53 protein-coding genes, 1 pseudogene and 1 riboswitch (2 of these 55 only partly in view) are annotated in these 56463 nt (G+C 71.5%); of the genes and pseudogenes, 19 read left to right on the top strand and 35 right to left on the bottom strand.

The annotated features are described in order from the left end of the window. Both AC3IYJ_RS27440 and AC3IYJ_RS27435 read right to left on the bottom strand, forming a co-directional pair. Nucleotides 1-70: the 5' portion of a putative bifunctional diguanylate cyclase/phosphodiesterase gene (locus AC3IYJ_RS27440; protein WP_489402953.1), read on the bottom strand. 2852 nt of this gene lie to the left of the window's left edge; only the first 70 of its 2922 coding nucleotides appear in the window; it begins with the start codon at nt 68-70; the stop codon falls past the left edge of the window. Nucleotides 71-352: 282 nt separating this feature from the next. Then, nucleotides 353-1300 (bottom strand): 2-hydroxyacid dehydrogenase, encoded by a 948-nt coding sequence (locus tag AC3IYJ_RS27435; protein ID WP_489397386.1) that lies wholly within the window; start codon nt 1298-1300, stop codon nt 353-355. 81 nt (nt 1301-1381) lie between these two features. Between AC3IYJ_RS27435 and AC3IYJ_RS27430 the strand changes: the two genes are divergently transcribed. The 3 genes from AC3IYJ_RS27430 to AC3IYJ_RS27420 all read left to right on the top strand — a co-directional run bounded on the left by AC3IYJ_RS27430 (nt 1382) and on the right by AC3IYJ_RS27420 (nt 4073). Next, nucleotides 1382-2389, top strand: coding sequence for an aldo/keto reductase (locus AC3IYJ_RS27430; protein WP_489397385.1), 1008 nt, complete (start codon nt 1382-1384; stop codon nt 2387-2389). Between the two features lie 244 nt (nt 2390-2633). Next, nucleotides 2634-3851 carry a PQQ-dependent sugar dehydrogenase gene (locus tag AC3IYJ_RS27425; RefSeq protein WP_489402952.1) on the top strand — a complete coding sequence of 406 codons (1218 nt, stop codon included), beginning with the start codon at nt 2634-2636 and terminating at the stop codon, nt 3849-3851. A 42-nt stretch (nt 3852-3893) separates the two neighbouring features. Further along, nucleotides 3894-4073 (top strand): DUF6191 domain-containing protein, encoded by a 180-nt coding sequence (locus AC3IYJ_RS27420; RefSeq protein ID WP_489397384.1) that lies wholly within the window; start codon nt 3894-3896, stop codon nt 4071-4073. Here the strand turns inward: AC3IYJ_RS27420 and AC3IYJ_RS27415 are convergent. The 6 genes from AC3IYJ_RS27415 to AC3IYJ_RS27390 all read right to left on the bottom strand — a co-directional run bounded on the left by AC3IYJ_RS27415 (nt 4070) and on the right by AC3IYJ_RS27390 (nt 11745). After that, nucleotides 4070-7219, bottom strand: coding sequence for a helix-turn-helix transcriptional regulator (locus tag AC3IYJ_RS27415; protein WP_489397383.1), 3150 nt, complete (start codon nt 7217-7219; stop codon nt 4070-4072). The genes AC3IYJ_RS27420 and AC3IYJ_RS27415 overlap by 4 nt on opposite strands. Nucleotides 7220-7251: 32 nt before the next feature. Further along, entirely contained in the window at nt 7252-7419 is a 168-nt protein-coding gene (locus AC3IYJ_RS27410; RefSeq protein WP_489397382.1) for a hypothetical protein, read from the bottom strand. Between the two features lie 189 nt (nt 7420-7608). Further along, nucleotides 7609-8196, bottom strand: coding sequence for a hypothetical protein (locus AC3IYJ_RS27405; RefSeq protein WP_489397381.1), 588 nt, complete (start codon nt 8194-8196; stop codon nt 7609-7611). A 121-nt stretch (nt 8197-8317) separates the two neighbouring features. Continuing rightward, complete coding sequence (locus AC3IYJ_RS27400; protein ID WP_489397380.1) at nt 8318-8872, bottom strand: GNAT family N-acetyltransferase; 555 nt, start codon at nt 8870-8872, stop codon at nt 8318-8320. A gap of 39 nt (nt 8873-8911) precedes the next feature. Beyond that, entirely contained in the window at nt 8912-11161 is a 2250-nt protein-coding gene (locus tag AC3IYJ_RS27395) for an MMPL family transporter (RefSeq protein WP_489397379.1), read from the bottom strand. A 182-nt stretch (nt 11162-11343) separates the two neighbouring features. Next, entirely contained in the window at nt 11344-11745 is a 402-nt protein-coding gene (locus tag AC3IYJ_RS27390; protein WP_489402951.1) for a cupin domain-containing protein, read from the bottom strand. Between the two features lie 123 nt (nt 11746-11868). On the opposite strand from AC3IYJ_RS27390, the gene AC3IYJ_RS27385 reads away from it, so the two are divergent. Both AC3IYJ_RS27385 and AC3IYJ_RS27380 read left to right on the top strand, forming a co-directional pair. Further along, entirely contained in the window at nt 11869-12696 is an 828-nt protein-coding gene (locus AC3IYJ_RS27385) for a GNAT family N-acetyltransferase (protein ID WP_489402950.1), read from the top strand. A 107-nt stretch (nt 12697-12803) separates the two neighbouring features. Then, nucleotides 12804-13322, top strand: coding sequence for a DinB family protein (locus AC3IYJ_RS27380; RefSeq protein WP_489397378.1), 519 nt, complete (start codon nt 12804-12806; stop codon nt 13320-13322). Between the two features lie 108 nt (nt 13323-13430). On the opposite strand, the gene AC3IYJ_RS27375 is transcribed toward AC3IYJ_RS27380, so the two are convergent. Beyond that, nucleotides 13431-14192 carry a siderophore-interacting protein gene (locus AC3IYJ_RS27375; RefSeq protein WP_489397377.1) on the bottom strand — a complete coding sequence of 254 codons (762 nt, stop codon included), beginning with the start codon at nt 14190-14192 and terminating at the stop codon, nt 13431-13433. Nucleotides 14193-14515: 323 nt separating this feature from the next. On the opposite strand from AC3IYJ_RS27375, the gene AC3IYJ_RS27370 reads away from it, so the two are divergent. Further along, nucleotides 14516-15628, top strand: coding sequence for a penicillin acylase family protein (locus AC3IYJ_RS27370; protein WP_489397376.1), 1113 nt, complete (start codon nt 14516-14518; stop codon nt 15626-15628). Nucleotides 15629-15686: 58 nt separating this feature from the next. Next, nucleotides 15687-15845 (top strand): annotated as a pseudogene (locus AC3IYJ_RS27365) (GNAT family N-acetyltransferase); the annotation flags it as partial. Here the strand turns inward: AC3IYJ_RS27365 and AC3IYJ_RS27360 are convergent. Then, the gene (locus tag AC3IYJ_RS27360) at nt 15805-16608 is read right to left on the bottom strand and encodes an alpha/beta fold hydrolase (RefSeq protein ID WP_489397375.1); all 804 of its coding nucleotides are present in this window, start codon (nt 16606-16608) and stop codon (nt 15805-15807) included. The pseudogene AC3IYJ_RS27365 and the gene AC3IYJ_RS27360 overlap by 41 nt on opposite strands. 199 nt (nt 16609-16807) lie before the next feature. On the opposite strand from AC3IYJ_RS27360, the gene AC3IYJ_RS27355 reads away from it, so the two are divergent. Both AC3IYJ_RS27355 and AC3IYJ_RS27350 read left to right on the top strand, forming a co-directional pair. Then, nucleotides 16808-17578, top strand: a complete 771-nt coding sequence (locus AC3IYJ_RS27355) for a Scr1 family TA system antitoxin-like transcriptional regulator (protein WP_489397374.1) — start codon at nt 16808-16810, stop codon at nt 17576-17578. After that, nucleotides 17575-17817 carry a DUF397 domain-containing protein gene (locus tag AC3IYJ_RS27350; RefSeq protein ID WP_489397373.1) on the top strand — a complete coding sequence of 81 codons (243 nt, stop codon included), beginning with the start codon at nt 17575-17577 and terminating at the stop codon, nt 17815-17817. The genes AC3IYJ_RS27355 and AC3IYJ_RS27350 overlap by 4 nt, the downstream gene beginning before the upstream one ends. 22 nt (nt 17818-17839) lie before the next feature. On the opposite strand, the gene AC3IYJ_RS27345 is transcribed toward AC3IYJ_RS27350, so the two are convergent. Further along, on the bottom strand, nt 17840-18364 hold the full coding sequence (locus AC3IYJ_RS27345; RefSeq protein WP_489397372.1) for a hypothetical protein: 525 nt from the start codon (nt 18362-18364) through the stop codon (nt 17840-17842). Nucleotides 18365-18519: 155 nt separating this feature from the next. Here AC3IYJ_RS27345 and AC3IYJ_RS27340 point away from each other — a divergent pair, with 155 nt between their 5' ends. Further along, nucleotides 18520-20373 (top strand): protein kinase domain-containing protein, encoded by a 1854-nt coding sequence (locus tag AC3IYJ_RS27340; protein ID WP_489397371.1) that lies wholly within the window; start codon nt 18520-18522, stop codon nt 20371-20373. 95 nt (nt 20374-20468) lie between these two features. Here the strand turns inward: AC3IYJ_RS27340 and gatB are convergent, their stop codons facing one another. From gatB to AC3IYJ_RS27285, 11 genes are all read right to left on the bottom strand, one after another. Then, on the bottom strand, nt 20469-21977 hold the full coding sequence (gatB, locus tag AC3IYJ_RS27335; protein WP_489397370.1) for an Asp-tRNA(Asn)/Glu-tRNA(Gln) amidotransferase subunit GatB: 1509 nt from the start codon (nt 21975-21977) through the stop codon (nt 20469-20471). A gap of 15 nt (nt 21978-21992) precedes the next feature. Continuing rightward, complete coding sequence (locus tag AC3IYJ_RS27330; protein ID WP_489402949.1) at nt 21993-22172, bottom strand: hypothetical protein; 180 nt, start codon at nt 22170-22172, stop codon at nt 21993-21995. 62 nt (nt 22173-22234) lie between these two features. Further along, a complete protein-coding gene (gatA, locus tag AC3IYJ_RS27325; protein WP_489397369.1) occupies nt 22235-23737 on the bottom strand; it encodes an Asp-tRNA(Asn)/Glu-tRNA(Gln) amidotransferase subunit GatA in 1503 nt (500 codons plus the stop codon). Nucleotides 23738-23741: 4 nt separating this feature from the next. Next, nucleotides 23742-24038: an Asp-tRNA(Asn)/Glu-tRNA(Gln) amidotransferase subunit GatC gene (gatC, locus tag AC3IYJ_RS27320; RefSeq protein WP_007266718.1), complete on the bottom strand. Its 297-nt coding sequence runs from the start codon at nt 24036-24038 to the stop codon at nt 23742-23744. 362 nt (nt 24039-24400) lie between these two features. Continuing rightward, the gene (locus tag AC3IYJ_RS27315) at nt 24401-24847 is read right to left on the bottom strand and encodes a nucleoside 2-deoxyribosyltransferase domain-containing protein (protein ID WP_489397368.1); all 447 of its coding nucleotides are present in this window, start codon (nt 24845-24847) and stop codon (nt 24401-24403) included. Nucleotides 24848-24867: 20 nt separating this feature from the next. Continuing rightward, a complete protein-coding gene (locus AC3IYJ_RS27310) occupies nt 24868-27063 on the bottom strand; it encodes a putative bifunctional diguanylate cyclase/phosphodiesterase (protein WP_489397367.1) in 2196 nt (731 codons plus the stop codon). Between the two features lie 388 nt (nt 27064-27451). Continuing rightward, nucleotides 27452-29662, bottom strand: a complete 2211-nt coding sequence (gene ligA, locus AC3IYJ_RS27305; RefSeq protein WP_489397366.1) for an NAD-dependent DNA ligase LigA — start codon at nt 29660-29662, stop codon at nt 27452-27454. A 31-nt stretch (nt 29663-29693) separates the two neighbouring features. Next, nucleotides 29694-30677 carry a methionine synthase gene (locus AC3IYJ_RS27300; RefSeq protein WP_489397365.1) on the bottom strand — a complete coding sequence of 328 codons (984 nt, stop codon included), beginning with the start codon at nt 30675-30677 and terminating at the stop codon, nt 29694-29696. Next, nucleotides 30674-31363: an SDR family oxidoreductase gene (locus AC3IYJ_RS27295; RefSeq protein WP_489397364.1), complete on the bottom strand. Its 690-nt coding sequence runs from the start codon at nt 31361-31363 to the stop codon at nt 30674-30676. Before AC3IYJ_RS27295 ends, AC3IYJ_RS27300 begins: the two co-directional genes overlap by 4 nt. A 108-nt stretch (nt 31364-31471) precedes the next feature. After that, entirely contained in the window at nt 31472-31816 is a 345-nt protein-coding gene (locus tag AC3IYJ_RS27290) for a DUF1330 domain-containing protein (protein WP_489397363.1), read from the bottom strand. Between the two features lie 53 nt (nt 31817-31869). After that, nucleotides 31870-32925, bottom strand: coding sequence for a GlxA family transcriptional regulator (locus AC3IYJ_RS27285; RefSeq protein WP_489397362.1), 1056 nt, complete (start codon nt 32923-32925; stop codon nt 31870-31872). Between the two features lie 175 nt (nt 32926-33100). Here AC3IYJ_RS27285 and AC3IYJ_RS27280 point away from each other — a divergent pair, with 175 nt between their 5' ends. Further along, complete coding sequence (locus AC3IYJ_RS27280) at nt 33101-34024, top strand: NADP-dependent oxidoreductase (protein WP_489397361.1); 924 nt, start codon at nt 33101-33103, stop codon at nt 34022-34024. An 8-nt stretch (nt 34025-34032) separates the two neighbouring features. On the opposite strand, the gene mnmA is transcribed toward AC3IYJ_RS27280, so the two are convergent. Then, entirely contained in the window at nt 34033-35172 is a 1140-nt protein-coding gene (gene mnmA / locus AC3IYJ_RS27275) for a tRNA 2-thiouridine(34) synthase MnmA (protein WP_489397360.1), read from the bottom strand. 67 nt (nt 35173-35239) lie between these two features. Between mnmA and AC3IYJ_RS27270 the strand changes: the two genes are divergently transcribed. Continuing rightward, nucleotides 35240-35923 carry an N-acetylmuramoyl-L-alanine amidase gene (locus AC3IYJ_RS27270; RefSeq protein ID WP_489397359.1) on the top strand — a complete coding sequence of 228 codons (684 nt, stop codon included), beginning with the start codon at nt 35240-35242 and terminating at the stop codon, nt 35921-35923. Nucleotides 35924-35939: 16 nt separating this feature from the next. Here the strand turns inward: AC3IYJ_RS27270 and AC3IYJ_RS27265 are convergent, their stop codons facing one another. From AC3IYJ_RS27265 to AC3IYJ_RS27215, 11 genes are all read right to left on the bottom strand, one after another. Further along, nucleotides 35940-37103, bottom strand: a complete 1164-nt coding sequence (locus AC3IYJ_RS27265) for a cysteine desulfurase family protein (protein ID WP_489397358.1) — start codon at nt 37101-37103, stop codon at nt 35940-35942. Nucleotides 37104-37226: 123 nt separating this feature from the next. Beyond that, the gene (locus AC3IYJ_RS27260) at nt 37227-38093 is read right to left on the bottom strand and encodes a thioesterase family protein (RefSeq protein ID WP_489397357.1); all 867 of its coding nucleotides are present in this window, start codon (nt 38091-38093) and stop codon (nt 37227-37229) included. Between the two features lie 80 nt (nt 38094-38173). After that, on the bottom strand, nt 38174-38830 hold the full coding sequence (locus AC3IYJ_RS27255) for a trimeric intracellular cation channel family protein (RefSeq protein WP_489397356.1): 657 nt from the start codon (nt 38828-38830) through the stop codon (nt 38174-38176). A gap of 271 nt (nt 38831-39101) precedes the next feature. Next, nucleotides 39102-40220 carry an ABC transporter ATP-binding protein gene (locus tag AC3IYJ_RS27250; RefSeq protein WP_489397355.1) on the bottom strand — a complete coding sequence of 373 codons (1119 nt, stop codon included), beginning with the start codon at nt 40218-40220 and terminating at the stop codon, nt 39102-39104. Further along, complete coding sequence (locus tag AC3IYJ_RS27245) at nt 40217-41353, bottom strand: ABC transporter ATP-binding protein (RefSeq protein WP_489397354.1); 1137 nt, start codon at nt 41351-41353, stop codon at nt 40217-40219. Before AC3IYJ_RS27245 ends, AC3IYJ_RS27250 begins: the two co-directional genes overlap by 4 nt. After that, nucleotides 41350-42351 (bottom strand): ABC transporter permease, encoded by a 1002-nt coding sequence (locus AC3IYJ_RS27240; protein WP_489397353.1) that lies wholly within the window; start codon nt 42349-42351, stop codon nt 41350-41352. Before AC3IYJ_RS27240 ends, AC3IYJ_RS27245 begins: the two co-directional genes overlap by 4 nt. Nucleotides 42352-42533: 182 nt before the next feature. After that, nucleotides 42534-44309, bottom strand: a complete 1776-nt coding sequence (locus tag AC3IYJ_RS27235) for an ABC transporter substrate-binding protein (RefSeq protein ID WP_489397352.1) — start codon at nt 44307-44309, stop codon at nt 42534-42536. 31 nt (nt 44310-44340) lie between these two features. Continuing rightward, nucleotides 44341-45333 carry an ABC transporter permease gene (locus AC3IYJ_RS27230; RefSeq protein WP_489397351.1) on the bottom strand — a complete coding sequence of 331 codons (993 nt, stop codon included), beginning with the start codon at nt 45331-45333 and terminating at the stop codon, nt 44341-44343. Nucleotides 45334-45827: 494 nt separating this feature from the next. Beyond that, the gene (locus AC3IYJ_RS27225; protein ID WP_489397350.1) at nt 45828-46568 is read right to left on the bottom strand and encodes an enhanced serine sensitivity protein SseB C-terminal domain-containing protein; all 741 of its coding nucleotides are present in this window, start codon (nt 46566-46568) and stop codon (nt 45828-45830) included. 67 nt (nt 46569-46635) lie between these two features. Continuing rightward, the gene (locus AC3IYJ_RS27220) at nt 46636-47346 is read right to left on the bottom strand and encodes an enhanced serine sensitivity protein SseB (protein WP_489397349.1); all 711 of its coding nucleotides are present in this window, start codon (nt 47344-47346) and stop codon (nt 46636-46638) included. 124 nt (nt 47347-47470) lie between these two features. Continuing rightward, nucleotides 47471-48115 (bottom strand): AAA family ATPase, encoded by a 645-nt coding sequence (locus tag AC3IYJ_RS27215; RefSeq protein ID WP_489402948.1) that lies wholly within the window; start codon nt 48113-48115, stop codon nt 47471-47473. Nucleotides 48116-48397: 282 nt separating this feature from the next. Beyond that, nucleotides 48398-48500, top strand: a riboswitch (glycine riboswitch). Between the two features lie 184 nt (nt 48501-48684). Here AC3IYJ_RS27215 and gcvT point away from each other — a divergent pair. The 7 genes from gcvT to AC3IYJ_RS27180 all read left to right on the top strand — a co-directional run bounded on the left by gcvT (nt 48685) and on the right by AC3IYJ_RS27180 (nt 56243). Continuing rightward, a complete protein-coding gene (gene gcvT / locus AC3IYJ_RS27210; RefSeq protein WP_489397348.1) occupies nt 48685-49800 on the top strand; it encodes a glycine cleavage system aminomethyltransferase GcvT in 1116 nt (371 codons plus the stop codon). 151 nt (nt 49801-49951) lie between these two features. After that, entirely contained in the window at nt 49952-50335 is a 384-nt protein-coding gene (gene gcvH / locus AC3IYJ_RS27205; RefSeq protein WP_489397347.1) for a glycine cleavage system protein GcvH, read from the top strand. A gap of 15 nt (nt 50336-50350) precedes the next feature. Further along, nucleotides 50351-51607 (top strand): serine hydroxymethyltransferase, encoded by a 1257-nt coding sequence (gene glyA / locus AC3IYJ_RS27200; RefSeq protein WP_266881241.1) that lies wholly within the window; start codon nt 50351-50353, stop codon nt 51605-51607. A 167-nt stretch (nt 51608-51774) separates the two neighbouring features. Next, nucleotides 51775-53430 (top strand): APC family permease, encoded by a 1656-nt coding sequence (locus AC3IYJ_RS27195; protein ID WP_489397346.1) that lies wholly within the window; start codon nt 51775-51777, stop codon nt 53428-53430. Between the two features lie 190 nt (nt 53431-53620). After that, nucleotides 53621-55003, top strand: a complete 1383-nt coding sequence (locus AC3IYJ_RS27190; RefSeq protein WP_489397345.1) for an L-serine ammonia-lyase — start codon at nt 53621-53623, stop codon at nt 55001-55003. A 309-nt stretch (nt 55004-55312) separates the two neighbouring features. Continuing rightward, nucleotides 55313-55627: a hypothetical protein gene (locus AC3IYJ_RS27185; RefSeq protein WP_371618006.1), complete on the top strand. Its 315-nt coding sequence runs from the start codon at nt 55313-55315 to the stop codon at nt 55625-55627. 208 nt (nt 55628-55835) lie between these two features. Then, entirely contained in the window at nt 55836-56243 is a 408-nt protein-coding gene (locus tag AC3IYJ_RS27180; protein WP_489397344.1) for an SsgA family sporulation/cell division regulator, read from the top strand. A gap of 123 nt (nt 56244-56366) precedes the next feature. Here the strand turns inward: AC3IYJ_RS27180 and AC3IYJ_RS27175 are convergent, their stop codons facing one another. Continuing rightward, nucleotides 56367-56463 carry the 3' portion of a flavodoxin family protein gene (locus AC3IYJ_RS27175; protein ID WP_489397343.1) on the bottom strand. The gene runs 641 nt beyond the window's last position, so only the last 97 of its 738 coding nucleotides appear in the window; the start codon falls outside the window, past its right edge — the gene reads right to left on this strand; it ends in the stop codon at nt 56367-56369.

Below are 56463 nucleotides of genomic sequence, written 5' to 3'. Positions count from 1 at the left end.
GCATCGCCAGGTTCTTGGCGCCGCCGGAGAGGGGCTGACGGGTCAGGAGCGCAACCCCCGGGGCGCTCACCGGTCCCCCTCGCTGGCTGATTCCGGTGCGGCCCAGTCCCGGCACCGTCGCCTCCGGCGGCTTCGCCGCGTCGGATCCTTCGTCCATTGGCCGTACATCGCCCGTCGCCCCCCAAAGTGTCCGATCACTCCCCAGCGCCAGACGTTCGTGGCGCAGCCCCTTGTTCCGGACGATACACCACTTTCGTCACTCAGGGACATAGCTCCTCTACTCTCCGTCACCAAGTGGGGAGTTGTGTCCACTGAACGCATCCGGCCGACTGCGGAGCGTGCGCACCGGGCGTCACTCCGTGATCAACACCGTGTTCTCCACGGGCTCTCCGGCGGCGAACCGGCTCAGCTGCCGGGCCAGCAGGCGCTTCGCCCGGGGCTCGAACGCCGAGCTGCTGCCGCCCACATGGGGCGTAATCAGGACACCCGGAGCATGCCAGAGCGGATGGCCTGAAGGCAGCGGTTCCGGATCGGTGACGTCCAGCGCCGCGCGCAGCCGGCCCGACTCCAGCTCCAGGACCAGGGAGTCGGTGTCGACGACGGGACCGCGCGCCACGTTCACCAGCAGCGCCCCGTCCTTCATGAGGCCCAGGAACTCGGCGTCCGCAAGCCCCCGCGTCTCGTCGGTGAGCGGTGTGGAAAGGATCACCACATCGGCCCGGGGCAGGAGTTGGGGCAGGTCGGCCAGAGCGTGCACCGGCCCGCGCGCCGTGGTGCGCGCCGTCCGCGCGACGCGCGTGATCCGCTCGCACTCGAAGGGTGCGAGCCGGTCCTCGATGGCCGCGCCGATCGCCCCGTAGCCGATGATCAGTACGGACTTGTCCGCGAGGGCCGCGTAGAACCCCGAACGCCACTCCTCGCGGTCCTGACCGCGCACCATGCCGGGGATCCCGCGCAGGGAGGCCAGGGTGAGGGTGAGCGCCAGTTCGGCGGTGCTCGCCTCGTGGACGCCCCGGGCGTTGCACAGCCGTACACCGGGGCGCAGGTCGCCGAGGCCGCCCAGGACGTGATCGATGCCGGCGGTCAGGGTCTGCACGACCCGCAGGCCGGGCATCGCGGCCAGCGGACGCACGGTGACGGCCGGGGACTTCATGTACGGGGTGACGTAGAAGACGCAGGCGGCCGGGTCGGCCGGAAAGGTCTCCTCGCCGTCCCAGTGGCGGTACTGGAAGGAATCGGGGAGGCCCTCGATCTCCTCGGCGGGGAACGGGAGCCAGACGTCCGGAGTCTCTGTAGTCATGATCACGAGGCTATGTCAGGGGATCCGGACCGAGCCGTTAGTTTTGTTGGCCGTACCGGCAGGACCAGGGGGGACGCACGGGTGGAGCGCAGGTCGATCGGGGCGGGGGCGCTGACGGTGGGCGCCGTCGGGCTCGGCTGCATGCCGCTGAGCGGGGCGTACGCGCCTTCGCGCAAGCGGCGCGAGGACTCGCTGCACACCGTGCACACGGCCCTGGACCTGGGCGCGAACCTCCTGGACACCGCGGACCTGTACGGCCCCTACACCAATGAACTGCTGCTGGGCCGGGTGCTCGCGGAGCGCCGGGCGGACGCCTTCGTGTCCGCCAAGGCGGGGCTGCGGGCGGACGGGCTGCACGTGGTGGCCGACGGGCGGCCGGGATACCTGCGGCGGGCCTGCGACGCCTCGCTGCGGCGGCTGCGCACCGACGTCATAGACCTGTACCAGCTGCACCGGGTGGATCCGGACGTGCCGGTCGAGGAGACCTGGGGCGCGATGGCCGATCTGGTGGGCGCGGGGAAGGTGCGGGCCCTCGGGTTCTCCACACTCGGCGCCGGAACCGGGCCGGGCGCGGGTCGGCGCGGGGACCGGGCCTACGGGGCGACCCTGCGTCACCTGGAGCGGGCGCAGCAGGTGTTCCCGGTGAGCGCGGTGCAGGCTGAGCTGTCGCTGTGGTCCCCGCAGGCGGCCTGGCAGCTGCTGCCGTGGTGCGCGGCGCGCGGGGTGGGGTTCCTGGCGGCGATGCCACTGGGGAGCGGGTTCCTGACGGGGACCCTGACCCCGGGCGAGGGGTTCGAGCCGCAGGACGTTCGGGCCCGGCATCCGCGGTTCACGGCGTACGCGATGGCGGCGAACCAGGTGCTGATCGCGGGGCTGCGGCGGGTCGCGCGGCGGCACGGGCCCGAGGTGACGGCCGCGCAGGCGGCGCTGGCGTGGGTGCTGGCGCAGGGACCGCAGGTGGTGCCGGTTCCGGGGGCCGGGCAGGCACGGTGGGCGGCGGAGAACGCCCGGGCGGCGGAGGTCCGGCTGACCGCCGCGGACTTGGCGGAACTGTCGGAGCTGCCGGCGCTGGTGGGGGGCTGGGACTGAGCTCCGGGCCGGGTGGGGGCGTGCCCGGGGCGGGGCGGTACGTGCCCGGGGCGGCGGCCCGGGGCGGCGGTCCCACAACCACTCGATCGAGTGTACGAGCGCCGGAACTTCGGGTATGACCGCGGCTGTTGAATCGTGTGAAGGCATGAGCGACGGACCGAAGGGGAGCAGGACGATGCGAAACGAACGGGATCAGGGGCGGGCGGCCACGGTGGAAGGGCGACGGGAGGGCATCCGGGTACCGATGCCGTACGTCGCCCCCCGCGCCCGGGTCCGCGGAGTGCTGACGGCGTTCGCCCTGGCCGGATGCGGGGCGCTGCTGGCGGTGGGATGCTCCCCGCCGGGCGGCGCCGGGGCCCGGCCCGGCGCCTCGCCACCGGGCCCGGAGTCCGGCCCGTCGGCGCCGGGCTCCACGGGCGGGGCCCCGGCGTCGGCATCCGCGTCGGCCCCGGCTTCGGGCCCGCCGGCCAAGGGTGGGGTGACGGTGACCGGCGTGGTCGCCAAGGATCTGGAGTCCCCGTGGGGCGTGGCTCCGCTGCCCGACGGGAATCTGCTGGTCGCCTCGCGGGACAAGGGCACGATCAGCCGGGTCGATGTGGCCACGGGCGCGGTGACCGCGGTCGGCAAGGTCCCCGGGGTGGCCCCGGGCGGCGAGGGCGGGCTGCTGGGCCTGGCCCTGTCCCCCTCCTTCGCCTCGGACCGGATGGTCTACGCGTACTTCACGACCGAATCCGACAACCGCATCGCCCGGCTGCGCTACGACGACAAGAGAACGGCCGGCGATCAGCTGGGCGCACCCGACACGGTGCTGCGCGGCATCCCCAAGGGCCTGATCCACAACGGCGGCCGGATCGCCTTCGGCCCCGACAAGATGCTCTACGCCGGGACGGGCGAGACCGGTGAGACCGGGCTCGCCCAGGACAAGAAGTCACTGGCCGGCAAGATCCTGCGGATGACCCCGGACGGGCAGCCGGTGCACGGGAATCCCGAGGCCGACTCGGTCGTCTACTCCTACGGGCACCGCAATGTGCAGGGACTCGCCTGGGACAAGGACAAACGGCTGTGGGCGGCCGAGTTCGGCCAGAACACCTGGGACGAGCTGAATCTGATCGAACCCGGCGGGAACTACGGCTGGCCCGAGGCGGAGGGGAAGGCGGGCAAGCCGGGGCTTCGCGATCCGGTGGCGGTGTGGAAGACCGACGAGGCCTCGCCGAGCGGGATCGCCTGGGCGCAGGGCTCGATCTGGATGGCCGGGCTGAAGGGTCAGCGGCTCTGGCGGATCCCGCTGGCCGGCGCGGACCCGGTGGCGGAGCCCGAGGCCTTCCTGGAGGGTCAGTACGGCCGACTGCGGACGGTGGTGGCCCTCGGCGGGGACAGACTGCTGCTGGTGACGAGCGAGACGGACGGGCGCGGGTCGCCGGAAGCCGGCGACGACAGGATCCTGACACTGACGGTGCGATGACCGGCGGGCCCCGACGGGGGGCCGAAAGGCACGGTGAGCGCGATGTTCAACATGATCGAGGAGCTCTTCAGCCCGGGACGCAAGCACGCGCACGACGAGAAGAAGCGGCTGGAGCTTTCCCGGACCGATGTCAACGACAACGATCCGGGAAAGGGTCCGATAGACCTGGACTCCGGCAAGGTGCTCATACGCCCGCAGGAGGACCCGGGGGCGACGGCCTAGCGCACCGACTGGGCCTGCCGGCCCTTCGCGGCCGGACCCGGGGCGGCCGGGTCCTGGGCGGCCTGGCTCGGGGCGGCCGGTCCGAAGAGCCGTAGCCGGTGGGCCAGGGCGGCGGCCTCGCCGCGGCCCGCGACACCGAGCTTCGCCAGGATGTTGGACACGTGCACGCTGGCCGTCTTCGGGGAGATGAAGAGCTCCTCGGCGATCTGGCGGTTGGTGTGGCCCGCCGCGACCAGGCGCAGTACGTCCCGCTCGCGGCTGGTCAGCCCCAGCGCCTCGACCGGGTCGGTGTCCGGCGCGTTGCGGTCCTTGTGGGTCCGGTCGGGGGTGAGCGGGAGCCGGGCGCGCTGCGCGAGCAGGGCCAGGTCCTCGCGGAGCCTGCGGGCTCCGAGCCGCTCGGCGGCCGCGTAGGCCTCGTGGAGCGGCCCGGCAGCGGTCTCGCGGCTGCATCCGGAGCCGAGCAGGGCCTCCACCAGCCGGTGCCGGGTCCTGGCCAGCAGGTACGGGCGCTCCAGGGGGCGTACGGCCTCCTCCACGCCCTTCCAGTCGGCGACGGTGTCCCGGTCCTCGACACGCAGCAGCTCGGCCCGGACGTACTCCGAGTGGGCGAGCCACACCGGAACCGGGGTGGACAGGGTCCGTGCGGCCTCGCGCAGCGTCCTCAGCGCCGCTTCGCGGCCCGCTTCGGCGGCCGGGAGGCCGCGGGAGTCGGCTTCGGCCGTGGCCGCGGCGAGCAGCAGCGGCCAGGCGTAGCGGTGGTGGCCGAGCGGGAAGCCCTGCTCAATGGCCGCGGCCATCTCGGTGCGGACGTCGGCTATCCGCCCCTCCCCCGCTGCCACTCCGACCGCGAGGCGGAAGAGCGGGATCCGGTGCTGGGGCTGGGTGTCGTGGACGCCGAAGCAGGCGCGGGCCACGGCCAGCTGGGTGGCGGCCTCGGTGAACTCGCCGCGGGCCAGGGCCAGGTAGGCCAGCCGTGCGGCGGCGGAGCCGCGCGGGGTGGGGCTGCTGACGAGGGCCAGCGTCTGCCGGGCCTGCGCTTCGGCGTCCTCCCAGCGGCCGAGGCTGTACAGGCTCTCCGCCAGGTTGCCCCGGACCCATGCCTCGGTGTCCAGCAGCTGGGACTTCTTGACCAGGGCGACACCACATTCGGCCAGTTCCACGGCGTCGCGGGACCGGCCCAGGCTTTCCAACTGAGAGGTGAGGTTGATATGTGCACGTCCCGCGAGCGTGCCGAGTCCGAGCTCGGCGGCCCGGTCCTTGACCGCGTACATCTCGGCGAGGCCGCGTTCGGGTTCCCCGGCGTCGGTGAGCAGACTGCCGATGGTGATCCGGGCGTCGAGCTCGGTCTCCTCGGCGCCGACCATCCGCGCGTACTCCACGGCGCGTTCGGCTGCGGCGAGGTTGTCGGGGCCCGGGTTGTGGAGCATCCCCCAGTTCGCGGCCCGGACCAGGACGTCGGCGTGCACCTGGGACGGGGGCAGCCCCTGGACGAGTTCCTGCGCCTTGGCGAGCTCCTCCCAGCCGTCTCCGCGGGCGAGGCTGGCGATCAGCCGGGAGCGCTCGGTCCAGAACCAGGCGGCGCGCAGCGGGTCGTGTCCGTCCTCCAGGGAGCGCAGCGCGGTCTTGGTGATCTTCAGGGCCCGTTCGCGTTCGCCGCCGAAGCGGGCTGCGACCGTGGCCTCGGCCAGCAGGTCGAGCCGTTGCAGCGGGGTGGTGGCGGGGTCGCAGCCGCAGGGCGGGTAGACCTCGGTGTAGTCCGCGGGGCGCAGTTCGGCGCGGATCTCCTCCGGGACGCCTTCCCACAGTTCCATGGCCCGCTCCAGCAACCGCAGTTGCTCGGAGTAGGCGTGCCGGCCGCGGGCCGCCACCGACGCGGCGAGCACGGCGGGCAGGGCCTTGACCGTGTCGTTGGCGTAGTACCAGTAGTTGGCGAGCCGGATGACCCGCTGCTCCTCGGCGCGGATCAGCGAGTCGTCGGCCTCCAGCTCCTCGGCGTAGCGGCGGTTGACCCGGGCGCGCTCGCCCGGCAGCAGGTCGTCGGAGACGGCCTCGCGGACCAGGGAGTGGCGGAAGCGGTATCCGTCCCCGTCGGGGGTGGCGAGGAGGATGTTGGCGCCGACCGCGGACCGCAGGGCCTCGATCAGCTCGTCCTCGGTGAGCCGGGTGACGGCCCGCAGCAGGTCGTACTCCACCGTGGAACCGCCCTCGGCGACGATGCGCACGACTCGCTGCGCGGCGTCCGGGAGGACTTCGACGCGCACGAGGAGCAGGTCGCGCAGGGATTCGGTGAGGCCGGTGAGGCAGCCGCTGGAGCGGGAGGCGACGAGTTCCTCGACGAAGAAGGCGTTGCCGTCGGACCGCTCGAAGACCGATTCGACGAAGTCCTCGTCGGGCTGCGAGGCGAGGATGCCGGCCAGCTGACGGCGCACCTCGGCCCGGTTGAAGCGGGGCAGCTCGATGCGCTGGACGGTGCGCAGCCGGTCCAGTTCGGCGAGGAGGGGGCGCAGCGGGTGGCGGCGGTGGACGTCGTCGGCGCGGTAGGTGGCGACCAGGACGAGCCGTCCGCTGCCGAGGGCGCGGAAGAGGTACGAGAGCAGGTGCCGGGTGGAGGTGTCCGCCCAGTGCAGGTCTTCCAGGACGAGGACGACGGTGCGGTCCGAGGCCAGCCGTTCCAGCATCCGGGCCGTCAGTTCGAAGAGCCGGGCGGTGCTTTCCTCGTCGTGCGGGCCGCGCGGGGTCTCGCCGAGTTCGGGGAGGATGCGGGCGAGCTCGTCCTCCTGGCCGGCGGCCGCGGCGGCCAACTCGCCCGGGAGCAGGCGGTGCAGGATGCGCAGAGCCGTCGAAAACGGGGCGAAGGGAAGTCCCTCCGCCCCGATCTCCACACAGCCTCCGACCGCTACGACCGCGCCGCGGCGGTCGGCCTCGCAGAGGAACTCCTCGGTGAGGCGGGTCTTGCCGACCCCTGCCTCACCGCCTATGAGCAGTGCCTGCGGCTCCTGGCCGGCGGCACGCGTCAGGGCGTCGGTGAGTATGGACAGTTCGTCGGCTCGGCCGACGAACACCGGGCTGACAGATCTGGTCTCCACGCCGCCGAGCATCGCACAGAGGTCCTGCTCGTCGGCACTGGATATTGGTGCGCTTCTCATCACGTGTCGTTCCACGCGGTACCCCGCCCGACTTACGCGGCGCGGGTGAAGCGAGCCCGGTGCCCCCTCACCGACCCTTCGGGGTTCTGGCTTCGAGAGAAGACCCGGTGGGCCTTCTTGGCCTCCTGGGCCAGGCGGTACGCGTCGGCCTCGCGGATGAGGTCTTCGCGGCGGGCGGTGGCGATCTCGTACTCGAACATCTCGTACTCCCTGGTTGCTTTTCCCGGACACCTCGTTCGGTGTGATCCAAGAATCGCGTCCCAGGGGGTACCGGCACATCGGGAGCATGCCGCATCTGCGCGGCCCAGGGGGCCTTAGGCCGGGGACTCACGTCCCTGAGGTGGGCTAAGGCGGGTACCTAGGCGAGCAGCGGGGCGGCACCGGACGTCTTAGGCGTCGGGGGCCGTCGGGAGGGGGTAGAAGTACATGACACCGAAGACGATCACGCCGATGGCGGCGATGGCGACGGCGGCCCAGGACACGGCGCGGACCCAGGCGGGGAGCGTACGGCCGGGCGCGCCGAAGGCGGGGCGGGCCAGGACGAAGACGGCGAGGAGCAGCGCCAGCGTCGACAGGACACCGTTGAACAGGGCGGTCACGTGCCAGGCGTTGCCGTACAGCGCCTCGATCTTCGCCTCGGTGGTGGTGATGTTGGCCGCGCCGATCTGGCCGATGAGGGTTTCGCGCTCCCCTACCATGCGGGAGACCCAGCTGCCGCTGAGGGCGACCAGGCCGAGACCGGCGGCGATGATCGCGGCGGCGCCGGCGCCGACACCGCTGGACTGCGCGGCGGGCTCTTCCAGCTCGTCGTCGAGGCCCTCGACCTCCTCGGCGTCCTCGGAGAGGACCGCTTCGGTGGTGACGTCGGTGTCCGCCGCGGCCGTGGCGGCGCTCGCGTCGGTGGTGTCGGCCTTCTTCAGGTCGGCCGGGGAGTCCGCCTCGGGAGCGGTCGGGGCGGGGGTCTTGGTGGTGTCCATGCGGGGCACGGTAGGCGCCTTGTCTGAGAGGTTTCTGAGAATCCGGCCGATCGGCCGCCCGCACCCGCCCCCGGGTGCTCGGGGTGCCACGGGACGGGTACGGGTAGGGGCCGCGGATCGGCTACGCGGGCCTGGCCGGGGACCACTCGTGGGCGAGGACCGACCAGATCTCGGTGTCCTGGCGCAGGCCCCGGTAGAGGTCGTTCTCGCGCATGACGCCCTCTCGGGTCATGCCGAGGCGCTCGGCGACCGCGATGCTCTTCTTGTTGGCGGGGGCGACGTGCCACTCGACGCGGTGCATGCCGCGGTCCTGGAACGCCCAGTCGATGATGGTCCGGCAGGCCTTGGTGACCAGGCCTCGGCCGGCGGCCGTGGGCTCCAGCCAGCAGCCGGCCTCGCACGTGCCGCTGCCGGTGTCGAAGGTCCGGAACAGGACCCCGCCGACGAGGACTCCGTCCACGCGGATGCCGTAGAGGCGCCCGGTGTCGGTGGCCGCCCGCTGCGCGTAGGTCCCGAGGTAGGAGCGCGCTCCGTCGAGGTCGGCGACCACGTCCGGCAGCCCGACGTACTGGCCGATGTAGGCCCGGCCGCGGTTCATGTGCGCCAGGAACTCCTCGGCGTGCCGGACCTCCAGCGGGAACAGCTGGGCGCCTTCGGCGAGGTCTGTCGAGAACATGCGGGGTTGTCCTTGGGTCTCAGGCGGCGGTCTGCCGGGTCACCGGGATGCTGTGGCGGGCTCGGTGCCGTCCTCGCTCGTGGCTTCGCCGGTACCGGTCCGCTGTGCCGGAAGTGTCGCACGCGACCGGCATTCGGGAGGCTCGATGCTGATGCGGGGCAGCCGTCGGTCGAGCCAGGCCGGCAGCCACCAGTTCGCGCCACCGAGCATGTGCATCAGGGCCGGGACCAGCAGGGTGCGCAGGACGAAGGCGTCGAGGGCGACGGCCGCGGCGAGCGCGATGCCGAACATGGCGATGAGCCGGTCGCCGCTGAGCACGAAGGCCAGGAAGACGGAGATCATGATGACGGCCGCCGAGTTGATCACCCTGCTGGTCTCGGCGAGCCCGACGCGCACGGCCCTCTTGTTGTCCCCGGTCTCCAGCCACTCCTCGTACATCCGGCTGACGAGGAAGACCTGGTAGTCCATGGAGAGCCCGAAGAGGACCGAGACCATGATCACCGGCAGGAAGGGCTCGATCGGCCCGGCGCTGCCCAGGCCCATCAGTTCGCTGCCCCAGCCCCACTGGAAGATCGCGACGACCACGCCGAAGGAGGAGGCCACGGCGGCCACGTTCATCGCGGCGGCCTTGACCGGGATGCCGATGGAGCGGAAGGCCAGCAGCAGGAGCCCGCAGCCGAGGGCGATGACTACGCCCACGAAGAGCGGCAGCTTGCCGATGATGACGTCGGCGAAGTCGTCGTAGCCGGCGGTCACGCCGCCCACGTGGACCTGCATGGAGGTGCCGTGCCCGGCGCGCGGGATGACGTCCGCGCGGAGCGTGCCGACGAGGTCGCTCGTGGCCCGGGACTGCGGCGAGGAGGCCGGTACGACGGTGACGACGGCGGTGTCGCCGCTCCGGTTGAGGACGGCGGGTCCGGCGGAGGCGACGCCGGGGGTCGTGCGGAGCTCGTCCGCGAGCCGGTCCACGGCCACCCGGTCACCGGCGCCCTCGAGGTGGGCGACCACGGTCAGGGGACCGTTCATCCCCGGCCCGAAGCCCTCCGCGAGCAGGTCGTAGGCCTTGCGGGTGGTGGACGTGGCCGGGTTGTTGCCCTGGTCGGAGGTGCCGAGGTGGAGGGAGAGCGTGGGCAGTGCCAGCACCACCATGACCACCGTGGCCAGGAGGCCGAGCAGCTTCGGACGACGCTCGACGAAGGCCGACCAGCGGGCGGCGAAGCCGGTGGCCGACTCGGCCCGCGGGCCCTCGGCGGCCAGCTTGCGGCGCTCGCGGCGCGAGAGGGCCCGCATGCCGATGAAGGAGAGGAGGGCGGGCAGCAGCGTCACCGAGGCCGCGACCGTCAGGACCACGGTGAGGGAGGCGGCTATCGCGACGCCGTTGAGGAAGTTCAGCCGGAGCACCAGCATGCCGAGCAGCGCGATGCAGACGGTGGCCCCCGCGAAGACCACGGCCCGGCCGGTGGTGGCGACGGCGTTCTCGGCCGCCTCCTCGACCGGGAGGCCGCGCTGGAGGCCCTTGCGGTGGCGGGTGACGATGAAGAGCGCGTAGTCGATGCCCACCCCGAGTCCTACGAGGGTGCCGAGCATCGGGGCGAAATCGGCCACCGGCATCGCGTGCCCGAGGAGGGTGATGCCGAAATAGGCGGTGCCCACGCTGACCAGGGCGGTCGCGATGGGCAGCAGGCTCGCGGCCAGCGAGCCGAAGGCCAGGAAGAGCACGAGGGCCGCGATGGCCACGCCGATCACCTCGGCGAGGTGCGCGCTGGGGGCTTCGGTGAGGCCGATGGCCCGTCCGCCGAGCTCGACCTGGAGGCCGTCCGCCTCGGTCGTCGGGTTCTTCGCGGCGTCGACGACGGCCTTCGCCTCGGCCTTGGGGACCGAGTCCGCCTGCTGGTCGAAGGTGACCACCGCGTAGGCGGTGCGGCCGTCGGGGCTGATCTTGGCGGCGCTCTCCGGTCCGGCGCCGTAGGGGCCGGCCACCGAACCGACACCGGGCAGGGCGGCTATCGAGTCCAGCGCCCGCGCCATGCGTTCCGCCACGGCGGGGGTACGTGCGCTCTGGTGGTCCGGGGTCCGCCACACGATGGTGTCGGTGTCGCCGCCCTGGCCGGGGAAGCCCTCACGGAGCAGGGCGTGCGCCTTGCTGGACTCCGTGCCGGGGACCTCGTAGTTGTTGGAGAACGCCGCTCCGGCGCCGACCGCAGCCGCCGCGGTCCCGCCGAGCGCGAGGATCCAGAGCAGGACGGCGACGAGGCGGTGCCGCATGCACCACCGTGCGATTGCTGCCAACGGACGAGCTCCCTGGTGGTTCGGATCTTCACCGGGGACGGCCCGTCGCAAAGAACGCTTGAACACTGAACGCTGAACGTCTCAAAACTTATGGTCTACACCTCCACGATCGCAGCGTCCCTTGATCGTTGGCGGCCATCGTGGGCAGCGTCACAGGCCGCCGGACAGCTGCGGGACCATGGTCACACTGGGTTCGGAGCGGAGGTCCCGCCGGACTGGTCCTCGGGCCGGCCCTCGGAGTGGCTGTCGGACTTGTCGCCGGACTCACCGTCGGCCCGGTACCCCGGCAGCGAGGGCCAGCGGACGGTGAGCACCACCGAGTCCTCCTCCGCGTGCCAGGAGTGGTCCACGCCGCGTCCCCACACGACGTAGTCCCCCTGTTCGGCCAGTACGACGCTGCGGCCGGGGAACTCCAACCGGAACCGGCCGCTGATGAGCACCTGCAGTGCCGTGCGGGACTCGCCCCTCACCCACTGCGCCCGCTCCTCACCCTTCGGGTGGACGCCCCACTTGATCTCCACATCCTCGCTGTGGCGGGGATCGCCGGGCTCCTTGAAGTGGCCGAGCAGCCAGCCACGGTCCATGGCGGCGTCCGGGGTGGCCCGGCCCGTGTAGATCGAGGGAGAGGGGGTGGGGTGCGCGCTCACCGGGGTGAGGTTAATGCAGTTGTGGGGGCGGGTGGCGGCTGGTGAGCTGGCCGGATGACGATGAATGCTGATGAGCTGATCGACCTGCGCGCCGAGTTCGACGCCGAGATGCGCCGCGGCGCCCAACCGGACACCGCCGACGCGCGGGTGGAGCGGGTGGGCGGGGCGGACGGCGCGGGCGGGGTCGTACGCCAGATCGTGCCCGGGGCCGGCGGGAACACCGTGCTCTGGTCCGACCTGGACGAGCGGACCGCGGACGCGGCGATCGCGGAGCAGGTGGCGTTCTTCACCGGGCTCGCGGCGCGGGGCGAGGCCGCGAGCGCGGAATTCGAGTGGAAGCTCTACGACTACGACCGCCCGGCCGACCTCGGGGACCGGCTGCGCGCGGCCGGCTTCGTCGCCGAGCCCGCGGAGACCCTGCTGATCGGCAGGACCTCGGAGCTCGCGAAGATCCCGGTGGAGCCGCCCGAGGGGATCACGCTGCGCGTGGTGACCGACGAGGAGGGCGTCGAGCTGATGATGGAGGCCCACCGCGGCGCCTTCGGCAAGGACCGCCACCGCATCGGGGAGCTGGTGCTGAACCTGCTGAGGGAAGAGCCCGACACGATCGAAGCGGTCGTCGCGATGGCGGGCGACACCCCGGTGTCGTCGGCCCGGATGGAAATGCGCCCGGGGACCTCCTTCGCCGGCCTGTGGGGCGGCGGCACCGTCCCCGAGTGGCGCGGCCGCGGCATCTACCGCCTCCTGGTCGCCCACCGCGCCCGAGTGGCGGCGGCGCGGGGCATCCCCTACCTCCAGGTCGACGCCTCGGAGGACAGCCGCCCGATCCTGGAGCGGCTGGGCTTCCAGGTGCTGGGCGTCACGGTGCCCTGGATCTGGGAGGGCTAGGTCGTCTCTGAGCGGGCGCAGCGCGGGGGCGTCGCGTTTCGGCCGACCCCTGACGGGTCGCAGCCGACGCCTTCCGCCCGCCCTCCCGCCGGGGCAAGATCACGACCATGGCAGCGACCGAACCCACCCACCGCACCGGACCGCCCCTGACCGGGGGCGAGCGCGAGACGCTCCGCGCGCACCTCGACTTCCACCGGGCCACCCTCGCCTGGAAGTGCGACGGCCTCACCGACGAAGAGCTGCGCCGCCAGGCGTCACCGCCCTCCACCCTGTCCCTGCTGGGCCTGGTGCGGCACATGGCGGAGGTGGAGCGGCACTGGTTCCGCCGGACGCTGGGCGGGGCGGAGGTCCCGCACCTGTGGTCGGACAACCACGACTTCCAGGCCGCCTACGACGCCTCCGGCTCGACCCGCGCCGAGGCCTTCGCCGCCTGGGAGGCGGAGGTCGGGCACTCCCGCGCGGTGGAGGCGGCCGCCGAGTCCCTCGACGTGACGGCGTACGTGGTGAAGTGGGAGGAGGACGCATCGCTCCGCACGCTCATGCTGCACATGATCCACGAGTACGCCCGCCACAACGGCCACGCGGACTTCCTCCGCGAGGCAGTCGACGGCACCACGGGCGCGTGAGCGCCCGCGCGACCGAGTACGCCCGCCACGTCGCCCGCGCCGCGCGCCGGCTCGGCCCCTACCCCGCGCCCTGGCCGCCCGAGGCGGGGGAAGCCCCGGAGGCAGAGGTCAAGGCCGCCAGTAGCCCAGGGCGTTGACCCGGCCCTTCGGGATCGCGAGGTCCTTGCGGAGCCAGCCGGTCAGGGTCCGGGTGGTGGCCGTGTCGCAGGCCAGCCAGACGTACGCCGACGCGGCCTCGCCGAGGAGGGAAGGGAGTTCGGCTCGGACCCGGTCGGTCAGGGCCTTGCCTCCGCCCGCGCCCCGCTCGACCCGGCGTACGTCGTGGCGGTCCGCGTGCACCCGTAGGGGCAGTTCGGCGTCGCTCGCGTGCTGCGTCTCGAACCAGACCGTCGCCGGGGTGTCCGGGAAAGCGTCCAGCAGGGAGTTGATCGCGGGCAGCGAGGCCGTGTCGCCGATCACCAGGAGCCGGGCGGGCGCCGGGTCCGGGGCGGTGAAGCCGGTGCCCTGGACGGTGGCGTCGATGGTGTCGCCCGGCGCCGCGCGCCGCGCCCAGTGGCTCGCGGCGCCGTCGTGCAGGGCGAATTCCAGCGAGAAGGTGCCGGTAGCCGGGTCCGGGTCGACCAGCGTGTACGCCCGCTGGTGCGGCTTGCCGTCGGCGGCCGCGAACCAGAGCCGGACCCACATCGTCGGGTGCAGCGACTGCCCCGCCGCCGAGAGCAGCCCGCCGTCCTCCAGCCGAACCCGCCGGAAGTGCTCGGTGACCTGCTCGGCCCCCGTCACCGTGAACGTGAAGTCCTTGGCCCGCATGAGCTTGAGGACGACGCCCTCCCACCCCTTGGCCGTCTTCCCCGCCCCGATCGCGACGCTCATTGCATCCCCGCCCTCCCTTTGAAGTTAGGTCAGCCTAACCTAAGCGGCGATGCCGGGTTGAGGTCGGCCCGGACCAGCGCGACTCGGGCGGAGTTCTTGTTCCCGAAGGGACACTGCTCCGCACGCGGTGCAAGTGCAGGTGCAGGCGCTCGGTCGCGCGGCCGTACCGAACCGACCGAGCCCGCCGATCCCACCGAGCCCACCGGCCCCGCCAGAAAGCGCAGGTCCCGACAGATGCAAGGACAACTCCGGCGCTCCGCGCCCACGACGGCGGGACCCGTCCCTCCCCACACTGAAGCCCGAGGCATTCCCGGGGCGATCCGGTGAGCACCACGGACGAGGCGTACGGAGACCGCGACGGATACCGCGACGAATACGCGCACGGCGAGGACTACGACTACGACCTCTACCGGGACTCCTGGGGCGTACCGCACCTCCGCGCCCCGGACCCGCTCCGCCTGTCCTACGCCCAGGGCCGCACCACCGCCCTCGACCGCGCCCGGCAGTTGGAGATCGAGCGGCTGCGCGCCGAGGGCGCGAGCGCCGCCCTCCTCGGCCCCGAGTCCGTCCCCTGGGACCGCTTCGCCCGCCAGAGCCGCCTCGCCGACACCGCGCGCCGCTGCTACGGGGCACTCGACCCGGAGACCGCCGCCTGGGTCCGGGCCTACGTCGCCGGGGTCAACGACGGGCTGGCCTCCGGGGCCGCCCGCGACCCCCGCTTCGTGCACGCCCCCGAGCCGTGGGAGCCCTGGGTCCCGCCGGCCATCTGGGTCTCCACCCACATCCTGTTCGCCGGCTTCGCCACGAAGCTGTGGCGCGAGCGCGCGGCCCGCGCCCTCGACGACGAGGCCGCCACCCTCTTCGCCACCGACGCCACCGTCTTCGCGGCCTTCCGGGCGGCGACCGTACGCCGCTTCGCCGCCGACCCGGTCTTCGCCGGCCTCGCGGACGCCCCGGCCGGACCGGAGGTGTTCCACCCCTGGCTGTACCTGCTCCCCCGGGTCGGCTACGCCCTGGAGGGGCTGCTCGCCACCCCCCTCCTGCCCGCGCTGGACCGGGCCGGGCACGTCCGCGCCGCCCTGGAGGACACGGCGGCCCCGGGCGCGCCCGACACTCCCTGGTCCGAGGTCCACCGCCTCGCCCCCCGGTCGGCCGTGCCGGATGCGGGCGCCGAGTGGCCCGGCCTCGGCGGCGACCACGACTGCGTGAACGCCACCTCCACCGTCCCCGGTTTCACCGACCTCACCGCCCGCGCCTCGGCGGCCCGTTACGTCTGGGACCTGGCCCGCCGCGAGGACAGCCTCTGGGTGGTCCCGCTCGGCGCGGACGGAGTCACCGGCAGCCCCCACCACCGCGACCAGCTCCCGCTCTGGGCGCGCTGCGAACTCGTCCCCGTCGTCACCGACTGGGCCTGCCTCACCAAGGAGTCCGCGTGACCACCTCCCCCGGTACCCGGTCCGCCGTCCACACCCAGACCATCGAGGGCTTCGGGACCGCAACGTGAAGGCCATCGTCCGCCTCCAGCGCACCGGTTTCGCGCTGGGTCCGGAGGTGGAGCTCCCGGAGATCGACCTGCCCGAGGTCCACCTCCCGGCCAAGCGGGCCCGCCTGCTCATCCTCGACGCGCCGGGACCTCAGCCAGAAAACCGCTGACCAGCGCCGCCCACTCCTGCGGGAGCTCGGCGAACGGCAGGTGTCCGGTGGGCAGTTCCGCCCACCGGGCGCCGGGCAGCGCGTCGGCCACCTCCCGCTGGAGGGCCAGCGGTACGAGGCGGTCGGCGGTGGTCGCGATGACGAGGGCGGGTACGTCGATCCGCGCGAGGTCTGCGCTCAGGTCCGCCCCCTTCACCAGCGCGGCGTGGTCCCCGCCGCCGGGCGGGAAGGACGCGGCGGTGGCCCGGACGACCGCCTCCACCTGCTCGTCGGTCAGCCCTTCCAGCGCCTGCGGGCTGAGGGTGAGCGGTACGAGGAGCCGCGCGAGCAGCTCGGACTCCTCGCGCCGGGCCAGCTCCGACCAGAGGTCGGTGACGAGCCCGAGCCACTGCCCGGCGCGGGCGAAGGTGGCGGTGAGCACGAGCGCGGTGACCCGTTCGGGGTACCGGGCGGCGATGCGCACGGCGACGTTCCCGCCGAGGGAGTAGCCGAGGACGGCGAACCGCTCCAGCCCCTCGGCGTCGGCGGCGGCCACCAGTTCATCGGCGAGCGCGTCCAGTTCCAGCGGCTCCGTGGCGCGCGGGGTCCCTCCCGTACCCGGGTAGTCCACGCCCACGACGGCGTGGCTCTCGGCCAGGGCATCGAGGATCGGACCGAAGTTCGACTCGACCGAACCCCCTCCGCCATGGGCGAGGAGCAGGCCGGGACCTCCGCTCCCCTTGCGGACGGTACGGGCGTAGATGCTGGTCAGTGCGGCGCTCATGGGATCCCCCTAAGTTCCGTAGCGGTCGCTACAGAAAGAACCGTACATGCTTTAACTAGCGACCGCTACAGAACTCAGGATTTTGTACGGGTGCCGTACGGGCCGACGGCGCGTCAGCCCCGTCCCGCCCGGGGATGTCGCAGGCATGGCAGACGACAACAGGCCCCAAAGGAACGTCTCGTGGCGAGTCCTTGGCACCATGGCCGCGCACTTCCGCAAGCAGACGGGCTACACCCAGGCGACCCTCGCCGAGTACCTGCACACCGACCCCGAGACCATCGCCTCCATGGAGCAGGGCCGCCGGCTCCTCCAGCCGCGCATGGCGGCGACCCTCGACGACCTGTTCGAGACGGGCGGGCTGCTGAGCAGGTCCCTGGCCAAGATCCCGAAGCGGGAGCGGTACCCGGCGTTCGCGATCGACTTCATCACGCACGAACGGGACGCGGAGAGCCTGTTCTCGTATCAGAACTCGGTGATCCCGGGGCTGCTCCAGACGCCGGAGTACGCGGCGGCCGTCTTCGGCTGCCTGTACCCGCCGCTCACCCCGGAGGAGGTCGAAGTACAGACCGCCACCCGGCTGGCCCGCCAGGCCATGCTGGGCCGGAAGCCGTGGCCGCCGATGATGCACTACATCGTGGAAGAATCCGTCCTCGAACGCCCCATCGGAGGGCGGGAAGTCCTCCTGGGTCAGCTCCGCCACCTGCGGGAAATGACCGAACTCCCCTTCCTCGGGCTCCAGATCATGCCCACAGAGCGCGAGTCCCACGCAGGCCTCAATGGCCCCATGGTGCTGCTGGAGACCGGCGACCACGACCAGCTCGCCTACCTCGAAGGGCAGGGCGTGAGCTTCCTGTTGGACGACCCCGAGGAGGTCCATCCGCTGAGTCTCAAATATGGGATCCTGCGGAACCAGGCCCTGTCCATGGAGGACAGCAAGCGCCTGCTGGACGACCTGCTAGGAGAGTCATGACGCACGCACTGACCTGGTTCAAGTCGAGCTACAGCGGCGACGAGGGCGGCGACTGCCTCGAAGTCGCTTACCACTGGCGGAAGTCCAGCTACAGCGGCAGCGAGGGTGGCAACTGCGTAGAGGTTGCCACCCACCCCTCCGCCGTCCACGTCCGCGACTCCAAGGTCACCGAGGGCCCGGTCCTGACCGTGGCCCCCGCCGCCTGGGCCGCCTTCGTCGGCGGCGCCGCCACCCGCTGACCGCCCGGAGTCCGACCAGGACTCAGCCCCGTTCCGGCACTCCGAGGTCGGCCCGCATGGCCGCCCGCATCACCCGGAGCGAAGCCCAGATGCCCTGCTGGGCCTCCGCCGCCGCGTCCATCGACTCCCCCGGGGCCGGCTCGCTCCGCTCCAGGCGCTTCACCTGCCCGTAGACGTTCGTGAGGGCGTGGTTGACCACCGTCACGGGCGCGAGGACGGGACCGGGGGCCACCATCTGCGCCTCGGAGTAGTGGTCGCGGAAGGCGTCCTTCGCCGCGTCGAGCGCGGTCCGGTCGGCGTCCTCGACCTGCCGTTCCCGCATGATGTGCAGATGCCGGTTGAGGGCGGTGGTGAACTGCCGGGCGTCCCGGTTGAGTTCCACGTAGCAGGTGCGCCGCAGCAGCAGGTTCTCGCGTACCGCGTCGTGACCGCGCACGAGCTCGATCTCGCGGCTCTTCGCGCGCACCGCGCCCCGCTGGGTGAGCAACGCGCCGCCCAGCGTGCCCGCGACACCCGCCACGGCGATGACCATCGAACCGATCTCCACCGGCCCCCCTCCCCGAGTCCGTTTCCCCGCACACAGTCTGCCGGACGGCCTGCCGGGAAGGTCTCGATGGGGGTGCGGAAACCGATTCCCATTGACCCCGCCAACCGCCCCACGGGAAACTGTGCATCCATCAATTACTGGGCGCTGGGGGGAAATTGACCAGCCAGAATCTGCACATCGGGCCGGACGCGGCAGCAGACCGCTACCGCTTGCTCCGATCCATCGGACGCGGCGGCGAGGCCGTGCTCTATCTCGCGGAGATCGAGCTCGCCGGAGGGTCCGAGCCCGTCGTGGTGAAGGTGCTCGACTCCAAGACCACGATCACGCCGGACGTCTTCGACCGCATCAGCCAGAAGTGGAACGAGCAGGCCGAGCTGCTGCGCTTCGTCCACCGGCCGGGGGTCGTGGGCGTACGGGAGCACTTCGAGGGGCCTCCGATCCACCGGCCCGGCGAATCCGGGACGCTGACCGGGCGGGCCCTCGTGCTCGTCATGAACCACGTCGACGGGCTGGACCTGCGCGACTGGCGGGCCGAGCGGACGCTCGCCACCGCCGCCGAGCGGCGCGAGGTGATGCGCACGCTGGAGCAGCTGGCCGACGTACTGGACTGGCTGCACTCGGGGAAGGCCACCCCGTCCGGGCGCCAGGTCATCCACGGTGACCTCTCCCCCGGCAACGTCATGGTCGACGCCCACGGGCAGGCGACCCTGGTGGACTTCGGCCTCAGCAAGCTGACCGCCGACCACCAGACCGCGGAGGTCTGGTTCACCCCGGGCTACGCGGCTCCCGAGGTCTTCGACGGGAAGCGGACCCCGGGCGCGGACCGGTACGCCTTCGGGGCCATCGCGTACTTCCTGCTGAGCGGGGAATCCCCGCCCGCGACCCCGGACCTGCTGGCGCAGGCCCTCGTACGGCTGCCGCAGTTCGCGGTGCTGGACGCGGAGCAGCGGGCGCGGATCGCCTCCATCTACGCGTCCGATCCGCTGAAGCGGCCGGTGAACCTGGCCGGGTGGATGAAGGACATCCGGCACGCGGTGGTGTCCACGACCACGTCCACCTCGCAGCGGGTGGTCCAGGACGTACCGCCGGCCCCGGCGGCACCCCCCGTGGTGGCCCCGGCGAAGCCCGTGGCCCCGCCGGTGCCGACCTACACGCCTCCGCCCGCCCAGCCGGTGTACGTCCCGCCGCCCACCGAGCCCGTGTACGCCCCGCCGCCCACCGAGCCGGTGCACACCCCGCCGCCGGTGCAGGCGAGCGTTCCGCAGGGATACGGTCCCGCGCCCGTCGCCGAGTCCCGTACGGAAACGGCGTCCCCGCCGCCCCCGCGCAAGAAGCGGCGGGCCGGGCTGGTGATCGGGGCGGTGCTCGCCGTGCTGGTGGTGGGTGCCGGCGCGGTGATCGGCGTCAAGCTGATCGGTGACAAGAAGGACTCGGGCGGCGCGAACACGGCGAGCGGCGGGGACAAGGCGGCCTCGTCCGCCTCGGCCCCCGCGAGCCCCGCATCCTCGCCCAGCCCGACGCCCAGCCCGTCGGACTCCGCGTCGAGCTCCGCGTCGGGCGGTCCGGCGACACAGCCGACGGCCTCGTCCTCCGGCCCCCCTTCGGGGGTGGCTCCGGGTGTCAACGCCGCGGATCTGACCGTCATCAACCCCGTATCGGGGCTCGGCGAGTTCACTGTCGGGGCGGCGAAGATCAACACCAAGCAGTACGGCGCGGCGTTCATCGCCGACCTGGGCTGCAACGGTGATGCGATCGCCGAGTTCGATCTCAACCGTGAGTGGAAGTACTTGGACTTCACGGCCGGAATCGACGACGGCTCCGCCCACGACAAGGGCCGGGTCACCATCACGCTGGACGGCCAGCCGGCCGCCTTCTCCGAGCTGGTGACGCTGGGCAAGCCCATCACCAAGCGGGTGGAGGTGAACGGCGCCCTGCGGCTGCGCCTCAAGGTGGACGCCGGCTGCGACATGGGCAAGGTGGTCATCGCCGGCCCGCAGCTGACGCGTTGACACATTGACGCGCTGAACGGCCAACGGCCCCGCACCGGTTCCTCTGCTGGCAGAGAAGTCCGGTGCGGGGCCGCTGCACGGAATACGCGTACCTCTTACTCGGAGACGCCCAGACGCTCCAGGATGAGCTCCTTGACGCGCGCCGCGTCGGCCTGGCCGCGGGTGGTCTTCATGACCGCTCCGACCAGCGCGCCGACGGCGGCGATCTTGCCGCCGCGGATCTTGTCGGCGATGCCCGCGTTGCCCGCGATGGCCTCGTCCACGGCCGCGCCGAGCGCGCCCTCGTCCGAGACGACCTTCAGACCGCGCTTCTCGACGACCTCGTCCGGGGTGCCCTCGCCGGCGAGGACGCCTTCGAGGACCTGGCGGGCCAGCTTGTCGTTGAGCTCACCGGCCGAGACCAGGGCCGCGACGCGCGCGACCTGGACCGGAGTGATGGGCAGCTCGTCGACGACGACGCCCTGCTCGTTGGCGTTGCGCGCCAGCTCGCCCATCCACCACTTGCGGGCGGCGGTCGAGTCGGCGCCGGCCTCGATGGTGGCGACGATGGAGTCCACCGCGCCCGCATTGAGGATCGACTGCATGTCGTGCTCGGTGACGCCCCACTCCTGGAGGAGGCGGTTGCGGCGCACGCGCGGCATCTCGGGCAGGCCCGAGCGCAGCTCCTCGACCCAGGTGCGGGCCGGGGCGATCGGGACCAGGTCGGGCTCCGGGAAGTACCGGTAGTCCTCGGCGTTGTCCTTGATGCGGCCGGCCGTGGTGGAGCCGTCCTCCTCGTGGAAGTGCCGGGTCTCCTGCACGATCGAGCCGCCGGAGGAGAGCACCGCCGCGTGGCGCTGGATCTCGAAGCGGGCGGCGCGCTCGACGGAGCGCAGCGAGTTGACGTTCTTGGTCTCGCTGCGGGTGCCGAACTCGGACTCGGGGGTCGGGCGCAGCGACAGGTTGACGTCGCAGCGCATCTGGCCCTTGTCCATGCGGGCCTCGGAGACGCCGAGCGCCTTGATGACCTCGCGCAGCTCGGCGACGTACGCCTTGGCGACCTCGGGAGCCCGTACGCCCGCGCCCTCGATCGGCTTGGTGACGATCTCGATGAGGGGGATGCCGGCGCGGTTGTAGTCCAGCAGGGAGTGGGACGCGCCGTGGATGCGGCCGGTGGCACCGCCGACGTGCAGCGACTTGCCGGTGTCCTCCTCCATGTGGGCGCGCTCGATCTCCACGCGGAAGATCTCGCCGTCCTCCAGCTGGACGTCCAGGAAGCCGTTGAAGGCGATGGGCTCGTCGTACTGGGAGGTCTGGAAGTTCTTCGGCATGTCCGGATAGAAGTAGTTCTTCCGGGCGAAGCGGCACCACTCGGCGATCTCGCAGTTCAGCGCGAGACCGATCTTGATGGCGGACTCGATGCCGATCTCGTTCACGACCGGCAGCGCGCCGGGCAGACCGAGGCAGACCGGGCAGGTCTGCGAGTTGGGCTCGGCGCCCAGCTCGGTCGAGCAGCCGCAGAACATCTTGGTCTTCGTGCCGAGCTCGACGTGGACCTCGAGGCCCATGACGGGGTCGTACGACGCGAGGGCGTCCTCGTACGACAGCAGTTCGATGGCAGTCACAGTGGAAATTCCCTCTCAGCCCAGCAGGACGTCGTCGTCGCCGAGACGCTTCAGTTCGCGGTACAGGATCGCGAGGCCGGTGACGATGGCCGCGGCGGACACGACGGCGTCGAGCAGCTTCAGCGTGTCGTGCTCGGTGCGGGCCTTCTTGGCCTGCTTGATCACGCTGATGGCGCCGAAAGCGGTGGTGCCCATCGACAGGTACGTACCGGACTTGGACTTCTTGAAGCCCTTGGCCTTGGACAGCGCACTCGAACTCACAGCGACGGAGCCTCCTCAAGCAGCGGGTGTCCCCAGCGTGCGACGAAGGCGGCCTCGACAGCGGCACCCACCTTGTACAGGCGGTCGTCCTTCATCGCCGGGGCGATGATCTGGAGCCCGACGGGGAGACCGTCCTCCGGGGCCAGGCCGCAGGGCAGCGACATGGCGGAGTTGCCGGCCAGGTTGGTCGGGATGGTGCACAGGTCCGCGAGGTACATCGCCAGCGGGTCGTCGGTGCGCTCACCGATCGGGAAGGCGGTGGTGGGCGTGGTCGGGGAGACGATCACGTCGACCTGCTCGAAGGACTTCTCGAAGTCCTGCGTGATGAGCGTGCGGACCTTCTGGGCGGAACCGTAGTACGCGTCGTAGTAGCCGGAGCTGAGCGCGTACGTACCGAGGATGATGCGGCGCTTGACCTCGTCGCCGAAACCGGCTTCGCGGGTCAGGGCGGTGACGTCCTCGGCGGACTTGGAGCCGTCGTCGCCGACGCGCAGGCCGTAGCGCATGGCGTCGAAGCGGGCCAGGTTGGAAGAGCACTCGGACGGCGCGATCAGGTAGTACGCGGCCATCGCGAGGTCGAAGGACGGGCAGTCCAGCTCGACGATCTCGGCGCCCAGCTCCTTGAGGAGCTCGACGGACTCGTTGAAGCGCTGGACGACGCCGGCCTGGTAGCCCTCGCCGGCGAACTGCTTGACCACACCGACGCGCATGCCGGCGACGGAGCCGTTGCGGGCCGCCTCGACGACCGGCGGGACCGGGGCGTCGATGGAGGTGGAGTCCAGCGGGTCGTGCCCGGCGATCACCTCGTGCAGCAGCGCCGTGTCCAGGACGGTGCGGCCGCAGGGGCCACCCTGGTCGAGGCTGGAGGAGAAGGCGACCATGCCGTAGCGGGAGACCGCGCCGTAGGTGGGCTTCACGCCGACGGTGCCGGTGACGGCGGCGGGCTGGCGGATGGAACCGCCGGTGTCCGTGCCGATCGCCAGGGGCGCCTGGAAGGCGGCCAGCGCGGCCGCGGAGCCGCCGCCGGAGCCGCCGGGGATCCGGGTGAGGTCCCAGGGGTTGCCGGTGGGCCCGTAGGCGCTGTTCTCGGTGGAGGACCCCATGGCGAATTCGTCCATGTTGGTCTTGCCGAGAATGACGACGTCGGCTTCCTTCAGCTTGCGCGTCAGGGTGGCGTCGTAGGGCGGGATCCAGCCCTCCAGGATCTTCGAACCCACGGTGGTCGGAACGCCGACCGTGGTGAAGATGTCCTTGAGCGCGAGCGGGACGCCGGCGAGCGGGCCCAGCTTCTCGCCGTTGGCGCGCTTGGCGTCGACGGCTGCGGCCTGGGCGAGGGCGCCCTCGCGGTCGACGTGCAGGAAGGCATGGACCTTCTCGTCGGTCGCCTCGATGCGGGCCAGGTGGGCCTCGGTGACCTCGACGGCCGTGAGCTCGCCGGAGGCGATCTTCTCGGCGGTCGCGGCGGCCGTGAGCCGGATGATGCTGTGCGTGTCGGTCATGTTCTTAGTCCTCACCAAGGATCTGCGGCACCTTGAAACGCTGCTGCTCCTGGGCGGGGGCGCCGGAGAGCGCCTGCTCGGGGGTGAGCGAAGGACGGACCTCGTCCGCGCGCATGACGTTCGTCAGCGGCAGCGGGTGGGAGGTCGGCGGGACGTCTTGGTCGGCGACCTCGGAAACGCGGGCGACCGCGCCGATGATGTCGTCGAGCTGTCCAGCGAAGTGGTCGAGCTCTTCGCTCTTCAGCTCCAGACGTGCCAGCCGAGCGAGGTGGGCGACCTCCTCGCGCGTGATGCCAGGCATGCAGCGATCCTCTGGGGGTGGTGAGTGTGTAGGTTTCGGGCCCAATCCTATGGGGCCCGGCCCCTGGTCGACGCCCCGGTTTCCGTCCGGGGCGGTACGAGGCCTCCGGCCGAGCCCGATTCCGCTGCGCGGAGCGGAGTCCCCTACCCGCCCTTCGCCCGTTCCCCGGGCGCTGCCCGGACCCGGTCCTCAAACGCCGGACGGGCTGAAAATTTCAGCCTCGCCCGGGGGCACCTCCCAGCGGTAGCTGGGGGAGTTTGAGGCGCGGGGTCTGGGGCGGAGCCCCAGGGAACGGTGGAACTGGGGGTCCCCCCGGACGGAGTCTGGGGGATGGGTAGGGGACACGCCCCGCAGGGCAGCCGTCAGACCAGGCCGGTCAGGAGCGCGCGGGCCGCGGCCACCGCTTCGGGGAGGGTCCCGTGGACCTGGAGGCCCGGTCGGGCCAGGGCCAGCTGCGCCACGACGTCCGCGCGCCGCGGATAGCCCGGGTCCGCGCCGACGACCAGCCGGCGCCCCGGCACGGCCGCCGCCGCGCCGAGCTCATACAGAGTGATCGGCTGCACCGTCAGCACAGCGTCACACGCCGGGAACCAGAACAGCGTCACGTCGGCCAACAGCAGGTGCCGGTACTCCCACGCGATCTGGACGTCCGTCTGCGAGGGATCGGACAGGTCGAAGTCCGCCCGGCGCGGGTTGAGCACGACGAAGTCGGCGAGCGCGGCCGCCGCCTGCGGCTGCCACGGCGGGCAGTGCGTGATCCCGCCCGCCAGGAACACCGACGGCGGATCGCCCGCCGCGGGCCGGTGCACCGCCGGCGCCTCGAAGTACCTCACTGCGTCTGCGCGGCCGCGGCCTCCGCCGCCAGCTCCGCCGTGATGTCCGCCGGTCGGCGCCAGCCGCGCTCGCCGCGGGCCAGCAGCCAGGCCGTGGCCTCCTGCGGAGGCATCGCGGCGGCGACGAGCCAGCCCTGGACGGCGTCGCAGCCCAGGTCGCGCAGGCGCTCCCAGGTCTCGTCGTCCTCGACGCCCTCCGCGACGACCAGCAGGCCCAGCGAGTGGGCCAGGTCGACCGTGCAGCGGACGATCTCCGCGTCCTGCGCGTCCACCGCCAGCCGGGCCACGAACGAGCGGTCGATCTTCAGCTCGCTGACCGGCAGCCGCCGCAGGTGGACCAGGGAGGAGTAGCCGGTGCCGAAGTCGTCCAGCGACATCTTCACGCCGTGGCCGGTCAGCCCGGCCATGGTGTCGGCGGCCCGCTGCGGGTCCTCCAGCAGCACGTGTTCCGTTATTTCCAGCTGGAGGCCGCTCGCCGGGACCCCGTGCCGGGCCAGCCGTGCGGCCACCGCTCCCGCGAAGCCGGGGGTGTGGACGTCGCGCGGCGAGACGTTGACGGCGACCGGGACCTTGAGGCCCTGGGCCCGCCACCGGGCGACCTGCGCGAGCGCGGTCTCCAGTACGTACTCCGTCAGGTGCGGCATCAGACCGGAGGTCTCCGCGATGGCGATGAACTCGTCCGGGGGGACCCGCCCGCGCTCCGGGTGGACCCAGCGGACCAGCGCTTCCAGTCCCGCCACCTGTCCGTCGAAGCGGACCTTCGGCTGGTAGTGGAGCTCCACCTCGCCCGCGTCGAGCGCGCGCCGCAGGTCGCCCAGCAGACCGAGCCGGTCGGGGGTGTTGCTGTCGCGCTTGGACTCGTAGACCTCGACGCCCGTGCGGTCCCGCTTCGCCTGGTACATGGCGACGTCGGCGCGGCGGAGCAGTCCTTCGGCGTCGAGGGCGTGGTCGGGGAAGACGGCGAGGCCGGCGCTGGCCTCCAGGACCAGGGTCAGGCCGTCCAGGTCGAGCGGGGAGCTGAGCTCCGCGACGAGGTGGCGGGCGACCCGCTGGGCGCTGGTGGTGGAGTCGGCGATGGGGAGCAGGACGGCGAACTCGTCGCCACCGAGGCGGGCGGCCTCGGCGTCCGGGGGCAGGGCCTGGCGCAGCCGGTCCGCTATCTGCAGGAGCAGCCGGTCGCCGGCGAGGTGGCCGAGGGTGTCGTTGACCGCGCGGAAGCGGTCCAGGTCGATCAGGACCAGCGCCGAACGGGTGCTCAACCGTTCAGCCTGGTCGAGCGCGCTCCAGGCCCGCTCCAGCAGCCACTGCCGGTTCGGCAGCCCGGTCAGCGGGTCGCGCAGCTGCTCCTCGGCGCGGGCGCGGGCGATCCACAGGGTGGAGTCGAGGGCGATCAGCGGTACGGCGAACAGCGGCAGCAGTACCGGCTGCGCTTCGGCGACCACGCAGATCAGCGGGGCGATCCCGAGCAGGGCCACGGCCACCAGCGCCTGGCGCACCAGTGCGGTGCGGGCGACGGTGGGCAGTCCCCCGCCGCTGGGGGTCAGCGCGAGCCACAGCAGGACACGGGTGACGAGCAGGTAGGCGAGGGCGACCAGGATGACCTCGGGGATCGCCGCGATCCCCCAGCTGGTGGGCAGCCACGGGTGCTCGACGGTGGGCGACTCGCCGCAGGCGGTGAGTACGAGGGCGCCCGCGCCGATCCCGAGGATGTCGGTGGAGCCGTGCAGCAGGCCCTGGCGCCAGCGGTGGCGGCGGGCCGCGCCGACGAGGGTGACCACGGCGAGCGAGACCAGGCCGGCGGGGACCCATCCGTAGAGGATGAGGACGCCGAGGGTCAGGGCCGCCCCCGAACCGGTGCCGCCCCACCAGCGGTCGCGGCCGAGGGCGACGAGGTGGCCGACGATGATGCCGGTGAGCAGGGCGAGCGCCCAGCCCACCGCGCCTCCGGGGAACAGGGCATGACGGCTGGTCAGCGCGGTGATGATGCCGACGGCGAGCACCACGCCGGCGAGGCCCACGATGCCGAAGGGCAGCGCGACGTGCCGCAGCCCCGCTCCGCCGGCGTCCAATCCGGTGTCGAGCGGCCGGGAATGAGGTGTCCTGGAACCCAGGACACCGAGCCGGCCCGCCCGCACCGGCGGGAGTTCCCCGCCGAAATCTGGTGACGGGTCGGCGCTTTCGGTGGGTTTCATGCCCGTCCCTCTCACAGCCGGCAATGCCGATGCCACGCAATGGCCCCGATGTCATGCCATCACGACTGGATACGCATCAAGCAGCCGTGCACGACGGGCGCACCCCTCAACAGTAGGACGCGAGAGGCACCCAGGGGCAGCGGTCGGCGGCGGTTGCCCGAATACGACCCGGCCATCCTCATCAGTACGGTATCCGCCGAACGGGTGAGTTTGGACCAGGACCCCCCAATCACCCGTCCGATGATCCGACAGCCCCCCACCCCTCGACCAGCCTTGTACCGGCCTTGAGTCCACCGTGTACCGGCCGTTCGCCTCCGGGTGCCACCGGCCCGAGCGCCTGGCGTGCGCCCGCTCCCACGGCCGCACGCCACGCATCTGTTCGCCTTCGCTACTCCGCTTCGGCGGCGCCGTCCACCGGAAGGGCGGCCGCGCGGGCCGCGTCCGGGCCCTGTTCGAGGAGGACGGCGAACCCGGCGTCGTCGAGGACGGAGAGCTTCAACTGCATTGCCTTGTCGTACTTGGAGCCCGGATTGTCGCCGACCACGACGAACGAGGTCTTCTTCGACACCGACCCGGTCACCTTGGCGCCGAGGCTCTGCAGCGCCTCCTTGGCCCCGTCCCGCGTGTGGCTCTGCAAAGTGCCAGTGACGACCACGGTCAGCCCCTCCAGCGGACGCGGACCCTCCTCCTCGCCGGAACCTTCCTCCTCCATCCGGACACCGGCCTCGCGCCACTTGCGCAGGATCTCCTGGTGCCAGTCGACCGAGAACCATTCCTTGAGGGAGGCCGCGATGATCGCGCCGACCCCGTCGGTGGCGGCCAGTTCCTCCTCGGTGGCCTGTTCGATGCGCTCGATGGACCGGAACTCGCGGGCGAGCGCCTCCGCGGCGACCGGCCCCACGTGACGGATCGACAGGCCGTTGATGATGCGGGCGAGCGGGCGGTCCTTGGCGGCCGCGATGTTCTCCAGCATCGACAGGGCGTTCTTCTTCGGCTCGCCCTTCTGGTTGGCGAAGACCGTGACGATCTTCTCCTCGCCCGTCTTGGGGTCCCGCTTGGGCAGCCCGCTGTCCGGGTCGAGGACGTACGCCTTGATGGGCAGCAACTGCTCGATGGTCAGGTCGAAGAGGTCGCCCTCGTCGCGCAGCGGCGGGTCGGCCGGCTCCAGGGGGCGGGTGAGCGCGGCGGCGGCCACCGCGCCGAAGTTCTCGATGTCCAGGCACTGGCGGCCACCGAGGTAAGTGATCCGCTCACGCAACTGCGCTGGGCAGGTCCGCCCGTTGGGGCAGCGCAGGTCGATGTCGCCTTCCTTCATCGGCCGCAGCGGCGTCCCGCACTCAGGACAATCGGCCGGCATGACGAACTCCCGCTCGCTGCCGTCCCGCAGCTCCTCGACCGGACCGAGGATCTCGGGGATGACGTCGCCGGCCTTGCGCAGCACGACGGTGTCCCCGATGAGCACGCGCTTGGCCTTGACGACCTCCTGGTTGTGCAGGGTCGCGAACTCCACCTCCGAACCCGCCACCGTCACCGGCTCCACCTGGGCGTACGGGGTCACGCGCCCGGTGCGGCCCACGCCGACCTTGATGTCGATCAGCTTGGTGTTGACCTCTTCGGGGGCGTACTTCCAGGCGATGGCCCAGCGCGGGGCGCGCGCGGTGGCGCCGAGGCGGCCCTGGAGCGGGATCTCGTCCAGCTTGACGACGACTCCGTCGATCTCGTGCTCGACGGAGTGCCGGTTCTCGCCGAAGTACGCGATGAACTCGCGGACCTCGGCGAGCGTGGACACCGCCTTGTTGTGCTGGGCGGTGGGCAGGCCCCACTCGTGCAGCAGCTCGTAGGCGTGGGAGAGCTTGTCGATCTCGAGGCCCTCGCGGGCGCCGATGCCGTGGACCACCATGTGCAGCGGGCGGGTGGCGGTGACCTTCGGGTCCTTCATGCGCAGCGACCCGGCCGCCGCGTTGCGCGGGTTCCTGAAGGCCTTGTCGCCCGCCTCGACCAGCCGGGCGTTGAGGGCCTCGAACTTCTCCACCGGGAAGAAGACTTCGCCGCGGATCTCGACCAGGGCCGGGATCCGGTCGCCCTTGAGGCGGTCCGGGATCTCGGCGATGGTGCGGACGTTGGGCGTGATGTCCTCGCCGGTGCGGCCGTCGCCGCGGGTGGCCGCGCGGGTCAGGCGGCCGTTCTCGTAGGTGAGGTTGACGGCCAGGCCGTCCACCTTGAGCTCGCACAGGTAGTGGTAGTCGGAGGTGTTGGCGTCCCGGGCCACGCGCTCGGCCCAGGCCGCCAGCTCCTCGTCGTCGAAGGCGTTGTCGAGGGAGAGCATCCGCTCGCGGTGCTCGACGGAGGCGAAGCCCGTCGCGTACGCCCCGGCCACCTTCTGGGTGGGGGAATCGGGCGTGCGCAGCTCCGGGTACTGCTCCTCCAGCGCCTCCAGGGAGCGCAGCAGCTTGTCGAACTCGGCATCGCTGACGACCGGGTCGTCGTTCACGTAGTACCGGAAGCGGTGCTCCTCGACCTGCTCGGCGAGCAGCGCGTGCTGCCCGCGCACCGCCGCCGGTACGGCCGTCTCGCTGCCCTGCTTCTGTTCGGCTGCCATGCCGTGTCCTCCCGTGGCCCGTCTCAATACATCACTCAGGGTTGTCGGCGAGCGACCTCGCCGCCCTGACGCAGTGCGCCTGAACCGCCCGCGCGTAGGCGGGCGAAGCGCCCGCCAGACCGCACGAAGGGGTGACCACGACGGACTCCGCCAGAGTCCCTGGGGCCAGCCCCAGCCTGCGCCAGAGCTTCCTGACACCCATGACGCTACCGCCCGGGTCCGACAACGGGCCGTCGGTGCCGGGCACCACTCCGGCGAAGAGTTTCGTACCGTCTTCGACGGCTTCCCCGATGGCGTCATCCTCGCGCTCGGTGAGCAGGGAGAAATCGAACGACACGCCCGAGACGCCCGCGCGTCGCAGCAGGGCGAAGGGGACCTCGGGTGCGCAGGAGTGCACGATCACCTCCCCGTCGTGGACGGCGAACAGCTCGCGCAGGGTGCCCTCGACGACCTGCCGGTCGACGGCGCGGTACGTGCGGTAGCCGCTGGCCGAGCGCACCCGGCCGAGCAGGACCGACGTGAGCGAGGGCTCGTCGTACTGGAGCACGATCTCGGCGCCGGGAATGCGCTTGTGCACATCCGCCAGGTGCTCGCGCACGCCTTCGGCGAGGGATCCGGCCAGGTCCCGGCAGGCGCCCGGATCCTGGAGCATGGCCTCGCCGCCGTGCGTCTCCAGGGCGGCGGCCAGGGTCCACGGCCCGACGGCCTGGACCTTGAGCTTCCCCTGGTAGCCCTGGGTGAACTCCTCCAGGGCGTCGAGGTCCTCGCCGAGCCAGGAGCGGGCCCGCTTGCTGTCGCGGCCGGGGCGGTCGCTGATCCGCCAGCCGCTCGGCTCCACGTGCGCGTACATGTCCACGAGCAGCCCCAGCGACCGGCCGATCATGTCCGCGCCGGGCCCCCGGGCGGGCAGCTCGGCGAGGTACGGGAACTCCTCGAAGGAGCCGGTGACCGTCTTGGCGGCCTCGCGGGCGTCCCCGCCGGGCAGTGAGCCGACCCCCGTCGCCGAGGCGGTCACCGGCCGGGCCGGACGGAGAGGTCGGACACCACGGCGTCGCGGGGCAGGTCCACGGCCATCACGATGGTCGTCGCGACGGACTCGGCGTCGATCCAGTCGGCGGCGTCGTAGGACTCGCCCTCCTGGGAGCGGACCTTCGCCTGCATGGGGGTGGCGGTGCGGCCCGGGTAGACGGAGGTGACGCGGATGCCGTTCGGCTTCTCCTCCTCGCGCAGCGAGTCGGCGAGGGCCTTGAGCCCGTGCTTGGAGGCGGCGTACGCGCTCCACTCGGCGTGGGCGGCGAGGCCGGCGCCGGAGTTCACGAAGACGACGGTCGCGTGGGAGGCGCGCAGGGTGGGGAGCAGCAGGCGGGTCACCTCGGCGGGCGCGATGAGGTTGACGTTGAGCTGCTGGTGCCAGGTCTTGGGGCGCAGCTCGCCGACGGGCCCGAGGTCGACGACTCCGGCGATGTGCAGGAGGGAGTCGATGCGCTCGGGGATCGCCTGCTTGGAGAAGGCCCAGGAGAGCCGGTCGGGGTCGGCGAGGTCTCCGACGAGAGCGGTGGATCCGGGGTAGCGGCCGGTGAGCTGCTTGGCGCGGGCGGCATCGCGTGCGAGCAGGACGAGATCGTCGCCACGGGCGTGCAGGCGGTTCGCGACGGCGGCGCCGATGCCGGATCCGGCACCGGTGATGAGGTGAGTAGCCATACCGCCCATGCTCGCACCCCGGCCGGCGTCGGAGGCCCGCTGGGCCGGACCCCCGGACCTGCCGGCGGTCCGGGGCGGCGTCGGGGGCCGCCGACAGGGGGACCCGCGTCAGAGGCCGGCGGCTTCGCGGAGGCGGGCGGCCGTCGCCGAAGCGTCGTAGTCGGGTGCGACTCCCTCGACCAGGACGACCTCGCCCGCGATGTGGCGGGTGCGCTGCGGGAGGATCGCTTGGTAGGCGTCGGAGGCGTACCAGGCGCGGGCGCTCTCGATGTCCGGGAAGGCGATCACGACGACCGAGCCGGGGAAGGGGCCCTCCATGACCTCCACCTGCTTGCCGTGCACGAGGAACCGGCCTTCGAAGGGGTCCATCGTCGACTGGACCACGCCCATGTAGTGCAGGATCTCTTCGTTCATGGTCTCGGGGCGCAGGTGTCCGATGGCGTACGCGGTCATGTTCGTCTCCCCGGTCGAGGGGCCCGGCGTTCCGGGCCGCTGGAACGAGCCTGTCAGCGGGGAGCCGCGCGGTCGATTACCTCCGGGGTCATGTGGAAGGTGCGGCGGTAGGCGATCGGTGAGATGCCGAGGGCGGAACGCATGTGCTGGCGCAGGGAGTTCGCGGAGCCGAAGCCGGAGCGCTGGGCGACCAGGTCGACCGGGAGGTCGCTGGACTCCAGCAAGTTGCGGGCGATCTCCAGCCGTTGGGCGGTGAGCCACTGCACCGGGGTCATGCCGACCTCGTCGCGGAAGCGGCGGGTGAAGGTGCGCAGGCTCATCCGGGCGTGGGCCGCCAGCTCGGACAGGGTGACCGGCTCGGCGAGGCGTTCCAGGGCCCAGGCGCGGGTGGCGGTGGTGGTGGCGACGGTGGGTTCGGGGACGGGCCGGTCGATGTACTGGGCCTGGCCGCCGTCGCGCCAGGGCGGTACGACGCACATGCGGGCGGCCCGGTTGGTGACGGCGACGCCGTGGTCCCGGCGGATCAGGTGCAGGCACAGGTCGACGCCGGCGGAGACCCCGGCGGAGGTCAGGACGTCGCCGTCGTCGACGAAGAGGACGTTCTCGTCGATGCTGACGCGGGGGTAGGCGCGGCGGAATTCGAGGGCGAGGTTCCAGTGCGTCGTCGCGGGCCGGCCGTCGAGCAGGCCGGCGGCGGCGAGGACGTAGGAGCCGGAGCAGATGGAGACCAGGCGGGCGCCCGGGCGGATGCCCGCGATGGCGGCGGCCACCTCGGGCGGCAGTGGACCGCCGAGGGCCAGCTCGGGCATGGCGTGGGTGGGCGGGACGATCACCGTGTCGGCGGCGGCGAGGGCCTCGGGCCCGGCGGCGGGCTGGAGGACGAAGCCGGAGTCGCTGGGCACGGGGCCGCCGTCGGCGGTGCAGACGACGACCTCGTACAGGGCTTCGCCGGACTCGTCCACGGCGCTGCCGAAGACCCGGGAGGGGATCCCCAGCTCGAACGGCGGGAATCCGGGCAGGGCGAGCACCGCGACCAGGTGGCGGCCGCCTTCGCCGCTCCCCCGGGGCGCCCCGGCCGGCGGCGTCCGTTCCGCTCGCACCTCACTCATGGCCAAATCCTGTCACATAGTGGCCAGACGGCCAACACCGGCGGAAGTCACGGTGGACGAATCTGGGACACGTCACCGGAGAACACTCCGGTTTCGGAGCAGTCGGACGTGGTCAGGCTTAGTCGGACTTGGCAGTACGCGGCCGGACACAGTCGGACGGATTGAGGAGATCAACATGCGCGCGATGGTCGTGAGCGAGTGGGGCGGCCCCGGGACCCTGGTCGAGCGGGAGATCGAGCGGCCCGAGCCCGGCCTGAGCGAGATCCTGGTGCGCGTCCACGCGGCCGGGGTGAACCCGGTCGACTGGAAGACCCGGGCCAGCGGCGCCCTGATCGCCTGGGGCGAGGTCCCGATCGTGGGCTGGGACGTCTCCGGCACCGTCGAGGCGGTCGGCCCCGGCGTGACCCTGTACCGCCCGGGCGACGAGGTGTACGGGATGCCGAGCTTCCCCCGCCAGGCGGGCGGCTACGCCGAGTACGTGGTGGGACCGGCCCGGCACTTCGCCCCCAAGCCCGCCTCGCTCGACCACGTGCAGGCGGCCGCCCTGCCGCTGGCGGCGCTGACCGCCTGGCAGGCGCTGGTGGACACGGCCGCGATCGCCCCCGGGCAGCGGGTACTGGTCCACGCGGCGGCGGGCGGCGTGGGCCACCTCGCGGTGCAGATCGCCAAGGCGCGCGGCGCGTACGTCATCGGCACGGCGAGCGCGGCCAAGCACGGCCTGCTGCGCGAGCTGGGCGCCGACGAGCTGATCGACTACCGCTCGGCCGACTTCACCGAGGTGGTGTCGGACGTGGACGTGGTGATCGACGCTCTCGGCGGGGAGACCGGCGAGCGCTCGCTGAAGGTCCTCAAGCCCGGCGGACACCTGGTGACCCTGCCCACCCCGGACGACGTCCCGGCGGACGCGGCGGGCGTCCACACCGGCTGGACCCTGGTCGAGCCGGACTACCGGGGCCTGCTGGAGATCGCGTCCCTGGTGGAGGCGGGCCGGCTGCGCCCGTTCGTCGAGGCGGTCCTTCCGCTGTCAGAGGCCGCGAAGGCCCACGAGATCGGCGAGCGGGGCCGGACCACCGGCAAGATCGTCCTGACGGTGGCCTGACCGCCGCCTCAGACCGCGGCCGCCGCCGTTGACCGGGTGGTCGTCGCGATGGTCGCGGAGCCGACCACGCGCGTGCCGTCGTAGAGGACGATCGCCTGGCCGGGGGCCACACCGCGCACCGGCTCCGTGAAGGAGACCCGCAGCTCGCCGTCGACCATTTCGGCGAAGACCTCGGTCTCGCCGCCGTGGGCGCGCAGCTGCGCGGTGTACGTGCCCGGGGCGGCGGCCGTGGAGCCGCACCAGCGCGGGCGGATCGCGGTGAGGGCCGTGACGTCGAGGGCCTCTACGGGGCCCACGGTGACGGTGTTGTTCACCGGGGAGATGTCGAGGACGTAGCGCGGCTTGCCGTCGGGGGCCGGGTGGCCGATCCGCAGGCCCTTGCGCTGGCCGATGGTGAACCCGAAGGCGCCCTCGTGGGTGCCGACCTTCTCGCCGGTGGCCTCGTCCACGATGTCGCCCTCGGCCTTGCCGAGGCGGTTCGCGAGGAAGCCCTGGGTGTCCCCGTCGGCGATGAAGCAGATGTCGTGGCTGTCGGGCTTCTTCGCGACGGCCAGACCCCGCTCCTCGGCCTCGGCGCGGATCTCTTCCTTGGTGGTGAGGGTGTCGCCGAGCGGGAAGAGCGCGTGGGCGAGCTGCTTCTCGTCGAGGACGCCGAGGACGTACGACTGGTCCTTGGCCATGTCCGAGGCGCGGTGCAGCTCGCGGGTGCCGTCCTCGCTCAGGACGACGGTGGCGTAGTGGCCGGTGCAGACGGCGTCGAAGCCGAGGGCGAGGGCCTTGTCGAGCAGCGCCGCGAACTTGATCTTCTCGTTGCAGCGCAGGCACGGGTTCGGGGTGCGACCGGCCTCGTACTCGGCGATGAAGTCCTCGACGACGTCCTCGCGGAAGCGCTCGGCGAGGTCCCAGACGTAGAAGGGGATGCCGATGACGTCGGCGGCGCGGCGGGCGTCGCGGGAGTCCTCGATCGTGCAACAGCCGCGGGCGCCGGTCCGGAAGGACTGCGGGTTCGCGGAGAGCGCGAGGTGGACACCGGTCACGTCGTGCCCGGCTTCGACCGCGCGGGCGGCGGCGACGGCGGAGTCCACGCCGCCGGACATGGCGGCCAGGACGCGAAGGGGGCGGGTGCTGCTCGGCAGGTTCTCAGTCATAGCCCGTCCAGGGTACGGGGAACCGCGCCGGGTCACAGCGCGTTATCGGCTCTGGGGGGTGGATCACATGGGGAACAAGGGCGCAAAGGCCGGTGCGGGGCCCAAGGCGGCGCCGCGCAGAACGCGCCGGGCGGTGCTGTTCGGGGGGCTCGGGGTCTTCACGGTGGCGGCGGTCGCGGGGCGTGACGATCTGCGGCGGGCCTGGTGGTTGCTGCCTGGGGTGGGCAAGCCGCGGCAGGAGGGCGCGGTGGACCACCCGGGAGTGGGCTGGACGGCCGCCTCGCCCGCGAACTGGCGACTGGCGGACCGGCCGGACGACTACCGCGTGGACCGGATCGTCATCCATGTCACACAAGGCGGCTTCGCGTCCTCGGTGGATGCCTTCAAGAACCCGTGGCACCAGGCGTCGGCCCACTACATAGTCGACCAGGACGGCCACATAGAGCAGATGGTGCGCGAGCTGGATGTCGCCTTCCACTCGGGCAACCGCTCCATGAACGAGCGCAGCATCGGCATCGAGCACGTCGGGTTCGTGGACCGGCCGCAGGACTTCACGGACACGATGTACGAGGCTTCGGCGCGGCTCGCCGCCGACATCTGCCACCGGTACGACATACCCGTCGACCGCAAACACATCCTGGCCCACTCCGAGGTCCCGGGCACCGACCACACGGATCCGGGCCCCCACTGGGACTGGAACCGCTACATCCGCCTGGTCGGCGAAGCCCTGGCCGCACGCCGTACCGGCTGAGCCCCGCCGTCCAGCACTAGCTGAGCCCCGCCGTGCGGGCTCGGGCCACGGCCGGGCCGATGGCGGCGGCGACCGCGTCGACGTCGGCCTTGGTGGAGGTGTGGCCGAGGGAGAAGCGCAGGGTGCCGCGGGCCAGCTGCGGGTCCGTACCGGTGGCCAGCAGGACGTGGCTGGGCTGCGCCACGCCCGCCGTGCAGGCGGAGCCGGTGGAGCACTCGATGCCCTGGGCGTCGAGGAGGAGCAGCAGGGAGTCGCCCTCGCAGCCGGGGAAGCTGAAGTGGGCGTTGGCGGGGAGCCGGCCGGCCGGGTCGCCGCCGAGGACCGCGTCGGGGACCTCCCGCAGGACGGCGGCGACGAGTTCGTCGCGCAGCGCGCCGATCTCGGCGGCGAACCGTTCGCGCCGCTCGGCCGCGAGCACGGCGGCCACCGCGAAGGCGGCGACGGCCGGTACGTCCAGGGTGCCGGAGCGGACGTGCCGCTCCTGGCCGCCGCCGTGCAGGACGGGTACGGGGCTCTGGTCGCGGCCCAGGAGCAGGGCGCCGATCCCGTAGGGTCCGCCGACCTTGTGGCCGCTGACGGTCATGGCGGCGAGCCCGGACTCGCCGAAGCGCACGTCGAGCTGACCGAAGGCCTGGACGGCGTCGGAGTGCAGCGGGATGCCGGATTCGCGGGCGATGGCGGCCAGTTCGGCGACCGGCATGACGGTGCCGATCTCGTTGTTGGCCCACATCACGGTGGCGAGGGCGATGTCGTCGGGGTCGCGTTCGACGGCCTCGCGGAAGACCTCGGGGTGCACGCGGCCGTAGCGGTCGACGGGCAGGTACTCGACCCGGGCCCCTTCGTGCTCCGCGAGCCAGTGCACGGCGTCGAGGACGGCGTGGTGCTCCACGGGGCTGGCGAGGATCCGGGTCCGGCCGGGGTCGGCGTCGCGGCGGGCCCAGTAGAGCCCCTTGACGGCGAGGTTGTCGGCCTCCGTGCCGCCCGCGGTGAACACCACCTCGCTCGGACGGGCCCCGAGCGCTTCGGCGAGGGCCTCGCGGGCCTCCTCGACGGTGCGGCGGGCACGGCGGCCGGCGGCGTGCAGGGAGGACGCGTTGCCGGTGACGCCGAACTGCGCGGACATCGCCGCAGCGGCCTCCGGGAGCATCGGAGTGGTGGCGGCGTGGTCGAGGTAGGCCATGATCCCCCGATTCTACGAGGCCTCGTGCCGCGGATTGCCCCGCCGGGGGCTTACGGGATAGGGACGGATGCACCCGGGAGCCCGTTGGGAGGTCCCGGGTGTGTACGTCGCGGCCGCCCGGCGTCAGGAGCGCGGAGCGACCCTCGGGGCGCGGGCCAGCTGTCGGGACTGGGCCACAAGGCGGTTCGCCGAGTCCCAGACCTCCGCGTCCTCCTCCAGGAAGCCGCCCGCCAGGTTGCGGGTGGTGATGGCCACGCGGATCGGGCCGGGGGCCGGGCGGGCGCGGACGTGGGCGGTGAGTTCCACCGTGGGGGTCCAGCCGAGGAGTCCCAGGTCGAAGGAGGTCGGCGGGAGCGCGTCCACCGCCAGGAGCAGGGAGATCGGGTCCGCGTCGCGCCCGTCGGCGAGCTCGAACCAGGCCCGCATCTCGCCCTTGCCCGAGGGCTGCCCGAGGGCCCAGCCGGCCGTCGCCGGGTCCAGTCGCAGCCGGAGCCGGTCGACGATCGCGGAGCTGCCGGGGATCGGGGCCGGGCCGGCCTCGGGGCCGAGGCAGTCCTCGTAGGCGGGCATGACGGGCGGCAGGGCCGTGGTGTGGACGGCGTCCGGGAGCTCGGAAAGGTCCCCGTACGAGGCCACCACGCGCAGGCGCTCGACCTCGGCGCCGCTCTCGTCGTACTGGAACAGGGAGGCCTGGCCGGTGGAGAGCGAGTTGCCGATGCGCGCGACCTCGGTGCGGATCACGGCGGGGCCGGGCACGGACGAGGTCAGGTAGTGCGCGGAGACCGTGAACGGGTCCGGGTGCGGCAGGGCCGCCGACAGGGCGCGGCCGACGAGGGCCAGGAGGTACCCGCCGTTGACGGCGGTGATGATCGTCCACCCGGCGGAGAGGTCCGCGTCGTACACCCCGTGGTCGCCCTCGCGGGCGGTGACGGCGGTGTCGCGGTCGAACTCGCTGTCGCCGATGGAAGCCTTGGCAGCTGCGTGTGACATGGAACGAAGGTACAACGAGTTAATACTAAGCGGTAGCTTTCCTGGGTTGCGGGCCCGTCACAGCCGGTCGGCCCGTGCGGCTACGGCTCCTCCGCCACCGCCGAGCGGCGGTTCCAGGCGAGCGGGGCGCGCCAGTGGTAGCGGATCGCCAGCAGCCGCAGCACGAAGGTGGTGACGATCGCCAGGCCGGTGGTGACGGCGTTCAGGGCGTCGAAGCTGATGAAGAGGGCCACCATCGAGGCGCCGATGACGGCCGGGACGGCGTACATCTCGCGGTCGCGCAGCAGCGAAGGCACCTCGTTGACGAGCACGTCGCGCAGCACGCCGCCACCGACGGCCGTGGCGAGGCCGAGCGCGGCGGACGCGGTGAGGCCGAGGCCGTACTGGTACGCCTTGGTCGTGCCCGTCACGCAGAACAGCCCGAGGCCGGCCGCGTCGAAGACGTTGATGGCGCGGTTGATGCGCTGGACCTCGGGATGCAGGAAGAACACGATCGCGGCGGCGACCAGCGGGGTGACGAAGAAGCCGAGGTCGCCGAAGGCAGCGGCGGGGGTGGCACCGATGACGATGTCGCGGAAGAGACCGCCGCCGAGGGCGGTGACGAGCGCGAGGACGACGATGCCGAAGACGTCGAAGTTCTTGCGTACGGCGAGCAGGGCGCCGGCCGTCGCGAAGACGAAGATGCCCGCGAGGTCCAGGCCGTGCTGGATTCCGGGCGGGAAGAGATCGTGGAGCACGGGCCCATTCTGCCGGTCGCCTGGCGGCGTGCCTGAACGGGTGGGGTCGGGGGTGCCCCCCGGGCCGTTTCTCGCGGGCGCGTGGCCTGTGGGGGCGGCCGTTCGCCGTCGGGTGCGGCGCCGTGGTCGGGGGCTCTGCCCCCGAGCCCCACGCCTCAAACGCCGGCGGGGCTGGATTTTCGCCCGGCGGAGCTGGATTTGCCCGGGGCGGGACTGCCCGGCAGAGCCGGAAACTGGCCGGGCCGGGGCTGTTCGCCCCGGCCCGGTCGGGTCAGTCCGAGACCGTCGCGACCGCCTCCGCGGCGCCCGGGAGGGCCGGGTCGCCCGGGGCCTGGTCTGGGGCGTTCTCCGGGTGGTGGCAGGCGACCTGGTGGCCGGTCTTGAGGGCGGCCAGCGGGGGTTCCTGCGTCGTGCAGATCTGGGTCGCCTTCCAGCAGCGCGTGTGGAAGCGGCAGCCGGCCGGCGGGGAGATCGGGGACGGCACGTCGCCCTTGAGCAGGATGCGGCCGCTCTTCGCCCCGCGCCGCCTCGGGTCCGGGACCGGCACGGCCGACATCAGCGCGGTCGTGTACGGGTGCATGGGCGCCTCGTACAGGGACTTGCGGTCGGCGAGCTCGACGATCTTGCCGAGGTACATGACCGCGATGCGGTCGGAGACGTGCCGGATGACCGACAGGTCGTGCGCGATGATCACGTACGTGAGGCCGAGCTCCTGCTGGAGGTCGTCCAGCAGGTTGACCACCTGGGCCTGGATCGACACGTCGAGCGCCGACACCGGCTCGTCCGCGACGACCAGCTTCGGCTTCAGGGCGAGCGCGCGGGCGATGCCGATGCGCTGGCGCTGGCCGCCGGAGAACTCGTGCGGGTAGCGGTTGTAGTGCTCGGGGTTGAGGCCCACCAGGGACAGGAGGCGCTGCACCTCCGCCTTGAGGCCGCCCTCAGGCTGGACGCCCTGGAGCTTGAACGGCGCGCCGACGATGGTGCCCACCGTGTGGCGCGGGTTCAGCGAGCCGTACGGGTCCTGGAAGATCATCTGCACGTCGCGGCGCAGCGGACGCATCCCGCCGACGCTCAGGTGCGTGATGTCCTTGCCCTCGAACTCGACCTTCCCGCCGGTCGGTTCGAGCAGCCGCGTGATCAGCCGGCCCATGGTGGACTTGCCGCAGCCGGACTCGCCGACGATGCCGAGGGTCTCGCCGGGGTAGACCTCGAAGTCGATCCCGTCGACGGCCTTCACGGCCCCGACCTGGCGGCGCAGCAGCCCCTTGGTGATGGGGAAGTGCTTGACCAGGCCGGTCACCTTCAGCAGCGGTTCGGGGGAATCCACCGCCTGCACGGGCAGCGTTCCGGCGGCCGCGCCCGTCTCGCCCGTCTTCTTCTTATCGGTCACAGCTTCGGCGCAATCTCTTCGGTCCAGATCCGGTTCCGCTGCTCCGGGGAGAGGTGGCAGGCGGCCCAGTGCCGGCCGTCGCCCTCCGCGGATCCGTCGACCAGGGCCAGCTCGGGCCGCTGGGTACGGGTGATGCCGCCCTTGGGGAGGTCGGCGTAGGGGCAGCGCGGGTGGAAGGCACAGCCGCTCGGGATGTTGATGAGGCTGGGCGGCGAACCCTTGACCGGGATGAGGCGTTCGGTCTGGTCGCGGTCGATGCGCGGCATCGAGCCGAGCAGGCCCCAGGTGTAGGGGTGCCGGGGCTCGTAGAAGATCTTCTCGGCGCTGCCGCGCTCGACGCACCGGCCGCCGTACATCACGAGGATGTCGTCGGCCATCTCGGCGACCACGCCGAGGTCGTGCGTGATCATGATGACCGCGGAGCCGAACTCCCGCTGCAGATCGCGGATCAGGTCCAGGATCTGCGCCTGGACGGTGACGTCCAGGGCGGTGGTCGGCTCGTCGGCGATGAGCAGCTCGGGGTTGTTGACCAGCGACATCGCGATCATCGCGCGCTGGCGCATGCCGCCGGAGAACTCGTGGGGGTACGAGTCCACGCGCTGGTGCGGCTCCGGGATGCCCACGCGGTCGAGCATCTCGATGGCCCGCTTGCGCGCGGTCTTCTTGTCCACGTCCTGGTGGGTCCGGTAGGCCTCGATGATCTGCTTGCCGACCGAGTAGTACGGGTGCATCGCCGACAGCGGGTCCTGGAAGACCATCGCCATCTTGCGCCCGCGCAGGGTGCGCACGTGGTCCGCGTCGGCCTGGACGAGGTCCTCGCCGTCGAGGACGACCTCGCCCGAGATCTGCGGGCGGTTGCGGACGTGCCCGGTGCGGTGCAGGCCCATGATGGCGAGCGAGGTGACCGACTTGCCGGAGCCGGACTCGCCCACGATGCCGAGGGTCTTGCCGCGCTCCAGGTCGAAGGAGAGCCCGTCGACGGACTTGACCAGGCCGTCGTCGGTCGGGAAGTGCACCTTGAGGTCGCGCACCGAGAGGAAGGCCCGGCATGGCGACCCGCCCTGCTCGGGAACGAAGGCGGGGGTGGTCGCGGATACCGCGTCGGCGTCGGCGGTTGTGTGCTTCTCGGTCACGTCAGCCTCACGCGCGGGTCGATGACGGCGTACAGCAGGTCCACGATCAGGTTGGCCAACACCACGAAGAGCGCGGCGAGCAGGGTGACGCCCATGATCACCGGGAGGTCGCCCGCGCCGATGGCGGCGACGGCGGCCGTCCCCAGACCCTGGAAGTTGAAGGTCGTCTCGGTGAGCACCGCGCCGCCGAGGAGTCCGCCGAGGTCGAGGCCGAACATCGTGACGACCGGGGTGAGGGTGGAGCGCAGGGCGTGCTTGCGGATGACCACGCCCTCCTTGAGGCCCTTGGCCCGGGCGGTGCGGATGTAGTCCTCGCCGAGCACTTCCAGCATCGTGGCGCGGGTGATGCGGGCGTAGGTGGCGGCGAAGAGGAAGGCCAGGGTCACCCAGGGCAGGATCAGCGAGTTGAGCCAGGCCGCCGGATCCTCGGTGAGCGGTTTGTAGTTGGAGACGTCCAGCCAGCCGAGGCTGTAGACGAAGACCGCGGGGGCCACCATGCCGGTGAAGAAGATCGGCAGGGAGACACCGGCGAGCGCGCCGACCATGACGGTGCGGTCGACGGCGGTCCGGCGTCTGAGCGCGGAGATCACACCGGTGGCCACGCCCGCGATCACCCAGATCACGGCCGCCCCGAGGGCGAGCGAGAGGGTGACCGGCATGCGGTCGACCATGGTGTCCCAGACCGGGACCTCGGTCTTGAAGGAGTATCCGAAGCACGGCGCCGGGCAGTGGGTGATCTCTACGCCGGCGTCGTAGTCGCGACCGGTGAAGATGCCCTTGATGAAGATCAGGTACTGCTCGGAGATGGGCTTGTCGAAGCCCATCTTGACCCGGATGCCCGCCAGGGCGGTCGCGTTGGTCTCGCGTCCGGCATACATGAGCGCCGGGTCGCTGCCGGTCAGCTTCGGGACCGCGAAGAAGATGCCGAAGGTGACCGCGGAGACCACCAGCAGCGTTGCGGCGACGTTGAAAAGTCGCCGTATGAGGTAGACGAGCACTGCAGTCGGCCGCTCGGGCCGACGGCCGCCGCCCCTTGTGGGGACGACAGCCGCCGCCTGCGGCCTTCACCTGCCCTTCGGACTAGCGCATGTGCGGTGAAGGCGTAACCAGCTGTGTCTGACGAGCCGGGGGTCCGGGCCGCCCGAGGGATCGGGCGGCCCGGACCTTGCGGCGGCCTTTACTACTTCACGACGCCGATGGTGGCGAGGTCGATCTTGCCCATCGAGTCGTTGAAGTAGACGTTGGTCAGGCGCGGGTTGTGGTAGACGAAGGCCTTGTCGAAGTTGATCGGCAGGTAGAGGGCCTTCTCCATGATCTTCTGGTTGATCTGGGTGTAGAACGGCGCGGCGGCGTCCGGAGTGGCGGCGGCAGCGGCGGTCTTGAACAGCCCGTTGATCTCAGGGTCGTTGATCATGGTGTAGTTGTTGTTGCCGTTCGGCAGGATGAACGATCCGTCGACCAGCGGCTGCAGGAAGCCGGAGCCGGAGTTGTAGTCGGCACCCCAGCCCATGACGATGATGCCGTAGCCCTTGGTCTTCACGTTCTCCGGCGAACCGATGACGGAAGAGGAGAGCTTGCCGTCGTACTGGTCGATCGTGGCCTTGATGCCGACCTTGTCGAGGGCCGCCTGCAGGGACTCGGCGGTCTTCACCTCGGGGGCGCGGTTGTTGCGGACCGCGATGGTGGTCGTGAAGCCGTCAGGCTTGTTGCAGGCCTTCAGGGCCTCCTTGGCCTTGTCGATCTGCGGCTCGCCCTTGGTCAGGTTGAACGGGTCGTACTTCTTGTCGGCGCCGGGGATGCCGGGCGGCAGCATGTTCGCACCGAGGTCACCGCTGGTCGGGCCGCCACGGGCCGTCTGCAGGGACTTCGGGTCGGCCGCGTAGATGACGGCCTTGCGGCACTCGATGTTGTCGAACGGCGCGACGGTCGTCGGGAAGGCGAAGTAGCGGATGTAGCCCGTGAAGGGGTTGTCCGCGTTGGCCTTGAGCGCGTCGTCCTTGAGGACCTTGTTCTTGCCGGCCGCCTGCATGCCCGTGCCGTCGACCGCGAGGTCGATGTCACCGGAGAGCAGACGCGCGTCCATGTCGTCCGGGTTGGTGGTCACCGTGAAGGTGACCGAGTCCGGCAGGCCCGTACGGATCGTGTCCGTCTTCGGGTCCCAGTTCTCGTTGCGGACGAAGGTCGCGCCCTTGCTCGCCGTGAACTCCGAGACCTTGTAGGGGCCGGTGGAGACGGGCTTGTTGGTGTACGTGGCACCCGTGTCCTTGCCCGCCGGGACCGGCGAGGAGGACGGCATGGCCAGCAGGTACTTGAAGTCGGAGTTGGGGCTCGCCAGGTTGAAGACGATCGTCTTGTCGTCCGGCGTCTCGACGGACTTCAGACCCATCTTGTTGGGGTCGGTGTCCTTGTACGGGCCGGGGTACTTCTGGCCCTGGTCGAGGACGTCGATCAGGTACGTGGGACCGCCGGACAGCACGTCCTGCGCGAAGACGCGCTCGATGCCGTACTTGAAGTCCTTCGAGGTGATCGGCGTGCCGTCCTCGAACTTCACGCCGTCCTTGATCTTGACGGTGTAGGTCTTGCCGTCGTTGCTCAGGACCGGGTCGGCCGCCGCGAGGTCCGGGACCAGCTTGGTGCCGGCCGCGCCGGGCTTGCTGTCGTACGCGAACAGCTGGCGTATGTAGAGACGCTGCAGGTTCCACACGAAGCCGTAGTAGGCGCGCGCCGGGTCGAGGTAGTCGACGTCCTGCGGGGACCAGAGCTTGAGCTCTCCGCCCTTGGTCGTCGACGGGTTCACGACGCCCGTGGTCGCGGCGTTGAAGCCGCTGGCACCGACGGACGCCTTGGCGTCCGGCTTCTTGTCCGCGGCTTTGTCACACGCCACGGCGGACACCGACAGGGCAGCGACCACCGCGGTGATCGCGAGCGCCTTCTTTCTGCGGATCACGTTGTCCAACCTCCATAGGTGGGTGAAGCGTTGAAGCGGTTCAGCTGCCCTTGGGGTCGAGTGCGTCACGCAGCCCGTCCCCGAAGAGGTTGAACGCCAGGACGGTGATGAAGATCGTCATACCGGGAACCACCATGTACATGGGGTCGTCCTGGTAGATGGGGACGGCGTCGGAGAGCATCTTTCCCCAGGAGGCCGTGGGCGGCTTGACGCCGGCACCGAGGAAGCTGAGGGCCGCCTCCGTCAGGATGTTGGTCGGGATGATCAGCGTCGTGTAGACGAGGATCGGTGCGACCAGGTTCGGCAGCAGCTCCTTGATCAGGATGTAGCCGCGGCCGGCCCCGAGGCTGCGTGCCGCCTCGACGTACTCGCGTTCGCGCAGCGAAATCGTCTGGCCTCGCACGATGCGGCCGATGTACGGCCAGCCGAAGAAGCCGATGACGACCACCAGCACGCCCATGCGGACACCGGAACCGGTGAAGCCCCAGAGGGAGTTGGGGACCACCGAGACCAGCGAGATGGTGAAGAGCAGCTGCGGGAAGGCCAGCAGCAGGTCCATCGTGCGGCTGATGATGCCGTCGACCCAGCCGCCGAGGAAGCCGGCCAGGGCGCCCAGCAGGCTGCCGAGGACGACCGAGACGAAGGCCGCGAGGAAGGCGACTACCAGGGAGATGCGCGCGCCGAAGACGATCCGGCTGAACACGTCGCGACCGTTGGTCGGCTCGACGCCCAGCAGGTAGTCGGGGCTGATGCCGCCGAACGAACCGAGCGGTGTGCCGAATTCCGGGTCGAGCAGATCTTCGTGGAACTCGTTGGGCGGGTGGCCCAGCAGGCTCACGATCAGCGGGGCGAAGACCGCCACCAGGATCAGGAAGATCACGATCACGCCGCCCGTCAGCGCGACCTTGTCGCGCTTGAGCCGCATCCATGCGATGCGGCCGGGCGAGCGGCCTTCGATGGCCTTGGCTGGGACGTCGGCTACGGACACGGGTGCGGGTGCTTCCGCGCTCGTGTCATGCAGTGGTGCCGTCATCGTGGTGGGGACCCCTCTCGGCCGACGGGTGGATCGGCCCATGCCCGCCGCTGTGGCGGCGTTGGTGCGGAGTGGCGCTCGGAGTGCGGTGTGCGGGTGTGCGGTGCACCGGGCAGCGCTGCGCCGTGGATACGGGCGTTGCTGGTGGTGCACGTGGTGCTGTACGAAACGACAAGCGAATTTCCCGTGGCGAACCAGTCTTTGGAGGACTGACCCGCTCTTGGGTGGGGAGTCTTCATCGGGCGCTCGATCAGCCGCCAGACCCGCAGGTGAATGGATGCGCAACCGTGATGTGAGGGTCGAGTTCCCGTTATCCGGACTTCGCTGCCACCTCAGCGGAGCAAGACAGCCTGTTCGGTACGGAATCGGACATGGCACCCAACTCGGCGTACTACCATGCCTATTGGGCGTACATCAGGGTTGAAATCAGGACAACGCAAAGGCCGCACGGAACGACTGTTCCGTGCGGCCTCGGGTGGCTTGATACCGATGTCTCAGTAGGCGGGCGCCTGTCCCTCGCGGTCGTAGAACGGCCGTGTCCGGGCGCGCAGCCACATCGCGACGGGGTCGTGCTCGTCCGCGAGCGCGACCGTGCACACGGGCACCCCCTCGGGGACCACACCGACCGACTGGCGCATCATTTCCCGTACGGACTCCAGCGCGTGCGCGGAGGCGTCGTACAGGTCGAGCCCCACGGCGAGGTACGGGGACCCCAGCGCGGGCTGCACCCAGGCGCGGCGCAGCGAGCGCACGGCGGGCGTGCGGTGCGCGTGCTGCGTCAGCAGCCCGTAGAACTGCGGGAGCTCGATGGCGGGCTCGGACAGCCGCAGCGGCCCGGCCGGCATCCGCTCCAGGCCGGTGGCGATCCGGCGCAGGTCGGCCCAGGGAATGCCGACGCCGCCGCCCTGGGCGTGCGGGTTGAGCCACAGCCCCCAGCGGTCGGGGTAGAGGGCGCGGGCGATGTCCCGGCCGGTGACCACCTCGTAGCCGCGGTTCCAGCCGCTGGCGGCCAGCTCCTGCGGGGAGGTCACGCAGGGCGCGTACCCGAGGTTCTCGACCTCCACGCCGCCGTACTGGGCGTCCGGGGAGCCGGGCTGCCCTTGCCAGAGCAGCATCCACAGCCGGCCCTCGGCGAGGGCGTGCAGGAGTGACTCGTAGCTCTCATAGCGCCCGGGAGTCACTTGGCGCAGCATGTGCTCGACCTGCCCGACCGCGGCCGTGCCTGACGCACTCACCCGGTACCCCTCTTCGTCTCTTCGTCCGCCCGTCGCCCACGCGTGTCCGCCCCCAGCTTAAGCGTGCCTACATCAGGTGGAAGGGGCGTACGCGCGTAACGATGAAGTCGACGACCGGGTCCTCCACGCCGTCCAGGAGGATCAACTGCACAGGCCAGGGCGCTGGAACCCGTGCGAGCGCGCGCCCGAGGGCCTCCATCGGGGCGTTCCGCATGTCGGGCTCCCATCCCACCAGCCGGACACCGACGTACAGCTGCGGCGCCCCGCCCTCGACGCTGGCGAGGCAGCGGTGGGCGGCCACGACGACTCCGGTCGCGCGGAACTCCTCGGCGGCGGCGGCCAGGAAGTCCACCGGGTCCTCCTGCCAGTCGGGCTCGAAGAGCCGGACCCGTCCGCCGGTGGCGGGGCCGTCGAGCGGGCTGCGGCCCATCCGGCAGAGCTCCGCGACGGCGGGCGGGGGCAGCGGGGCGCCGACGGCCCCCTCGGGGTTGAGCGCGATGCCCAGCTGCGGGGGCAGGCCCCGGGCGAAGTCCACGGCGGGGGCGACGGCGAAGTCCATGGCGGGCCCGGCGCAGACGCGGAACTGCTCCTCGGAGGTGTAGACGGGCACGTACGCGGCGCCGTTGATCTCCATGGTCGGCAGGTCCAGGCTCTGCGCGCCCCCGGGCAGCGGGATCCACACGTGGCTGCGCCCGAGCACTTCGAGGATCCGCCCGCCGGCATCCGCCTGCCCCAGCGCCGCCCCGAGCACCTGCTCCAGCTCGTTACCCGGCCACATGTACGCCTCCGCTTGCTTGCCCTTGTTCCGCCCCGAGGTTATCGGGCGGAGGCGGGCCGTCCGCCGGGGCGGGAGCCGTAGTGGCGCGGCTCACTGAACGGCCGGTGGCAGTGGAAGGGACGATCTAGCCGCAGGGCCGGTGGAAGTCGATCGCCGTCAGGCGGGCGGCCGCCGGGCGGTCCAGGAGGACCACCGAGGCGCAGCCGGCCGGCGGACGGCCCGACTCCGCCTCGCGCAGCAGCCGGGCCACCGCGCCCCGGTGCCGGGCGAAGGCGTACGCCGACACGCCCCGGCCCCGCGCGGCCTGCCCGGCCCGGGCCTCCTCGGGGGTGGTGTCCAGCAGCACCAGGTGCAGGGCGCGGCCCCGGCGCCGGGCGGCTCGGGCGAGGAGGGTGCGCACCCAGCTCTGCGTACCGCAGTCGTGGACCACGGCCGAGGCGCCGGAGCGGAGCACCCGCCACAGTCCCCAGTAGTGCGCGATCCGGACCACGGGTCGGTAGACGGCGTAGGGCAGCAGGGCCGGCATCCGGCGCTCCCACCGCTCGCGCGCGTCCTGGGAGTCGATGCCGCCGCCTTCGGCGGCCCGCTTGAGCAGGGTGGTCTTGCCGCCGCCGGGCAGTCCGGAGACGACCACTATGTCCCCTTCGGCGAAGCGGAGCCGCCCGGGGACCGCCGCCGGGCCGGCCGCGGCGCGGGGGCCGCGCAGGTCCCGTACCCTCGTCGGCGCGCCGGGCCGGGGGACGCTCCGCTGGGTCGGCACCGCGGACACCAAGGGCTCGCCGGGAGCCGCACCCGCGCCCGCACCGGCGCCCGCATCCGCCGCAGGCCCCGTACCCGCGCCCGATTCCGTACTCGCCGCCGCCAGTGCTCCGAATCTCCGCACAGTGATCGCCTCCCCCGCATCGGGTCACGAGGACCCTTCACCCCTGAGTGTAAAGAGACGGTAATCCGGGGGCCCCGGTTCCGCTCTGCTTCCGGCCCCCCTCCCCCATTCGGCCGCACGCCGTGCAATGATGTGCGCCATCTGGACACCAACTGCATACCGGCCGCTTGAATCCACGCGGGAGAGTTCCGACCGGCCCGAGGGCCGTGCCGGACGCCGAAGGAGCAAGTACCTCCCTTGAATCTCTCAGGCCCCGTACCGCGTGGATGAGGCAGATCTGAAAAGCGAGCCGCGCAGGCGCCCATGAGGGCACCGGCGTCGGCTCCACCCAAGGTGCAAGTCGAAGACCTTCCCCTGGAAGCGGGGAACTCTCGGCGAACCTCTCAGGTTCCGATGACAGATGGGGAGGAACTCCTCCTCGTCATGTCATGCCCTGGGACCCGGGAGCCACACCCATGAGCACTGCCCCCCGCCTGACCGCCCTCGATGCGCTGCACCGTGAGCTCGGTGCGACCATGACCGATTTCGCGGGCTGGGACATGCCCCTGCGGTACGCGAGCGAGCGCGACGAGCACAACGCCGTCCGCACCAAGGCCGGTCTGTTCGACCTCTCCCACATGGGCGAGATCACCCTGACCGGCCCCGAGGCCGTCAAGGTCCTGGACTACGCGCTGGTCGGCAACATCTCCACCGTCGGCGTCGGCCGCGCCCGCTACACGCACATCTGCCAGGAAGACGGCGGCATCCTCGACGACCTGATCGTCTACCGCCTGGGCGAGACCGAGTACATGGTGGTCGCCAACGCATCCAACGCGCAGATCGTCCTCGACGCGATCACCGAGCGCGCCGCCGGCTTCGACGCCGAGGTCCGTGACGACCGCGACGCCTACGCGCTGCTCGCGGTCCAGGGTCCCGAGTCCCCCGGGATCCTCGCCTCCCTCACCGACGCCGACCTGGACGGGCTGAAGTACTACGCCGGCCTGCCCGGCACGGTCGCCGGGGTGCCCGCGCTGATCGCGCGCACGGGCTACACCGGCGAGGACGGCTTCGAGCTGTTCGTCGCCCCCCAGTACGCCGTGGAGCTGTGGCAGGCGCTGACCAAGGCGGGCGAGGGCGTCGGCCTGGTCCCGGCCGGCCTGTCCTGCCGCGACACCCTGCGCCTGGAGGCGGGCATGCCGCTGTACGGGCACGAGCTGACCACCTCCCTCACCCCGTTCGACGCGGGTCTGGGCCGGGTCGTGAAGTTCGAGAAGGAGGGCGAGTTCGTCGGCCGCGCAGCCCTGGAGGCCGCCGCCGAGCGCGCCGCCTCCAACCCGCCGCGCAAGCTCGTCGGCCTGATCGCCGAGGGCCGCCGCGTGCCGCGCGCCGGCTTCTCCGTCACCTTCGACGGCCAGGTCGTCGGCGAGGTCACCTCGGGCGCCCCGTCCCCGACGCTGGGCAAGCCGATCGCGATGGCCTACGTCGACGCGGCGTACGCCGCGCCCGGCACCTCCGGCGTCGGCGTGGACATTCGCGGTACGCATGAGGCGTACGAGGTCGTGGCCCTGCCGTTCTACAAGCGGCAGAAGTAACCCCGCAACGGATCGGAGACCGTACGGGTCGCCCTCGTGGCCTCCCGTACGGGCCCACGCCCGCGGGCCCGCGCCCGCACACCGTCCCGGTCCGTCCCGGCACGCAAGACCACTGTTCGATCCACTCCCCCGCATCCAGGAGAATCAGGTCATGAGCAACCCCCAGCAGCTGCGTTACACCAAGGAGCACGAGTGGCTGTCGGACGCCGTGGACGGCGTCGCGACGGTCGGCATCACGGAGTTCGCGGCCAACGCGCTCGGTGACGTCGTCTACGCCCAGCTCCCCGAGGTCGGCGACACCGTCACCGAGGGCGAGACCTGTGGCGAGCTGGAGTCGACCAAGTCGGTCAGCGACCTGTACTCCCCCGTCACCGGTGAGATCGTCGAGGCCAACCAGGACGTCGTGGACGACCCGGCGCTCGTCAACACCGCCCCCTTCGAGGGTGGCTGGCTGTTCAAGGTGCGTCTGACGGAGGAGCCGAAGGACGTGCTCTCCGCCGACGAGTACGCCGCGCTCACCCACTCCGACAACTGACCCCAGGGGATCTTGATGTCCGTACTGAACACCCCCCTCCATGAGCTCGACCCCGACGTCGCCGCCGCCGTCGACGCCGAGCTCGTGCGCCAGCAGTCGACCCTGGAAATGATCGCGTCGGAGAACTTCGCTCCGGTCGCCGTCATGGAGGCCCAGGGCTCGGTCCTGACCAACAAGTACGCCGAGGGCTACCCGGGCCGCCGCTACTACGGCGGCTGCGAGCACGTGGACGTCGTCGAGCAGATCGCGATCGACCGCATCAAGGCGCTGTTCGGTGCCGAGGCCGCGAACGTGCAGCCCCACTCGGGCGCGCAGGCCAACGCGGCGGCGATGTTCGCGCTGATCAAGCCGGGCGACACGATCATGGGCCTGAACCTGGCCCACGGCGGTCACTTGACCCACGGCATGAAGATCAACTTCTCGGGCAAGCTCTACAACGTGGTCCCGTACCACGTCGACGAGACCGGCGAGGTCGACATGGCCGAGGTCGAGCGCCTCGCCAAGGAGTCCAAGCCGCAGCTGATCGTCGCGGGCTGGTCCGCCTACCCGCGCCAGCTGGACTTCGCCGCCTTCCGCCGTATCGCGGACGAGGTCGGCGCGTACCTGATGGTCGACATGGCGCACTTCGCCGGTCTGGTCGCGGCAGGTCTGCACCCGAACCCGGTGCCGCACGCCCACGTGGTCACCACCACCACGCACAAGACCCTCGGCGGTCCGCGCGGCGGCGTCATCCTGTCGACGCAGGAGCTGGCCAAGAAGATCAACTCCGCGGTCTTCCCGGGTCAGCAGGGCGGCCCGCTGGAGCACGTGATCGCGGCCAAGGCGGTCTCCTTCCTCGTCGCGGCCTCGCCCGAGTTCAAGGAGCGCCAGGAGCGCACCCTGGAGGGCGCGAAGATCCTCGCCGCCCGTCTGGTCCAGGACGACGTCAAGGCCGTGGGCGTGGACGTCCTCACCGGTGGCACCGACGTGCACCTGGTCCTGGTCGACCTGCGCAACTCCGAGCTGGACGGTCAGCAGGCCGAGGACCGCCTCCACGAGGTCGGCATCACGGTCAACCGCAACGCCATCCCGAACGACCCGCGGCCGCCGATGGTCACCTCGGGTCTGCGGATCGGTACGCCGGCGCTGGCCACCCGCGGTTTCGACGCCGAGGCCTTCACCGAGGTCGCCGAGATCATCGCGCAGGCGCTGAAGCCCGCCTACGACGCGGACGACCTGAAGGCGCGCGTCTCGGCGCTCGCGGCGAAGTTCCCGCTGTACCCGACGCTCTAGGCGCCGGCCTGGGAGGGCCCGGTCTTGTTTTGCACAGGGCCGGGCCCTCCTCATGACCAAAGCCCCAGGCGGATGCGGCCCATTGCCACTGAATAAGCCAAAAGATGGCAAATAGGCTCCAGATAAAAGGACCACCCGCACCCCTGGCAGGACGGACACCACACCGCATGGACATGAGCTCGGCCAACAGGAAGGGGCTCAGCCTCTTCGCCCTGATCATGATCGGGCTCGGCTCGATCTTCGGCTCCGGGTGGCTCTTCGGAGCGGGCCAGGCGGCCGCGGTCGCGGGGCCGGCGGCCATCATCGCCTGGGTCATCGGTGCCGTCTTCATCGGCATGATCGCCATGTCGTACGCGGAGGTGGGCGCGGCCTACCCGCTGCCCGGCTCGATGGCCCGCTTCGGCACCATCTCGCACGGGCCGGTGCTGGGCTTCATCACCGGCTGGGCGGTCTGGATCGCCATCGCCGCGCTGATCCCGATCGAGTCGATCGCCGGCACCCAGTACATGTCCTCCTGGAACTTCGGCTGGGCCAAGGGCCTCGTGGAGAACGGCGGTCTGACGACCTCCGGCATGGCGATGGCCCTCTTCCTGACCGTGGCGCTGTGGCTGGTCTGCTACTGGTCGGTGGCGCTGCTCGCCAAGGCGAACAACCTGCTCACCCTGGTCAAGTTCGCCATCCCGGTGCTCGCCGTCATCGCCCTGATCGCCTCCGGCTTCCACACCGGCAACTTCACCGACCACGGCGGCTTCGCGCCCAACGGCTGGTCCGCGGTCATGACCGCCGTCACCACCTCCGGTGTCGTCTTCGCCTTCAACGGCTTCCAGGCCGTCGTCAACCTCGGCGGCGCCGCCAAGAACCCCGGCCGCGCCATCCCGCTGGCCCTCGTCGGCGCGCTCTCGCTCGGCCTGGTCATCTACCTGGCCCTGCAGATCGCCTTCATCGGCGGCGTCCCGCCGGAGAAGCTGGCCGAGGCCGGCGGCTGGAGCGGCATCAACTTCTCCTCGCCCTTCGCCGACCTGGCCAAGATGCTGATGCTCCACTGGGTCGTCACGATGCTCCAGTTCGGTGCGTTCATCTCGCCCTCCGGTGCCAACATCGGAAACGTCGCCTCGGCCTCGTACATGGCGCAGAACCTCGCCGACACCGGCTTCTTCCCGAAGAAGATCCGCGAGGTGCACCCCAAGTACGGCACCGCCCGCCCCGCCATGTGGCTGAACCTCGGCTTCTCGGTCCTGCTCCTGGTCACCGTCGGTCACAGCTGGGAAGCCCTGGCCAGCGTCGTCTCCGCCGCGATGGTGGTCTCGTACCTGATGGGCCCGATCGCCGTCGGCGTCTTCCGCCGGACGAAGCCCGAGCTGCCGCGCCCCTTCCGCCTCCCGGCGGCCAAGATCCTCTGCCCGGTCACCTTCGCCTTCGCCGCCTGCGCCCTGTACTGGTCCAAGTGGCCGGACACCGGCAAGGTGGTGCTGCTCACCCTGGTGGCCGCCCCGATCGCGGCCGTGGTGCTCAAGCGCAAGGGCGAGAAGAACCTGGCCAAGCAGTTCGCCCCGGCCTGGTGGATGATCGCCTTCCTGCTGTGGCTGGGCACGCTGTCGGCGCTCGGCAGCGAGGAATTCGGCGGCCACGGGGTCATCCCGGGCGGCGTGGACATCGCCATCGTGGGCCTCTCGGCCCTGGGCTTCTACTTCTGGGCCGTACGGTCCGGGGTCAAGGCCCACTACGCGGGCCTGCCGGGCCCGGACCCGGTCCTGGACGCCGCCGACGCCCCCGCCTCCCCGGAGGGGGCCGACGCACCGGAGCGCGAACTGACCCACGCCTGATCCCCCTCGCCTGAGCGTCCCCCTCCCGACCCGTCCGGCGGCCGAGCTGTTCACCTCACCGCGTTAAGCTCGACTGCCGGACAAAATCCGCAGATCACCCCGATCACTCCGCCTCCGCCTCCCCATCCCGCCCCATCCCGCCCCTCCCTGCCCCGCTCCCACCCACGAGCAGACATAGGAGTCCGCAACCGTGGCCATCTCCGTCTTCGATCTCTTCTCGATCGGCATCGGTCCTTCCTCCTCCCACACCGTCGGCCCGATGCGCGCCGCGCGCATGTTCGTGACCCGGCTCAAGAAGGATGGTTTCCTCGCCCAGACCGTCTCCGTCCGCGCCGAGCTCTTCGGCTCCCTCGGAGCGACCGGCCACGGCCACGGCACCCCCAAGGCCGTCCTGCTGGGCCTGGAAGGCCACTCCCCCCGCACCGTGAACGTGGAGACCGCCGACGACGAGGTCGAGCGCATCCGCAAGACGGGCCGCCTGCGGCTGCTGGGCACCGAAATAGGCGATGTCCACGAGATCGCCTTCGACGAGCCGAACCAGCTGATCCTGCACCGGCGCAGGTCGCTGCCGTACCACGCGAACGGCATGACCCTCTTCGCGTACGACGCGGCGGGCACGCCACTCCTGGAGAAGACGTACTACTCGGTGGGCGGCGGCTTCGTCGTGGACGAGGACGCGGTCGGCGAGGACCGGATCAAGCTCGACGACACCCCGCTGAAGTACCCCTTCCGCAGCGGCGACGAGATGCTCCGCCTCGCGAACGAGACCGGCCTGTCGATCTCCTCGATGATGCTGGAGAACGAGAAGGCCTGGCGCACCGAGGACGAGATCCGCGAGGGTCTCCTCGAAATCTGGCGCGTCATGCAGTCCTGCGTCTCGCGCGGCATGTCCCGTGAGGGCATCCTGCCGGGCGGTCTGCGGGTCAAGCGGCGCGCCGCGGGCACCGCCCGCCAGCTGCGAGCCGAGGGCGACCCGCAGGCGCACGCCATGGAGTGGGCGACGCTGTACGCGATGGCCGTCAACGAGGAGAACGCGGCGGGCGGCCGGGTCGTCACCGCCCCCACCAACGGCGCCGCGGGCATCATCCCGGCGGTCCTGCACTACTACATGAACTTCGTGCCCGGCGCGGACGAGGACGGCGTGGTCCGCTTCCTCCTCGCCGCGGGCGCGATCGGCATGCTCTTCAAGGAGAACGCCTCGATCTCCGGCGCCGAGGTCGGCTGCCAGGGCGAGGTCGGCTCGGCCTGCTCGATGGCGGCCGGAGCCCTCGCCGAGGTCCTGGGCGGCACCCCGGAGCAGGTCGAGAACGCGGCCGAGATCGGCATGGAGCACAACCTCGGCCTGACCTGCGACCCGGTCGGCGGCCTCGTCCAGATCCCCTGCATCGAACGCAACGGCATGGCGGCGGTCAAGGCCGTCACGGCGGCCAAGATGGCCATGCGCGGCGACGGCACCCACAAGGTCTCCCTCGACAAGGTCATCAAGACCATGAAGGAGACGGGCGCCGACATGAAGGTCAAGTACAAGGAAACCGCCCGAGGCGGCCTGGCGGTCAACGTCATCGAGTGCTGACGCACTCAGTCCGACCCGAACGGCCCGGGGCCCCGATGCGCTGCATCGGGGCCCCGGGCCGTTCTCGTTCCGCACTTCCGTCCCCCTCACGGCTATTGGGCGGGTTACGCATGTAACTGCGTTCGAAATTGGGTGGGATATGAGGTTTGGGAGTGAGTTGCTCACGCTTGCGGGGGAACAAGGCGGTCTGGGCTGGTTTCTTGATGATCACTTGCGCCAGGGTGGGGGCACGACGTCGCGTCCACACCCCCGGCGGTCGGCCAACCGCCTTGGACCACAGCCTTTTTGCTTAACTGGAGGACTTCAATCATGGCAACCACCCGCAGCATCCGCGTGATGGCGGCTGTCGCATCGCTCCCCTTCGCCTTCGCGCTGCTCTCCGGCGTCGCCCAGGCCGACAACGGGGCCGGTGCGGCCGGGACCGCGTCGAACGCGGCCCTCGCCGGCATCCTCGGCAGCGGCGTAGGCGGCAGCAACCTCGGCAACTCCTCCACCGCTCAGCAGGTCGCCTCCGGCTTCGGTGCGTCCAACCAGAACAACGGTGCCCAGTCCAACGGTTCGGGCTTCACCGCGATCGGCCAGTCCAACTCGCACGAGTCCTTCATCTACAACCCCCTGCCGTAGGACCCAGCGACTGCCGAACGTGACGAGAACACGATGAGCCCGACCCCTTCCCGGGGGCGGGCTCGTCGTGTTCTTGTCACGTTCGGGAGAAAAGAGGCCGAGGGACCCTCTCGGATGGGACCTTTGCCCCGCGGAGGGGGCCCTGGGGTGGACTAACTTGCCCGAGTGGGTGTGTTTTCCCCACCCCTGAGAGAGAGGCGGCCCCCCCATGACCGGCACAGAACACCGGGTCCTCCCGCTCCAGCTGGAGGCCGCCTCCGCTCCCGTTCCGATGCGGGGCGTCTTCGTGTACCGCACCGACCGGCCCTACGAGATCTCCCTCGACTTCGAGGGCGCCGGACTGCACCTCGCGCACTGGGTGTTCTCGCGCGAGCTGCTCCTCGACGGTCAGATCTGCGCCACCGGGGAGGGCGACATCCAGGTGTGGCCGCGCTGGCGGGGCACCGAACCGCGGGTCTACCTCGCCTTCAGCAACGGCGCCCAGGGCTGCGTGGTGTCCGCCCGCTCGAAGGACGTGCGCGAGCTGTGCCGGCGGATGACCACGATGGTCCCGCGCGGCGAGGAGCACCGCCACTACGACCTCGACGCCGAACTGGACGCCCTGCTGCCCAGGTGAGGCACCGGGGGTGGGGGACCCTGCTGCTCCTGGTCCGGCGCCGGCCGGTGCCGTGCCCCCTGCGGGCCGCCAAGGGGCGCCTCGCGGCCCTCGTGGTCCTGGGCGTCGCGCGGCGGCTCGGGGTCAGCGGTGCTCCGGGTTGGGGAAGTCGAAGCGGCAGCCGGCGTCCCACTGCGAGCGCTGGTTGCCGTGGGCGGGGATCCCGCCGTTCCGCTTGAGC

The organism is Streptomyces sp. GL_140, assembly GCF_057834465.1.
Note: the sequence above shows the minus strand (reverse complement) of the source record. Positions and strands in the feature narration are given on the sequence as shown.

Coding starts and splice junctions, on each gene's coding strand:
- AC3IYJ_RS27410 (WP_489397382.1), bottom strand. CDS start 7,419: ATGTTCGAGTACGAGATCGCCACCGCCCGCCGCGAAGACCTCATCCGC.
- AC3IYJ_RS27185 (WP_371618006.1), top strand. CDS start 55,313: ATGGCAACCACCCGCAGCATCCGCGTGATGGCGGCTGTCGCATCGCTC.
- AC3IYJ_RS27285 (WP_489397362.1), bottom strand. CDS start 32,925: ATGAGTGAGGTGCGAGCGGAACGGACGCCGCCGGCCGGGGCGCCCCGG.
- glyA (WP_266881241.1), top strand. CDS start 50,351: ATGTCCGTACTGAACACCCCCCTCCATGAGCTCGACCCCGACGTCGCC.
- AC3IYJ_RS27420 (WP_489397384.1), top strand. CDS start 3,894: ATGTTCAACATGATCGAGGAGCTCTTCAGCCCGGGACGCAAGCACGCG.
- AC3IYJ_RS27220 (WP_489397349.1), bottom strand. CDS start 47,346: ATGTGGCCGGGTAACGAGCTGGAGCAGGTGCTCGGGGCGGCGCTGGGG.
- gcvT (WP_489397348.1), top strand. CDS start 48,685: ATGAGCACTGCCCCCCGCCTGACCGCCCTCGATGCGCTGCACCGTGAG.
- AC3IYJ_RS27310 (WP_489397367.1), bottom strand. CDS start 27,063: ATGAAACCCACCGAAAGCGCCGACCCGTCACCAGATTTCGGCGGGGAA.
- gcvH (WP_489397347.1), top strand. CDS start 49,952: ATGAGCAACCCCCAGCAGCTGCGTTACACCAAGGAGCACGAGTGGCTG.
- AC3IYJ_RS27180 (WP_489397344.1), top strand. CDS start 55,836: ATGACCGGCACAGAACACCGGGTCCTCCCGCTCCAGCTGGAGGCCGCC.
- AC3IYJ_RS27405 (WP_489397381.1), bottom strand. CDS start 8,196: ATGGACACCACCAAGACCCCCGCCCCGACCGCTCCCGAGGCGGACTCC.
- AC3IYJ_RS27280 (WP_489397361.1), top strand. CDS start 33,101: ATGCGCGCGATGGTCGTGAGCGAGTGGGGCGGCCCCGGGACCCTGGTC.
- AC3IYJ_RS27425 (WP_489402952.1), top strand. CDS start 2,634: ATGCCGTACGTCGCCCCCCGCGCCCGGGTCCGCGGAGTGCTGACGGCG.
- AC3IYJ_RS27195 (WP_489397346.1), top strand. CDS start 51,775: ATGGACATGAGCTCGGCCAACAGGAAGGGGCTCAGCCTCTTCGCCCTG.
- AC3IYJ_RS27230 (WP_489397351.1), bottom strand. CDS start 45,333: ATGACGGCACCACTGCATGACACGAGCGCGGAAGCACCCGCACCCGTG.
- AC3IYJ_RS27350 (WP_489397373.1), top strand. CDS start 17,575: ATGACGCACGCACTGACCTGGTTCAAGTCGAGCTACAGCGGCGACGAG.
- AC3IYJ_RS27265 (WP_489397358.1), bottom strand. CDS start 37,103: ATGGCCTACCTCGACCACGCCGCCACCACTCCGATGCTCCCGGAGGCC.
- AC3IYJ_RS27375 (WP_489397377.1), bottom strand. CDS start 14,192: ATGAGCGTCGCGATCGGGGCGGGGAAGACGGCCAAGGGGTGGGAGGGC.
- AC3IYJ_RS27330 (WP_489402949.1), bottom strand. CDS start 22,172: ATGGGCACCACCGCTTTCGGCGCCATCAGCGTGATCAAGCAGGCCAAG.
- AC3IYJ_RS27380 (WP_489397378.1), top strand. CDS start 12,804: ATGGCAGCGACCGAACCCACCCACCGCACCGGACCGCCCCTGACCGGG.
- AC3IYJ_RS27360 (WP_489397375.1), bottom strand. CDS start 16,608: ATGAGCGCCGCACTGACCAGCATCTACGCCCGTACCGTCCGCAAGGGG.
- AC3IYJ_RS27400 (WP_489397380.1), bottom strand. CDS start 8,872: ATGTTCTCGACAGACCTCGCCGAAGGCGCCCAGCTGTTCCCGCTGGAG.
- AC3IYJ_RS27295 (WP_489397364.1), bottom strand. CDS start 31,363: ATGGCTACTCACCTCATCACCGGTGCCGGATCCGGCATCGGCGCCGCC.
- AC3IYJ_RS27385 (WP_489402950.1), top strand. CDS start 11,869: ATGAATGCTGATGAGCTGATCGACCTGCGCGCCGAGTTCGACGCCGAG.
- AC3IYJ_RS27270 (WP_489397359.1), top strand. CDS start 35,240: ATGGGGAACAAGGGCGCAAAGGCCGGTGCGGGGCCCAAGGCGGCGCCG.
- gatC (WP_007266718.1), bottom strand. CDS start 24,038: ATGCCTGGCATCACGCGCGAGGAGGTCGCCCACCTCGCTCGGCTGGCA.
- AC3IYJ_RS27290 (WP_489397363.1), bottom strand. CDS start 31,816: ATGACCGCGTACGCCATCGGACACCTGCGCCCCGAGACCATGAACGAA.
- mnmA (WP_489397360.1), bottom strand. CDS start 35,172: ATGACTGAGAACCTGCCGAGCAGCACCCGCCCCCTTCGCGTCCTGGCC.
- AC3IYJ_RS27415 (WP_489397383.1), bottom strand. CDS start 7,219: ATGAGAAGCGCACCAATATCCAGTGCCGACGAGCAGGACCTCTGTGCG.
- AC3IYJ_RS27435 (WP_489397386.1), bottom strand. CDS start 1,300: ATGACTACAGAGACTCCGGACGTCTGGCTCCCGTTCCCCGCCGAGGAG.
- gatA (WP_489397369.1), bottom strand. CDS start 23,737: ATGACCGACACGCACAGCATCATCCGGCTCACGGCCGCCGCGACCGCC.
- AC3IYJ_RS27355 (WP_489397374.1), top strand. CDS start 16,808: ATGGCCGCGCACTTCCGCAAGCAGACGGGCTACACCCAGGCGACCCTC.
- ligA (WP_489397366.1), bottom strand. CDS start 29,662: ATGGCAGCCGAACAGAAGCAGGGCAGCGAGACGGCCGTACCGGCGGCG.
- AC3IYJ_RS27260 (WP_489397357.1), bottom strand. CDS start 38,093: ATGTCACACGCAGCTGCCAAGGCTTCCATCGGCGACAGCGAGTTCGAC.
- AC3IYJ_RS27390 (WP_489402951.1), bottom strand. CDS start 11,745: ATGGACCGTGGCTGGCTGCTCGGCCACTTCAAGGAGCCCGGCGATCCC.